At 51.7% G+C, this 57,671-nt stretch carries 54 protein-coding genes, 1 tRNA gene and 1 pseudogene (1 of these 56 running past the window's edge); 49 read left to right on the top strand and 7 right to left on the bottom strand.

Annotated elements, in window-relative coordinates; genetic code table 11:
• The 15 genes from epsI to BUA28_RS15945 form a co-directional block, all read left to right on the top strand.
• Positions 1 to 94: the 3' end of an exosortase-associated protein EpsI, B-type gene (gene epsI / locus BUA28_RS11695; RefSeq protein ID WP_072768302.1), read on the top strand. 599 nt of this gene lie to the left of the window's left edge; the window shows 94 of its 693 coding nt (coding positions 600-693); the start codon falls outside the window, past its left edge; the stop codon is at positions 92 to 94.
• Positions 95 to 395: 301 nt separating this feature from the next.
• A complete protein-coding gene (locus BUA28_RS11685; protein WP_072768300.1) occupies positions 396 to 1,865 on the top strand; it encodes an O-antigen ligase family protein in 1,470 nt (489 codons plus the stop codon).
• Between the two features lie 359 nt (positions 1,866 to 2,224).
• Positions 2,225 to 4,492, top strand: a complete 2,268-nt coding sequence (locus tag BUA28_RS11680) for a beta-galactosidase (RefSeq protein ID WP_072768299.1) — start codon at positions 2,225 to 2,227, stop codon at positions 4,490 to 4,492.
• Between the two features lie 670 nt (positions 4,493 to 5,162).
• A complete protein-coding gene (locus BUA28_RS11675; RefSeq protein WP_072768298.1) occupies positions 5,163 to 6,689 on the top strand; it encodes a lipopolysaccharide biosynthesis protein in 1,527 nt (508 codons plus the stop codon).
• A 1,008-nt stretch (positions 6,690 to 7,697) separates the two neighbouring features.
• Entirely contained in the window at positions 7,698 to 8,399 is a 702-nt protein-coding gene (locus BUA28_RS11670; RefSeq protein ID WP_072768297.1) for a class I SAM-dependent methyltransferase, read from the top strand.
• A 257-nt stretch (positions 8,400 to 8,656) separates the two neighbouring features.
• The gene (locus tag BUA28_RS11665; RefSeq protein WP_072768296.1) at positions 8,657 to 9,286 is read left to right on the top strand and encodes a class I SAM-dependent methyltransferase; all 630 of its coding nucleotides are present in this window, start codon (positions 8,657 to 8,659) and stop codon (positions 9,284 to 9,286) included.
• Positions 9,287 to 10,352: 1,066 nt separating this feature from the next.
• On the top strand, positions 10,353 to 11,360 hold the full coding sequence (locus BUA28_RS11660; protein WP_072768295.1) for a glycosyltransferase family 2 protein: 1,008 nt from the start codon (positions 10,353 to 10,355) through the stop codon (positions 11,358 to 11,360).
• A gap of 83 nt (positions 11,361 to 11,443) precedes the next feature.
• Entirely contained in the window at positions 11,444 to 12,580 is a 1,137-nt protein-coding gene (locus BUA28_RS11655; protein ID WP_072768294.1) for a glycosyltransferase family 4 protein, read from the top strand.
• 129 nt (positions 12,581 to 12,709) lie between these two features.
• On the top strand, positions 12,710 to 13,981 hold the full coding sequence (locus BUA28_RS11650) for a phenylacetate--CoA ligase family protein (protein ID WP_072768293.1): 1,272 nt from the start codon (positions 12,710 to 12,712) through the stop codon (positions 13,979 to 13,981).
• A gap of 331 nt (positions 13,982 to 14,312) precedes the next feature.
• Positions 14,313 to 15,245: a heparin lyase I family protein gene (locus tag BUA28_RS11645; protein ID WP_072768331.1), complete on the top strand. Its 933-nt coding sequence runs from the start codon at positions 14,313 to 14,315 to the stop codon at positions 15,243 to 15,245.
• Positions 15,242 to 16,351 carry a non-hydrolyzing UDP-N-acetylglucosamine 2-epimerase gene (gene wecB / locus BUA28_RS11640; RefSeq protein ID WP_072768292.1) on the top strand — a complete coding sequence of 370 codons (1,110 nt, stop codon included), beginning with the start codon at positions 15,242 to 15,244 and terminating at the stop codon, positions 16,349 to 16,351. Before BUA28_RS11645 ends, wecB begins: the two co-directional genes overlap by 4 nt.
• Positions 16,348 to 17,085 carry a WecB/TagA/CpsF family glycosyltransferase gene (locus tag BUA28_RS11635; protein WP_072768291.1) on the top strand — a complete coding sequence of 246 codons (738 nt, stop codon included), beginning with the start codon at positions 16,348 to 16,350 and terminating at the stop codon, positions 17,083 to 17,085. The genes wecB and BUA28_RS11635 overlap by 4 nt, the downstream gene beginning before the upstream one ends.
• Positions 17,086 to 17,158: 73 nt before the next feature.
• Positions 17,159 to 18,202, top strand: coding sequence for a UDP-glucose 4-epimerase GalE (galE, locus tag BUA28_RS11630; RefSeq protein ID WP_072768290.1), 1,044 nt, complete (start codon positions 17,159 to 17,161; stop codon positions 18,200 to 18,202).
• Between the two features lie 133 nt (positions 18,203 to 18,335).
• Complete coding sequence (locus BUA28_RS11625) at positions 18,336 to 19,784, top strand: mannose-1-phosphate guanylyltransferase/mannose-6-phosphate isomerase (RefSeq protein ID WP_072768289.1); 1,449 nt, start codon at positions 18,336 to 18,338, stop codon at positions 19,782 to 19,784.
• A gap of 208 nt (positions 19,785 to 19,992) precedes the next feature.
• Complete coding sequence (locus BUA28_RS15945; RefSeq protein ID WP_178298025.1) at positions 19,993 to 20,556, top strand: FxDxF family PEP-CTERM protein; 564 nt, start codon at positions 19,993 to 19,995, stop codon at positions 20,554 to 20,556.
• 429 nt (positions 20,557 to 20,985) lie between these two features.
• On the opposite strand, the gene BUA28_RS11615 is transcribed toward BUA28_RS15945, so the two are convergent.
• Positions 20,986 to 21,062: transfer RNA gene (locus BUA28_RS11615), tRNA-Val, on the bottom strand.
• A gap of 144 nt (positions 21,063 to 21,206) precedes the next feature.
• On the opposite strand from BUA28_RS11615, the gene BUA28_RS11610 reads away from it, so the two are divergent.
• The 9 genes from BUA28_RS11610 to BUA28_RS11570 all read left to right on the top strand — a co-directional run bounded on the left by BUA28_RS11610 (position 21,207) and on the right by BUA28_RS11570 (position 29,554).
• Positions 21,207 to 21,938, top strand: a complete 732-nt coding sequence (locus BUA28_RS11610) for a pseudouridine synthase (RefSeq protein WP_072768288.1) — start codon at positions 21,207 to 21,209, stop codon at positions 21,936 to 21,938.
• A 58-nt stretch (positions 21,939 to 21,996) separates the two neighbouring features.
• Positions 21,997 to 23,058, top strand: a complete 1,062-nt coding sequence (gene rfbB / locus BUA28_RS11605; protein ID WP_218124796.1) for a dTDP-glucose 4,6-dehydratase — start codon at positions 21,997 to 21,999, stop codon at positions 23,056 to 23,058.
• Positions 23,058 to 23,960 carry a dTDP-4-dehydrorhamnose reductase gene (rfbD, locus tag BUA28_RS11600; protein ID WP_072768286.1) on the top strand — a complete coding sequence of 301 codons (903 nt, stop codon included), beginning with the start codon at positions 23,058 to 23,060 and terminating at the stop codon, positions 23,958 to 23,960. The genes rfbB and rfbD overlap by 1 nt, the downstream gene beginning before the upstream one ends.
• Complete coding sequence (gene rfbA, locus BUA28_RS11595; RefSeq protein ID WP_072768285.1) at positions 23,957 to 24,844, top strand: glucose-1-phosphate thymidylyltransferase RfbA; 888 nt, start codon at positions 23,957 to 23,959, stop codon at positions 24,842 to 24,844. The genes rfbD and rfbA overlap by 4 nt, the downstream gene beginning before the upstream one ends.
• Positions 24,841 to 25,389, top strand: coding sequence for a dTDP-4-dehydrorhamnose 3,5-epimerase (rfbC, locus tag BUA28_RS11590; protein ID WP_072768284.1), 549 nt, complete (start codon positions 24,841 to 24,843; stop codon positions 25,387 to 25,389). The genes rfbA and rfbC overlap by 4 nt, the downstream gene beginning before the upstream one ends.
• 152 nt (positions 25,390 to 25,541) lie before the next feature.
• On the top strand, positions 25,542 to 26,654 hold the full coding sequence (locus BUA28_RS11585; RefSeq protein WP_072768283.1) for a fatty acid desaturase family protein: 1,113 nt from the start codon (positions 25,542 to 25,544) through the stop codon (positions 26,652 to 26,654).
• Positions 26,655 to 26,735: 81 nt separating this feature from the next.
• Positions 26,736 to 27,044 carry a hypothetical protein gene (locus BUA28_RS11580; protein ID WP_143021688.1) on the top strand — a complete coding sequence of 103 codons (309 nt, stop codon included), beginning with the start codon at positions 26,736 to 26,738 and terminating at the stop codon, positions 27,042 to 27,044.
• Between the two features lie 156 nt (positions 27,045 to 27,200).
• Positions 27,201 to 28,481 carry a nucleotide sugar dehydrogenase gene (locus tag BUA28_RS11575; RefSeq protein ID WP_072768281.1) on the top strand — a complete coding sequence of 427 codons (1,281 nt, stop codon included), beginning with the start codon at positions 27,201 to 27,203 and terminating at the stop codon, positions 28,479 to 28,481.
• Positions 28,482 to 28,495: 14 nt separating this feature from the next.
• Positions 28,496 to 29,554: an SDR family oxidoreductase gene (locus BUA28_RS11570; protein ID WP_072768280.1), complete on the top strand. Its 1,059-nt coding sequence runs from the start codon at positions 28,496 to 28,498 to the stop codon at positions 29,552 to 29,554.
• On the opposite strand, the pseudogene BUA28_RS11565 reads toward BUA28_RS11570, so the two are convergent.
• From BUA28_RS11565 to BUA28_RS11540, 6 genes and pseudogenes are all read right to left on the bottom strand, one after another.
• Positions 29,551 to 30,181 (bottom strand): annotated as a pseudogene (locus BUA28_RS11565) (IS630 family transposase); the annotation flags it as partial. The gene BUA28_RS11570 and the pseudogene BUA28_RS11565 overlap by 4 nt on opposite strands.
• Before the next feature lie 54 nt (positions 30,182 to 30,235).
• A complete protein-coding gene (locus BUA28_RS11560) occupies positions 30,236 to 30,847 on the bottom strand; it encodes a tetratricopeptide repeat protein (RefSeq protein ID WP_072768279.1) in 612 nt (203 codons plus the stop codon).
• 211 nt (positions 30,848 to 31,058) lie between these two features.
• Positions 31,059 to 31,928, bottom strand: a complete 870-nt coding sequence (locus BUA28_RS11555) for a hydrolase 1, exosortase A system-associated (RefSeq protein WP_072768278.1) — start codon at positions 31,926 to 31,928, stop codon at positions 31,059 to 31,061.
• A complete protein-coding gene (locus BUA28_RS11550) occupies positions 31,925 to 32,782 on the bottom strand; it encodes a hydrolase 2, exosortase A system-associated (protein ID WP_072768277.1) in 858 nt (285 codons plus the stop codon). The genes BUA28_RS11555 and BUA28_RS11550 overlap by 4 nt, the downstream gene beginning before the upstream one ends.
• The gene (locus tag BUA28_RS11545) at positions 32,779 to 33,030 is read right to left on the bottom strand and encodes an acyl carrier protein (RefSeq protein WP_072768276.1); all 252 of its coding nucleotides are present in this window, start codon (positions 33,028 to 33,030) and stop codon (positions 32,779 to 32,781) included. The genes BUA28_RS11550 and BUA28_RS11545 overlap by 4 nt, the downstream gene beginning before the upstream one ends.
• Positions 33,031 to 33,048: 18 nt before the next feature.
• Positions 33,049 to 33,783 carry a GNAT family N-acetyltransferase gene (locus BUA28_RS11540; protein ID WP_072768275.1) on the bottom strand — a complete coding sequence of 245 codons (735 nt, stop codon included), beginning with the start codon at positions 33,781 to 33,783 and terminating at the stop codon, positions 33,049 to 33,051.
• Between the two features lie 738 nt (positions 33,784 to 34,521).
• Between BUA28_RS11540 and BUA28_RS16300 the strand changes: the two genes are divergently transcribed.
• From BUA28_RS16300 to BUA28_RS11415, 25 genes are all read left to right on the top strand, one after another.
• Complete coding sequence (locus BUA28_RS16300) at positions 34,522 to 34,713, top strand: PEP-CTERM sorting domain-containing protein (protein ID WP_072768274.1); 192 nt, start codon at positions 34,522 to 34,524, stop codon at positions 34,711 to 34,713.
• 447 nt (positions 34,714 to 35,160) lie between these two features.
• Positions 35,161 to 36,093 carry a glycosyltransferase family 2 protein gene (locus BUA28_RS11530; RefSeq protein WP_072768273.1) on the top strand — a complete coding sequence of 311 codons (933 nt, stop codon included), beginning with the start codon at positions 35,161 to 35,163 and terminating at the stop codon, positions 36,091 to 36,093.
• 29 nt (positions 36,094 to 36,122) lie between these two features.
• Positions 36,123 to 36,827, top strand: a complete 705-nt coding sequence (locus tag BUA28_RS11525; protein ID WP_072768272.1) for a class I SAM-dependent methyltransferase — start codon at positions 36,123 to 36,125, stop codon at positions 36,825 to 36,827.
• Positions 36,802 to 37,266 (top strand): GtrA family protein, encoded by a 465-nt coding sequence (locus tag BUA28_RS11520; protein ID WP_083569994.1) that lies wholly within the window; start codon positions 36,802 to 36,804, stop codon positions 37,264 to 37,266. The genes BUA28_RS11525 and BUA28_RS11520 overlap by 26 nt, the downstream gene beginning before the upstream one ends.
• A gap of 8 nt (positions 37,267 to 37,274) precedes the next feature.
• Entirely contained in the window at positions 37,275 to 37,439 is a 165-nt protein-coding gene (locus BUA28_RS15940) for a hypothetical protein (protein WP_178298023.1), read from the top strand.
• Positions 37,440 to 37,456: 17 nt separating this feature from the next.
• Positions 37,457 to 37,741: a hypothetical protein gene (locus BUA28_RS15935; protein WP_072768270.1), complete on the top strand. Its 285-nt coding sequence runs from the start codon at positions 37,457 to 37,459 to the stop codon at positions 37,739 to 37,741.
• A 184-nt stretch (positions 37,742 to 37,925) separates the two neighbouring features.
• Positions 37,926 to 38,879: a glycosyltransferase family 2 protein gene (locus tag BUA28_RS11510; protein ID WP_072768269.1), complete on the top strand. Its 954-nt coding sequence runs from the start codon at positions 37,926 to 37,928 to the stop codon at positions 38,877 to 38,879.
• A gap of 56 nt (positions 38,880 to 38,935) precedes the next feature.
• Positions 38,936 to 39,532, top strand: coding sequence for an acyltransferase (locus tag BUA28_RS11505; RefSeq protein WP_072768268.1), 597 nt, complete (start codon positions 38,936 to 38,938; stop codon positions 39,530 to 39,532).
• Positions 39,533 to 39,809: 277 nt separating this feature from the next.
• Positions 39,810 to 40,511 carry a WbqC family protein gene (locus BUA28_RS11495; protein ID WP_072768267.1) on the top strand — a complete coding sequence of 234 codons (702 nt, stop codon included), beginning with the start codon at positions 39,810 to 39,812 and terminating at the stop codon, positions 40,509 to 40,511.
• Positions 40,508 to 40,915, top strand: a complete 408-nt coding sequence (locus BUA28_RS11490; protein ID WP_218124830.1) for an EamA family transporter — start codon at positions 40,508 to 40,510, stop codon at positions 40,913 to 40,915. Before BUA28_RS11495 ends, BUA28_RS11490 begins: the two co-directional genes overlap by 4 nt.
• 47 nt (positions 40,916 to 40,962) lie before the next feature.
• On the top strand, positions 40,963 to 42,084 hold the full coding sequence (gene rffA, locus BUA28_RS11485; RefSeq protein ID WP_072768266.1) for a dTDP-4-amino-4,6-dideoxygalactose transaminase: 1,122 nt from the start codon (positions 40,963 to 40,965) through the stop codon (positions 42,082 to 42,084).
• Positions 42,071 to 43,798, top strand: a complete 1,728-nt coding sequence (locus BUA28_RS11480; protein WP_072768265.1) for an ArnT family glycosyltransferase — start codon at positions 42,071 to 42,073, stop codon at positions 43,796 to 43,798. The genes rffA and BUA28_RS11480 overlap by 14 nt, the downstream gene beginning before the upstream one ends.
• Positions 43,799 to 44,005: 207 nt before the next feature.
• Positions 44,006 to 45,223 (top strand): TIGR04063 family PEP-CTERM/XrtA system glycosyltransferase, encoded by a 1,218-nt coding sequence (locus BUA28_RS11475; RefSeq protein ID WP_072768264.1) that lies wholly within the window; start codon positions 44,006 to 44,008, stop codon positions 45,221 to 45,223.
• Positions 45,220 to 46,311 carry a glycosyltransferase family 4 protein gene (locus BUA28_RS11470; RefSeq protein WP_256598310.1) on the top strand — a complete coding sequence of 364 codons (1,092 nt, stop codon included), beginning with the start codon at positions 45,220 to 45,222 and terminating at the stop codon, positions 46,309 to 46,311. Before BUA28_RS11475 ends, BUA28_RS11470 begins: the two co-directional genes overlap by 4 nt.
• Positions 46,312 to 46,498: 187 nt before the next feature.
• Complete coding sequence (locus tag BUA28_RS11465) at positions 46,499 to 46,879, top strand: acyltransferase family protein (RefSeq protein ID WP_072768263.1); 381 nt, start codon at positions 46,499 to 46,501, stop codon at positions 46,877 to 46,879.
• A gap of 59 nt (positions 46,880 to 46,938) precedes the next feature.
• Positions 46,939 to 48,291 carry a phenylacetate--CoA ligase family protein gene (locus BUA28_RS11460; RefSeq protein WP_072768262.1) on the top strand — a complete coding sequence of 451 codons (1,353 nt, stop codon included), beginning with the start codon at positions 46,939 to 46,941 and terminating at the stop codon, positions 48,289 to 48,291.
• Between the two features lie 301 nt (positions 48,292 to 48,592).
• Complete coding sequence (locus BUA28_RS11455) at positions 48,593 to 49,564, top strand: glycosyltransferase family 2 protein (RefSeq protein ID WP_083569993.1); 972 nt, start codon at positions 48,593 to 48,595, stop codon at positions 49,562 to 49,564.
• 17 nt (positions 49,565 to 49,581) lie between these two features.
• The gene (locus BUA28_RS11450) at positions 49,582 to 50,754 is read left to right on the top strand and encodes an ATP-grasp domain-containing protein (RefSeq protein ID WP_072768327.1); all 1,173 of its coding nucleotides are present in this window, start codon (positions 49,582 to 49,584) and stop codon (positions 50,752 to 50,754) included.
• Positions 50,755 to 50,794: 40 nt separating this feature from the next.
• A complete protein-coding gene (locus BUA28_RS11445; RefSeq protein WP_072768260.1) occupies positions 50,795 to 51,538 on the top strand; it encodes a class I SAM-dependent methyltransferase in 744 nt (247 codons plus the stop codon).
• 315 nt (positions 51,539 to 51,853) lie between these two features.
• Positions 51,854 to 53,245: a phenylacetate--CoA ligase family protein gene (locus BUA28_RS11440; protein WP_072768259.1), complete on the top strand. Its 1,392-nt coding sequence runs from the start codon at positions 51,854 to 51,856 to the stop codon at positions 53,243 to 53,245.
• Positions 53,245 to 54,327, top strand: a complete 1,083-nt coding sequence (locus BUA28_RS11435) for a CapA family protein (RefSeq protein WP_072768258.1) — start codon at positions 53,245 to 53,247, stop codon at positions 54,325 to 54,327. Before BUA28_RS11440 ends, BUA28_RS11435 begins: the two co-directional genes overlap by 1 nt.
• Positions 54,324 to 54,587, top strand: a complete 264-nt coding sequence (locus tag BUA28_RS11430; RefSeq protein WP_072768257.1) for a hypothetical protein — start codon at positions 54,324 to 54,326, stop codon at positions 54,585 to 54,587. The genes BUA28_RS11435 and BUA28_RS11430 overlap by 4 nt, the downstream gene beginning before the upstream one ends.
• A gap of 89 nt (positions 54,588 to 54,676) precedes the next feature.
• On the top strand, positions 54,677 to 55,624 hold the full coding sequence (locus BUA28_RS11425; RefSeq protein WP_072768256.1) for a class I SAM-dependent methyltransferase: 948 nt from the start codon (positions 54,677 to 54,679) through the stop codon (positions 55,622 to 55,624).
• Entirely contained in the window at positions 55,621 to 56,223 is a 603-nt protein-coding gene (locus BUA28_RS11420; protein ID WP_072768255.1) for a CapA family protein, read from the top strand. The genes BUA28_RS11425 and BUA28_RS11420 overlap by 4 nt, the downstream gene beginning before the upstream one ends.
• Complete coding sequence (locus BUA28_RS11415; RefSeq protein WP_072768254.1) at positions 56,220 to 57,179, top strand: lysylphosphatidylglycerol synthase transmembrane domain-containing protein; 960 nt, start codon at positions 56,220 to 56,222, stop codon at positions 57,177 to 57,179. The genes BUA28_RS11420 and BUA28_RS11415 overlap by 4 nt, the downstream gene beginning before the upstream one ends.
• Positions 57,180 to 57,671: the final 492 nt, after the last annotated feature.

Below are 57,671 nucleotides of genomic sequence, written 5' to 3'. Positions count from 1 at the left end.
GATGCAAGCCCAGTTTATCGATCAGATGCTTGGCGCGTTAACATCTGAACATCGCCAAAAGCTGAATGGCATGCCGGGCTCAGGTCATCAATGAAAGAAATTGTGATTATGGGCGGCATAGCAGCGCACCGCGGCTATTTAATCACCGAAGCCCTGTTCGCGGCGAACCCATCACTCGCAAGATCATTTGCATATCGCACATATCAGGCTTGGCCTGCGGGTTGCCTATACCCCGGCATTCCGTGCGCTAAGAGGTTTGGATACACATCTGCAATGAAGCCCGACATGGCATGGTTGATGTTTCAGCTTATCGCGTCAGGGGCTAAGTAAATGCCTGCGATTTCGCCCGCATTGCCTCATACGAAAGGCGTTTCAATCATGAGCGGGAATTAATCGTGCTGCAACTCACGGTTTTGCCACTCGCTGCATTTGTTCTCGCACTGCTTTTGATCATGGCAATCGTTATCGTGGCGGCGGCCGGATTCCGCTGGCCGGGCCGGATGTTCAGTTATCTAATGCTGTTGATCGCGAGCACGAGCGTAGCGACCACTATCTTATCCGGCCGGGTCCTGACTTTTGTGGATGAAAATCTGGTTGTCTCGTCCGAGGCCGATGTCGGAAGTGCCGTGTCGACAAAGCTGCTTCTTATGGTTGTGATTGGATGCTCCGTGGCGCTCTGTGTGGGGTGGATTCTCAATTTCAGAAATTATAAAACAAGCTTTGACCGTTTTAGTAATAGGGGACTGAAAGCGCCAACCGACATCACCATTGCGTTCATGGTGTTCTACGTTGCATTCAGCGTTTTACCGATTTTATTCGGGCAGCATTATTATTTCCACGTAAACTTGATTTACCCGTTCTTCATATATCTTGCGTTGTTTCTCTGGGCTAGGTTGTCAAGTGCCGATCCGGTTATCGTAGCAAAAAGATGTCTTGGCTTGATAGTATTCTCCAGCTTGATCGCAGCGATAGTCGCTCCCGGACTTGTCATGCAGTCCGGCTATGTTGGGCTGATTCCCGGTTTCGATTTAAGGTTTTGGGGGGTGACATCCCATGCGAACACGCTGGGCGCGGTTGCATGTATGTTTCTCGTGCTGGAGTTGGCCGAGCCGTCAGCTAGGGCATGGCTTAGAACGTGCATACTTGCCGCGGCGGGACTGACGTTGATTTTAACGCAGTCAAAATCATCTATGCTAGCCGCATTCGTAGGTTTTTCCATCATTTTTTGCTGGCGATTATTGAGCCGAACCGATGAAGTCATTGCCGACAGTAAACGCGGCAGCTCAATTCCGATTGGCTTATTCGGTGGTTTCATCATCTTAGTTTCAGTGGTTGGTGCACTCGCAATATTTTTGGATATGGACATTCTGGCCGCACTCGAGGGTCGATTGGATGCACGTGCAGTAGGTCATCTGTCTACGGCAACCGGGCGAACGTTGATATGGGACGCCGCGATTGAGGGAGGATTGGAAAACCCTTTATTTGGGCAGGGGGCAGATTTTTGGGGGCTCAAGAATCGGCTGCGGCTTGGGCTGACAGGTGCTGCCAGCGCGCACAACCTCTTCCTGCAGACATTCAGCCGATCAGGATTCGTCGGGCTTATCGCGTTATTCGTGTTTTTTTATTTCCTTGTCCAGTACTCAATACGTGCAGCCAAACACACCCGGGGCGGAAGTATGGCCATATTGGCCGTCCTCCTGATGCGGTCTGCATTCGAGGCAAATTTTCAACTCAACTCGGTTCTCGCAGGAGAGTTTTTTGTAATGATGGCTCATTTTACCTATGTGATAGACAGGGGTGCCAGACCGCGCAGGTCTTTCGAACCGGCAAGTCCTCGTTATGGTTCTGTACGTGGCCGAGCATGACTGAAAGCAGGCTCAGCTTGGCAAAGCATTGTGGCTCGTGCGCACACGGCCGGCTGCGGATAAGTTCTGGTGCAAAAGCGAAGTGCGCTGGATCGCTAGTTCAAGCGGCCGCAATCATACGTGCCAAGATTTAGGCCTCGTCGTTGTGAAAGTTCAACCCGAAGGTGACGGAGCTCGAAAAAAATCTCCAATTGATCGGCAAGTCGGAAGGGAATGCCAAATTCATATATTGTCGAAAATAGGTTACGGGCCCTACACTTTTATAAAATCAAACGCACGAGACGCCAAAACGTACCGCACGAGAGAGACGTTTTATCTAGTCTCGCACCTAGCCAGACACACCGTAGGAGGACTTGCAAATGTTCCGATTACTTAGCAGCCTCATCGTCGTACCATTGCTAATAACATTACTTATAGCGGCGCGTAACGTGTTGGCGGAGGATAGCTGGAAAACTGTGACCGATCAGGATCTTACTGTTTCTTCCGGGAGTGCGCTTGATTTCTCCGCAATGGTCGCAACTGGGCCGGCAGGAAAGTACGGCTCGGCCATTGTATTATCAGATGGACATATTGGCTTCGAGCGCCGCAGCACTCCAGAACGCTTTCTTTGTGCTTCGTTAGCCCTAAGCCCGCTGAGCGGAGGGATGCCGGACAAAGCAGGCAGCGAACGACTTGTACGGGAGTTGGCGCGCACTGGCTATAACCTGGTTCGATTGGCTTCGGTTGACGCACTCCTGATGACCGGCCGTTTCAAGGACTTCGACTTTGATCCTGAGCAATTCGACCGCCTGCATTACTTGCTCGCCCAACTCAAGGCAGCAGGTATCTATTGGATCGTCGATGGCCTGACGTCCGACAATGCTGCTTGGGGCGATGTGCGTCCCCATCGTTGGGTAAAAAAATACCGCACCAAAATGGATGTGCTCACCGATCCCAAGGCCTTCGCCCATTGGGCGACCCTGATCGAGCGGTTATGGGGCGCGAAAAATCCCTATACTGGAATCGCTCCCATGCATGATCCGGCAATGCTGGGCATGATCCTGGTCAATGAAGGAAGTTTTTTCTATCTAGTGGAGGCATATCGCCCACACCCGGCAAAAGCCGGCGATGGGCCTTTGTATCCACCGCAATTGGCTCCACAGTTCCGTGATTGGCTGAAGGCGCGCTACAGCAACTACTCGGCGTTACGATCAGCGTGGGGCGCTGAACTAAAAGATCGCGAATCCCTCGACGGAATAGTCGACCTGCCTGCCACAGTCCGTGGAAAAGGTCCCCGCGATATTGATTTTGCCCGCTTCATCGTCGATGTGGAACAGCGAGCCTATCGCGCGATGGAGAAACGAGTGCGCGATTTGGGCTTCAAAGGTCTAACTACTGCTTTCGACAATTGGAGCTATCTTGGCGCCGACATTACTCGTTCCAGCCTTCAATGGGTGGACCTGCACAGCTACCACGTTTTACCGAACAATCATGGCGAGCCAGGCTCGCGATTGGTGCAGTCGAGCTTACATAAAAATACGGGCCAATATATTCGCGCTCTAAGTAACGCGCGACAGTGGGGCAAACCATTCACCGTCACCGAATATGGACAACCTTTTTGGAATCGATGGCGCCACGAATCGGCCGCCTTGATGCCCGCTGTTGCTGCGCATCAAAGTTGGGATGCGATTTGCCAATTCGCCGAATCACCAATTCAGTTCGATTATGGACCGTCGCCATTTGTGCGGCGGCAAGCGATCTACCCATTTAGCGTCGGAGGCGATCCGATCGCCCACGCTGCTGAGCGTCTCGCCGCCATGCTGTACCTGCGCGGCGATGTCGCGAGTTCACAACACCGAATCCATCTGCACCTGGATGCTGAGAAGGTGTTGACCAGCAGCGGTGGTTGGGAACAAGTACCGGAACCACTTTCAAAGCTGGCCCTTATCTCTCCTTTGGGGTTGGATTTCGGCCCGATACCGGGGCGGCCAAAACCTGGTGAACTTTGGGTCAACCTGACAGGATCGCAACCTTGGTGGCTCGTGAAATCGGCGAATGGCCCGGCCGCTGGGCGGGACCTGCGCTCGGACGCCGTCGCAGCCTTGCAGGGTGCAGGGTTAATAGGCTCGGGTAACCGCTCTCGACCGGAGAATCAGCTATTCCAATCCGACACTGGGCAACTTGTCATCGACTCTGGGGCTGGCATTATCCAGGTTGTAACCGATCGCACGGTGGCACTGGTGCTTAAGGGCGGGAATGCCTCAGCTGGGACATTGACCGTAGGTACTGCGAGTGGGCCAGCACTGTTTGCGGTTTCATCGCTGGACAAAAAGCCGATTGCTCAGAGCCGCCACCTGCTGCTGTGGGTATTGACGGATGCCATCAATACGGGCATGACCTTCGCGGATGCGGAACGCACTACAATTAAAACTCTGGGTAAATTCCCGCCGCAGGTTCAGACAATCTCGGCTACGTTACGTGTCGCATCCGAGAATAGCGCTGGGCTCAAGGCGTGGCCGCTAACGCTGGGGGGTACTCGGCGTCAGGCGATTCCTCTTATGAGGACAGGAGACGCCATCGAACTGCACGTTGATACAGCAGCGCTACCGGATGGTCCAGCGCTCTTTTTCGAGATTGCAGGGGAATGATTAAGGCCAATATATTTCAGTGTTGATCCTGTGCTCTGATGCGGACACGAGATAATCTTTTGCGGGACTTACTGCTCGCAAAAAACGACGGGGATATCGGTCAACGGATTTTGATACGGATCAGGCTGATAATAGTTAGACCGGTTTGATCACGCTCAGAAAATCCAGAGTGACGTTAGCTGCGGATTGAGCGTTATGATATAGCAAACGAACTATGAAGCAATCCTGGTATCCATGTCCGGGTCGAATGATAGCTTGTGCCTCATGCAGAGTTGAGAATCTAAGGGGAGATCCGATCGATCTCCCCTGCTTCAGATATGAAGCTTAACCACCCCAAGCTATAAATTTTATAGTACCTGTAAATCCTACAACTCATCAAATATCTCATTTTAAGATTTTATAGCTCCGCCGCATCGGCGCAAGAGGGGCGGGCGCGCATGCCTACTCGTGCGAATCTCCGCTCGCCGCTTTTTGGCAAAATTGGCGAGATGTATTTCACGAACGATAACTTCTATTTACGCCAAACGGACTGTTAAGCCATTGTCTTACCTTTATCCCTTTTTTATCGCCCCGCCGGTGCCGCGCAGTATGAATTTCCAAAGTTCTGCCATGGGGGTATTCTTGCTGGGCTGTATTATGGGCATGCTGCCCTAACTGCCGAGAGTCATTTATGAGTGCTTCGCCCTATTCCCGTCGTGCGCTGAAGCGTAGCGCGGCGCATTTTCTCATCGGCAAAGCCATCTCCGCGCTATTCACTTTGATTATTTTGTTTTGGCTGGTGCGTTTGCTGACTGTGGAAGAATACGGCGCCTACGTCACCCTGATTGCCGGAATGGAGTTTGCGCTGGCAGTAGCATCGCTTGGCCTGCCATGGATTGCGGCGCGCTATTTGCCGGAATTTCGTCTGCATGCTAGCGGCGAGATGCTCGCACATTTTGTCTGGAAGATTGCCGCGTGGATCGGATTAGTGCTAGTCGCTGCTTCGCTGCTGCTTTATGTGGTGATGCCTTGGCTTCTGATCCCTCTGAAACTTGTGCAACAGGTGGATATAGCGCGTCTTTATCTGCTCGTGCTGTTAGTGGACGGTTTAGGCCGACACATGCGTGAAAGCATCCTGGAGCCGCTTTTGCAACAGGGCCAAGCGCAAATAAGTCTTGTAATGCGTAATGCTGCCTTACTGTTGTTTTTGATTATCACGGCGGTACAGGGAGCGGTTCATCTAGACCAAGTGGTATTGGCTGAGATAACGGCATCCGCCTTAGGCACAATGCTCGCCTTATACAGCTTGGTTAAGCATTTGCGCACGCACGGCGGTTTATTGAAACGAGATGGGTGGCAGCCGCCAAGTTGGCCTGTTATGTGGCTTATGGCCCGCCACATGTATTTCAGCCACCTCGTTACGCTAACTTATAGCCCACAAATCTTCGTCTTTTTAATTCAGCGTTATCTCGGTCTGGAAGTTACGGCGTTGTTTGGCTTTTTGCTCAGGCTCTACGGGCAAGTTTGCCGCTATTTGCCCGCGACTATGTTGTTCAGCCTTGTCAGGCCCAAGTTGGTGGCCTCCTATGTAGGAGAAGGTGGTATGGTGGAATTGACACGCAACGCCAATCTTGTTGGGAAGCTGAGCCTGTTTGTTCTGATGCCCATCTTGGTATTCGCCTGGCTTGCCGGAGGCGAACTGTTAACCTTGCTCAGCGGCGGCAAGTTTACGCAATCAGGTCATTATCTGGCGGGCTTGCTGATGGCGCTCATTCTCTACAGCCAGCGTCAGATACTGGAGACTGTGGCAGTAACCAGCGGTAAGAGTCACCTATGTTTGCGGGGGGCGGCATTTGGAGTGCTGGTGTTGCCCTTGACTTATTCGCTGCTGAAATCTGGTCTGGGCCTGTGGGGCCCCATCATCGCGATTGTTGTGAGCGAAATAATTTTCAACGGCACGGTTATTATCGCCTTGGTGCGTACCACTGCTTACAGACCGGATGTTATCGGAATTTATAAATTGGCGGCGGCAGCCTTAACGGGATTCTTGCTGGCACAACAGATTGCAATATCGCCACAAGGCTGGTTAGCATTGATCATCATGGCTGCACTCGCCTGCGGTTTTTTTTTGTTGGCATCTTATCTGCTCAAACCTTTTCGGATGGAAGAACGGGCAAGTCTGAACCACTTGCTCGGCCGGAAGATTTTTGTTTGGTAATTGATGAATTACCGGGCACCAAGTTGACGCTGAGATTGCGTCACTTTTCTACAGATGTAGATGCGCAGCGAGCTTTCCCGAAAAATCGTCTTCCGATGGTAAGGTAAAATTGAAATTCCATTGGGGGGGAAGAGATGAGAAAGATACCGAAGCAGGAACGCAAAGGGGCTCGCTCGGATTGATGTGCGGCGGTCGGAATTGGGCGGGATGAGATATTCGAGATACTGGATGTCAGGCGAAAGTAACTACCCGACCGTAGAAGCGTATCGGCAAGCCGGGCGCAGATGGCCGATGAGCCAAATGCTGGCTTAATCCAGTCCATCCATGACGAACTCAAGGGTGCATGCGTGGAATCCGAGGATGCTCAAGCAATCACAGGAACGAGGCATGGATGAGCCGCGAAGGTGAGCTCTGGGGATAATGCTTCGGCTGATAGTGGGTTGAATAATCTTAAGAACGAGAGGGTGCATTGCTATGAAACACGATGACCGCGGCAATCCTCAAGTATATGAGGGTATTCTACAATCAGGGCACTGGCGACACTCGACGCTTGGCTGTAAGTCGTTAATCCCGTTCCTTGGTGACAAGCTCGCTGCTCAGCAGAAGAAACAATGGATAGCGTAAACACACCTGTTGTTGGAAGACGAAAAACCGAGGCTGGTCAGAGGTTACTGCATTGCGGTACTCATTATCCGGCATGGTGGGGTGGCCGATGGGAGCGTATCTCCTCTGGAAGATATTGGTTTAATAATTTATGCTATCTTGGGCGTAATGCTCTGGTAGATTATGTTACTCCTGCTGTGTTGGTACAAATGAAAACCGGACCCACTCAATTAGCTCAGTGCTACATGATTATCCACGGATTATTGTGTGCATTAATGATGTGCTTAACACGCTGTCCGCTGTGGGAATTCGTGTGCAGCCGATCGATGGCTAGTAATATGAGTACAACATAGTGCCGGACATTTTAGAAGCTACTGCTTATCGGTAGACCACGGGGAAGTAAATATGAACGCTGGTAATATTTATAAGGATGGGACGTACTTGGAGAGCCATCCGACTTGGCATCAAGAGGATTCGGCATGGAAAGCAAAGCAGATATTAAAAATACTCAGGAAAAATAACATTGCTCCTTTGACATTAGGTGAAATAGGCTGTGGAGCCGGTGAAATACTGAATTGTCTATCACATGAATACAGTAACGAAGTAGTTTTCTCTGGATATGAAATTTCCCCTCAAGCTTTTGAGATATGCAAGAATAAGGAAAAGGAAAATCTTCACTTTTTTCTCGAAAATCTACTTGACTATGAAAATCCCGCGTTCGATGTATTAATGGCCATCGACGTATTTGAACACGTGGAGGATTATTTTGGATTTCTAAGGGAACTTAAAAAGAAAGCTGTATATAAAGTGTTTCATATTCCTCTGGATTTATCCGTTCAATCAGTTTTTCGCCTTTCCCCAATATTACGCTCAAGGTCATCAGTGGGTCACATCCACTATTTTATCAAGGAAACAGCCTTGGCAACCTTACGGGATACGGGATATGAAGTAGTGGATTACTGCTATACACACGGTTCGTTAGAGCTTTCCAATCGTGGATGGAAAGCCGATCTCCTGAAAATTCCTAGAAAGCTTTTCTTTCAACTTCATTCTGATCTGGCTGCAAGAGTGCTAGGTGGATTTTCGTTATTGGTTCTTGCTAGATAGAAAAGACACGGAGTTCTACAGCCCGACTTTGTGTAACTCAAGCGGAAAGCTAAATTCTAACGAAACGTAAGAGCTCCAGCATGTCATGTAAAGAGAAGCTTGCTGATGTTTTTTTTATCAGCCGGGTTAACTGCGTATAGTTTTAAGACAAATAGATGTTTTCAGAAAAAAGACTTTCTCTTGCCTTGCTCAGAAAGCGAGACAAGGATACGCATTAACGGTAACTCGATAAATGTTTTGAGTTCAAGAGGAAGCTCATGAAACGCGTTTACAAATTCATTATGAGTATCTTCAGGCCGGCAAGAGCTAAGGATATAGCTGATCGGTTTGGTGTACTCTCAGATCCAGCGGCGCGAGTTCTTGACATCGGCGGCGGGGCATTCCCATGGTCCTACATAAAGCCATCAGCTAAAATCATTGTGATGAATCTGGATCTACCAGAGTCGATAATGAATTACCCAGGAATCGAATTTGTGGCAGGTGATGCCTTGCGCATGCCATTCAATCCAATGGCTTTTGATTTGGTATTTTCAAATTCCGTCATAGAGCACGTCGGAAATCATGCACAACAGCATCAGTTTGCTAGAGGGATGTTAAGCGCGGGCAAACAACTTTACTGCCAGACTCCAAACAAGTGGTTTCCGATAGAACCGCACATCCTGACCTTGTTTGTCCATTGGTTCCCATTCTCGGTAAAACGCAGGCTGGTACGTTATTTCAGCATATGGGGATTGGTAGAAAAGCCGAGCCAGAAGAGGATAGATGAGGTGCTGAAAGGGATCAATTTGCTGTCCGGAAATGAGTTTGCCGCACTTTTTCCTGGGTGTGTAATGCGGAAAGAGAAGGTTTTAGGGCTCACTAAATCATTTATAGTCGAGCGTATCTAAGTATTTATACGCGTACCAAGGAGCCTAAACTGATGCTGACCCGATCAGGTTTTCGATCCCACGGCAAGCGATGACGTATTCCCATGTTTAGCCTAACCTCGGTAAATCGCTAGCGCTATTTCAGGGCACATCAATCTTTCCTGCGCTGGAACGACGGTTTTCTCGGCTTATGCCGGGCGTTGAGTTTAGTGAGGTCAAATACAACCCCGGGATATAACTCTGAAAATCTGCAGCTGGAGTACGGCGAAAAAGCGAACACCTCGATTTTTTGACGTTTAGGTACCTGCCTGTTCATTTGCGTTTAGTTCCTTCTTTCTGGAAGCAGAACTGGGCACGAATGTGCAACCGAACTCGAATAATGGCACCGCCAAAAGATGTGCGCGGTCTAATTCGCCTGATGAGCCTTGCCAGCCACAAGCGTGACTGAAACAAGTGGGAATGCATTGCAGTCTTCCCATTCCGAGGCAAATACCGTTAGACTGATGATTTTGCATCTGGGTTTTCTTCGATTCTACTTTTGCAGATTTACAGATTGAAATGAAACTTGAATATAATGAATATATGTAAGATGAGTTTGCCCGCTTTCAAAGTTTCTCTGCAATCAAAATAAATATGCACGCTTTCGGGGCCACACGGGAAAGGTGGCTTGTTGAGTAGATTAGATTAAGGCGTCTGCCAGTTCTGATAGCGTTCTGATAATATCCCACCAACATGCTAGCTGCCGTGCGGGATTATTTCACCTGTAAGCTTCGGTCTGGGGAAACACGCATTGCGCCGTGAAGGCTCCAAAATAAACCTCTAAGCCAATGGTCGAATATGTGATCAAGCTTGATATCCGCAGACACTGTTTTGTCCCGATCCATGGTCTGTTGGGAGGAGATTGGTTTCTAGCGCTCGGGGAGGTGGGGCGAACCGCAATGTTTAATATTGTGCTTGGCAATCGGTAAGGATTTAATTTATTTCATTGTAGTCGAATATCCAGTGTTGCGGCTCCGGTTGATTTACCTCTATGACGTGACCGACCTGACGATTTTCAGACCCGCAAGCCCGGAGCATGAGTATCGCGATGAAACACAAGGGTGGTGTTAGTATTCTTATTAAGGCGTTCAATGAAGAAGCGCAGATTGCCAGTTGTTTGGCGGCCGCCGTGCGCGAGGCGCAATCTGTCGGTGGGGAAGTGATTCTCGTTGATTCGCTTTCGACTGATAGAACGGTCGAAATTGCGCGGTCTTATCCCGTCCGTATCGTGCAATTTTCTTTCTTGGAAGATCGAGGTTGTGGCGCAGCAGTTCAGCTTGGCTATCAATTCTCAAAAGGCGAGTATATCTATGTTCTTGACGGCGACATGGAATTGCAGACTGGTTTTATCGCCAAGGCTCTGGCCGTGCTAAACACCGAACCGGATGTCGCGGGGATTGGCGGTAAGCTCCTCGATACACACATCCGGAACGCTATGGACTTGAAGCGGGCAGAGACGGTTGGGAGCGTGAACAGCCGAGCAGAAGTCGATGCATTGGGTGGCGGCGCTCTCTACCGGCGTGATGCAATTGAATCTGTAGGTTATCTTGCTCATCGCTGGCTTCCGGCCTTTGAGGAGGCTGAGTTAGGATTTCGCTTGCGTGCCGCGGGTTGGCGCCTGCTTCGCTTGCCCGACGTGGCGGTGTTGCACACTGGTCATGCGGAATCAAGTTGGGGCATGCTGCGCCGGCTTTGGATGAATCGTCGTGCTCACGCCAGCGGTATGTTTCTGCGTGCTGCTCTCGGTAAAGCATGGTGGTGGCGGGTTGTGCGATACCAATGGTCCGTAGTTCTCACATCCGGAATACATCTCATGGTCTTGGGAATGGCGATTTTACTTGGCACTAACCTGCTTGATACGGTTGGAAAATGGCTGGCGCTGGAACTGGGGGTATGGACATTTCTGTGGCTTGTGCTCTGTATTAAAAAACGCAACCTGTCATTAGCATGTTTCTCTCTTATCAATTGGAACGTTGTGACCATGGCGGCGCTGCTTGGCGCGAGCCGGGCTCTGGCTGATCCAAGCGTACCAATCTCAGCGCGTGAGATCACTTAACTGCCGAGCCTGATGTTTATATTTCATTCAGTAGACCCGAGCCGGCTATATGCATTTGATATTCAAGAGCAGGTCTTAAAAACATGAAGGGTTCAAGCGCTCATCGGGGGTTGGTGATGATTGGGACTCACCCTGAGGCGAAAGGGGGAATCGCGACTGTTGTTGCAAAATATCGCCAGTTTGGATTATTTGAAAAATGGCGGGTAACGTATATTTGCACTCATGCGGAGGTCTCTACCTATAGAAAATTTATGATAGCTCTTTCCGCATATTGGCAAATGATCCAACTGCTCGTTATGGGCCGTGTCGGCTTGGTCCACATTCATGCCGCATCCAGAGTAAGCGTCTGGAGGAAATCCACTTTTGCCTTCACTGCCTTCCTCTTCCGTGTCCCTTACGTGTTGCATATGCACGGGGCTGAGTTCGAAAAGTTTGTCCGTGGAGAATGTGGCCCTTTAAGGCGTGGAATCGTCCGTGCTCTTTTGAGAAACGCGGCTACTGTAATAGCTTTGTCGGAGAGTTGGGCGCTTAAGTTGCGCGAACTGGCTCCGGGAGCGCACGTGGAAGTCGTTTACAACTCCGTATCATTGCCCCCCAAGCCAAAAACCTTCGGGCACAACGACGTCAAGAATGGGATTCTTTTTCTCGGGCAGATCGGTATGCGCAAGGGAGCTTTCGACCTGATCCGAGCCTTCGCTGTTGTAAGTGGGGGTGTGAAATTGGCGCTCGGGGGTGATGGCGATGTCAAAAAGGCAAGCGAGCTCGCGCGACGGTTGGGTATTTCGGAGAGAATACAAATGCTGGGATGGGTAACGGGTGAAAATAAAGAGGCGGTATTATCGAGGGCGTCTATATTCGTATTGCCCTCATATAACGAGGGCTTACCCATGTCAGTGCTGGAAGCGATGGCATGGGGGTTGCCAGTGATTACCACCCCGGTAGGCGGTATTCCCGAGGTGGTGCGGCAGGGTGAAGAGGGAGTTATCGTACAGCCCGGTGATATCGACGGACTGACAGCGGCACTGCGCCAGTTACTCGATGATGAACCACTCCGACAGCGCTTGGGCGCTAACGGGAGAAGACGCATCCAACATCTATTCTCTGATGAGGTGGTGTTCCCGCAGCTCGAGGCGATATGGGCGCGCTTCGGTTTGCTCCCTTATGTGAGCAAAACCAAGATTGAGGCCCAGGAAAGTACAAAACGCCAGGTCGATGCTTGATAGAATGGGATCAACTTCAAAGGTATAGCATTTGTCGCTGATGGCGCCGCTGAACGGCCGGTAATCTGTTTTTAATCCCTTTAGATCGCCTGTACCACTGACATGTTGATCGGGCGAGGAGAGTTACCGATGTTAGGTCACGGAGGTTTTTTTCTTATTGATTTAATGCGTAGAACCAGCACGTTAGGTTTACTTCGCCAACTAGAAATCATCCAGTTTGAGTCACCCGCCGCCATCCAGCAACGGCAGAAGCAATCGCAAATGAACTATTTCGATGCGCTTCGGAGTTCCATTCCGCTCTATGCCGGCTACCATTCTTTTGAACAATTACCGGTGATCGATAAGAGCTTCGCGAATCAACACCGCGAGGGTCTCATGAATTCAAATTACAACGGTAAACGTGTGCGCAAGAAGACTGGGGGTTCCACGGGAGAGCCTTTTGTTTATTTTACTGGGGCGCTATCTCAATCTTATCTTTGGGCCGGGATACTTTTAAGCTGGCGCGTGACTGGTTATCGGTTGGGCGAGCCGGTAGCTTTCCTCGCTGGGTCATCTCTATTTAGCAGTGGCTTCAAAGAGATGGTTTATTACAAGCTAATGAACATAAGTCTATTCTCTGCCTTTGATCTGTCGCAGGCGCGGATGCGAGGCTATGCGGACGCGATGGCCTCGGGTGGTTTCCGGCTACTCTATGGTTATGCATCGGCAATTTACCAACTCGCCCAGTACATTCTCGCATCTCCCAAACGCCCGCGCTTTAACTTGCGCGGCGTAGTATGTACGGCGGAAATGCTGACACCCACGATGCGCGAGATAATCGAAACAGCTTTTGGCGCACCTTGCTTGAACCAATATGGATGTAACGATGGGGGAGTTTCAGCTTATGAATGTGAGCGCAAGCAGGGCCTTCATCTTATTACCACCCGCAGCTATCCGGAAGTACTTGAATCCGGGAAGCTTATTTCCACTGATCTTTCCAATCAGACTTTTTTCCTGCCACGCTATGATACCGGTGATCTAGTGGTGATGGATGATAATCCTTGTCCCTGTGGTCGGGGTTTTCCGCTGATCCGCGAGGTGATCGGACGGAATGATGATCTGGTTTCCGATCAGGAAGGAAATACGGTGCATTTTATGTTTTTTGCTTATATGTTTCGAGAGGACAGTCGAATCTCAGCCTTCCAGGTATTATATGATGAGCGAAGGCTTGTGATTAATCTGCACTGTTACAAGACCGAAAATGAATGGTCGAGCTATTTGAAGCGAACGCGGGAAGCCCTCAAGTTCGAGCATATCGATTTTCTGGAAAATCATTCCTTCGTATTGCCGGCAAGTGGTAAGCACAGGTTTGTGATGCGTGTGGATGATGTAGACGTGGCGCTAGCCCATTGCGGAGCGTAAGCATTTTAAAAAGCCCCTAGTGAACAATCCTCCAGATGGCGCGCCAACGTGATGTCGCGTTGATATACGCTGTGTTCATCTCCCGTCGACTTGATAACGCGCTTTGCTGGTATGGATTATTACGTCGCTCACAGTAAGCCGCGAGTTCAGGTGGGGCCTCATCATATCGATGAGTTCTAAAGCAAGGTTTCTAAGCGAAGAGAGCCGGGAAATCGAACAAGATTAACTTCAATGAGCAGGCCCGAGACAGCAATGTGCCTTGTACGCTTGTATCACCAGGGCGTTTTGTAGGAAATTTTGATTCTCTTATTTCTCTTATATGGAAGTGGTCATGATTCGATCAATAATTATTTTTATCAGCTTCATCTTTGCGCTTTCCAGTAATTATACTTATGCCGAGATCGTTTTCGACGGAAGATTCAGTGAGGGCGATTTCTCGAGGTATGGGGTACTGGAGGCGAACGGTAATGTCGTTAGCGGTGCATCGACGGCGAACGGTATTCAAGCCCGTCTCGAAAGAGTTTACGATCCTGCAGGATCTGCAAATTCCGTGATGCGCGCGACTTATATCTCTGGCGATATTGCGACTAATTCAGGTTACCGCTCCGAAGCAAGTGCTTTCAAAGACCCTATCGGCTCGGAACGTTGGTATTCCTGGGGTTATTATCTTCCTGATACCTGGAAATACGTCAAGGTCGATAGTGCCATTGCGCAAATCCACGATACGCCCGATAAGGATGAGAGCGGTTTTCGAAATCCGACTCTCGGGCTTATCATTCAAGATAATAAAGTGAAGCTGATCAATGCATTCGACCACGACGCTATCACATCGCCATCCGGCATCAAGTCCACAGTGGGGGTCGATTTTGAACGACGGGAGCTGACTTCATGGGAACTCGAAACGGAAAAGTGGACTTATCTGGATCTCCATGTGAAGTGGGCAGCGGACGATACCGGTTCTCTTGAATTCTGGAAGGATGGGGTACTGCTTTTTCAAGAGCATAATCACATCAATACTTTTAATGACAAAGCGGGGGTCTGGTTCAAGAACGGTATATACAGCTGGACACCAGGTACAGAATCAATTTCGGCCTATTCGACGGGAGTTCTCATCGGAGATGGGAAAGAAACGTTTCAGTCCATGTCCATGTCGGTTGTTCCCGAGCCGAGCAGCTATATGATGATGATGGCAGGACTCCTAAGTATCGGGTTCTTTGCCTCCAGGCGGCGCTTTTCACCCAAGTTTGCCGGGACTAATACGTGAAAAATCTTCATCTGGTTGCAGGTGCGCGCCCGAATTTTATGAAAATTGCGCCCATCGTGCGTGCGCTGCGAGCCCATGGCGGGCTGGCATACAAGATTATCCATACCGGTCAGCATTATGATCGCGAAATGAATGAAGTTTTTTTTGAGGAATTGGGCATTCCTCAACCAGATATCTTCATGGCGGGGGGCGGAGGTAGTCATGCGCAGCAGACGGGCAAGATTATGCTGGCTTTTGAGGAGCTCTGCAACACAGAGCGGCCTGATGCGGTGCTGGTGGTCGGCGATGTAAATTCGACGTTGGCCTGCTCTATTGTAGCCAAGAAGCTGAGCATTCCCGTTGCGCACGTAGAAGCCGGATTGCGTAGTGGCGATATGACCATGCCGGAAGAGATCAATCGCGTGGTTACCGACAGTATCGCGGACTGGTTTTTTGTGACTGAGCCAAGCGGCATTGCGCACTTGAAGCGCGAGGGGAGGGCGGACGCGTCAGTTCATTACGTCGGGCACGTGATGGTTGATAATTTATTGTACCAGGCGGAAAAGCTGGCTTGCTCCGATACTTCGAGTTTTGAAACAAGTGATTTCAAGACGGCGTGTGCGGGCAATGATACACCGTATGGAGTAGTCACTCTACATCGGCCGAGCAATGTTGATAACGCCGAGACATTGGCTCGCATCGTTGGAGCGTTGCGCGAGATAGCAACCGAGCTACCGCTGGCTTTTCCTGTACACCCCCGTACCAGGGGAACTCTTGAAAAATTTGACATCGACCTTGGGCCGAATATCACTTTGGTGGGACCGCAACCCTACATGAGCTTTCTTCATTTATGGAAAGATGCCGCTGTGGTGTTGACTGACAGCGGCGGCCTCCAGGAAGAAACCACTGCGCTTGGCGTACCATGCATTACTATCCGCGAAAACACCGAGCGTCCGGTAACGGTGGATGAAGGTTCCAATGTGGTGGTGGGTACGGATCCCGTACGGATTGTCGGCGAGGTACGGAAGGTGCTTCGCGGCGAAGGCAAGCAGGGCCGTCGGCCACATCTGTGGGATGGTAGAGCTGCTCAGCGGATTGTCGAAGTACTCGCGAGGGAGTTGTCATGAGATCTCGCATTGAGATGATGGGCTGTCAAATCGATAATCTATCAATGGAAGAGACGTTGCAGACCATCGAAACATTCATTCAGACCGGGCGACCTCACCAGCATGTTGTTATCAATGTCGATAAGCTCGTCAAGGCCAGCCGCGACGATAAATTGCGACGTATTATCAATGATTGCCAATTGATTAATGTGGATGGGATGCCGGTCGTGTGGGCATCCCGCCTGCTGGGCAAGCCACTGAAAGAACGCGTAGCCGGGGTAGATCTGTTCGAGTCGCTGATGCGGCGTTCAGCCGAGAAAGGTTGGCGCGTATACTTGCTTGGTGCTCGGCAAGAGGTGGTTTCCGCTGTGAAGCAAGTTTACACGGGCAAGTATCCCGGCTTGACCATTGCTGGCTACCGCAATGGCTATTGGAAGCCAGAGGAAGAGGCAGAGGTTGTGGAGCGCATTAAAGCCACGCAGGCGGACATATTATTCGTTGCGATCAGTTCGCCAAAAAAAGAACATTTTCTTGGGCGTTACCAGGCAGAGATGAAAATTCCTTTTGCCATGGGCGTGGGCGGCAGTTTTGATGTTGTGGTGGGCAAGGTCAAGCGCGCCCCAGTTTGGATGCAGAAGTCTGGACTTGAGTGGTTTTACCGGTTCTTGCAGGAGCCTCGCCGCATGTTCAAACGCTATTTCATAGATGATATGTTCTTTCTCTGGCTGCTGCTAAAAGAACTGGTTCGTCGTTAGCATACTTCAGCCTCAGGGTTGAGGCCTTAAAAAAATTGTTTCGAACTATTGTGATTTTTAATTGAGAGCGATGATGATTCTTGTCACCGGCGGAGCAGGTTATATCGGGTCGCATACATGCGTAGAATTGCTGAGCGCAGGCTTCGATGTCACGGTATTCGACAATTTCTGCAACAGCCATCCCGAGGCATTAGCCCGGGTGGAACGCATTGCCGGCAAAAAACTTCGCATTGTGCGAGGCGACAGCCGGGATCGTGCCGCACTGGTTTCTGCATTGCGTGAGAGCAGCGCCAACGCGGTTATCCATTTCGCCGGCCTCAAGGCAGTGGGGGAATCTGTTAAACAGCCGTTGGATTATTACGATAATAACGTCGTCGGTACTCTTCGATTGCTGGAGGCAATGAGTGAGTGCAATGTAAAAACGCTGGTATTCAGTTCTTCTGCCACGGTTTATGGCGACCCCAAGTGGCTTCCATTAACCGAAGACCATCCTCTTTCTGCCACAAATCCTTACGGGCGCAGTAAGCTGATGGTCGAGGACATTTTACGCGATCTATACCGCAGTGATTCTTCCTGGCGCTGCGGTATCCTGCGTTATTTCAACCCGGTGGGCGCCCATCCTAGCGGCCTGATTGGGGAGGATCCGCAGGGCATCCCCGATAATCTGATGCCTTTCGTAGCCCAGGTAGCGATAGGGCGGCGAGAATTTCTCAATGTTTGGGGCAATGATTATCCAACGCCGGATGGCACTGGCGTACGCGATTACATTCATGTGGTGGATTTGGCGCTAGGGCACCTTAAGGCATTGAAAGTGCTGGAAACTGCTGCGGCCCCGAATTCTCCAGACGTGCAAACGCAGTCGGGATGCCTGACCGTAAATCTCGGGACGGGTGTAGGCTATAGCGTACTGGATATGGTTCGGGCTTTTGAGCAGGCAAGCGGTCGGCCAGTGCCATACAAGATTGGTCCCCGCCGCCCTGGCGACATCGCCTCCTGCTACGCCGATCCCAGATTGGCATTTGATCTGCTGGATTGGAGGGCTGAGCGTGGGTTGGAAGAAATGTGCGCCGACAGTTGGCGCTGGCAGAGCACCAACCCTGAGGGTTTTGGAGCCTGAAGTTGGCGAGATGAAGAAAGGCTCCCGTTTTATTAACCCGGTGGTCAGCAATCAAAGCCGCATACCAGTGGCTTTATCAAGGTCAAGAAATAGATTTTAAACGGATGGGAGTTACCGCCCTTATGGAAGGTTGATGCAGCCATTGATTCCTGTTGTGCTCTCTGGGGGCTCCGGCACGCGCCTCTGGCCGCTCTCACGCGAGAAGTACCCTAAGCAGCTTTTGCCTCTTATTGGGGAAGATTCGCTGTTCCAGTCTACTGTAAGACGCATGGAGGGCCTCGCCGGCGTTGAACTCGGATCGCCGCTGATCGTTTGCAACGAGGAATACCGTTTCGTAATTGCGGAACAACTGCGCCTGATGGAAACCCAAGGCACGATCCTGCTTGAACCTGTCGGACGTAATACCGCGCCCGCCCTGACTCTGGCTGCCTTGGCTGCAATGCGTGGCGGAGACGACCCAGTTCTGCTGGTCATGCCTGCCGATCATTTGATTTTGGATATTGCGAGTTTTCAGGCGGCGGTACGCAAAGGCATGACGCTTGCCAACGAAGGCATGGTAGTGACTTTCGGAATCAAGCCGGACTCACCCGAGACGGGTTACGGCTACATTCAATCTGGTGAGCCTCTCGGAAAGGAGGGAGCCAGCCGTATAGCCCGTTTTGTGGAGAAGCCGTCTCTCGAGACGGCGCAAGCTTATCTTGATGCGAGCTCTTACTTCTGGAATAGTGGTTTATTCATGCTGCGCGCTTCCGTATGGGTTGGGGCTATTGGTTGCTGTCGAGCAGATATCCTGGAGGCATGCCGTGCAGCTTGGGATCAAGGTGCAATTGATGGCGATTTTCTACGCGTCAGTAAAGAAGCATTCATGCGATGTCCGAGCGACTCGATCGATTACGCAGTTATGGAGCGCGTTGCTGCCGGCAATAACTCATTGCCGATAGGTGCGGTGATTCCGCTATCCGCCGGTTGGTCGGATGTTGGTGCATGGGACTCCTTGTGGCAGGTATTGCCCAAGGATCATCTAGGCAATGTGTCGCAAGGAGATGTGTTGCTGGATGATTGCCATAACCTGCTGGTCATGGCGGAGCACCGTTTGGTAGCATGCGTAGGGGTAGAGGATATGGTGGTGGTAGAGACGGCGGACGCCGTCCTAGTGGCGCATATGAACAAGACACAACATGTCAAGAAAATTGTTGATAGCTTAAAGCGTAAGGGTCGGCCCGAGGGCGAGTTGCATCGCAAAGTATTTCGCCCCTGGGGTTGGTACGATGCTGTCGATGCCGGGGAACGTTTTCAGGTAAAACGCATTGTTGTCAAACCCGGGGCCGCCCTATCGCTGCAGATGCATCATCACCGTGCGGAACACTGGATCGTGGTATGCGGAACGGCACAGGTGACGCGGGGCGATACAAGCTATCTTGTGTCGGAAAATGAATCGACTTTTATTCCGTTAGGCACGCGCCACCGATTGGAAAACCCAGGCTGCGTGCCCCTTGAGATGATCGAGGTCCAATCCGGCTCATATTTGGGCGAAGATGACATCGTGCGGTTTGAGGACGTTTATGGTAGAGGAGAAGGCTGACTCACGCTTTTTATCTAGTCCAAACGGCCTATTGACCCTTCTCCTCCGTAGGGTAAGCTGTCAGCGTCGAGTTTCAAACGTTAAGTTAATTTTGAACTCGGTGGAGTGTTTTAAGAAACCCATTCTGTTGCGTTTCGTGACCAACGTATATCAACAGAGCGGGTTTATCTGGAACAGATGCCTGAAATACACTTATAGGAGATAAAAAATGAATAAGTTTTCCTTGAAACAGATTGCGGCTGTCGCCGTACTGGCCGGTGCCAGCGTCGGAGCCAACGCCACAACTACCGATCTTGGGACCATATCCAGTAGCACGCCCACTACCTTCACCGGGGTTATACAAGGAGCCGGGATCGGAATTAATGATATCTTTACGTTCAATTTCGAGCAACCTAACGTGGGTTCTGGATACGATGTCGTCAACGTTCCACTAACCTTTTCGAATGGAAATTTTAACACAGCCCTCGCCACAATGACGTTGGTTTCAAATGATAACGGAATTGTAGGGGATTTTGACGATCATATCCTGCAGTCGACCGTGCTTCCTTCGCCGGGAAATAGCAGTGACAACCTAGGTTTGAGATGGGACCAGCCGATCACGGGCCCCGCATATATCAATATCACGGGGGTAACAAATGGCAGCCAGGGCGGTATCTATGCTGGCGCGATAGCAGCGGCAGTAGTTCCGGAACCTGAGACTTATGCCATGCTTCTCGCCGGTCTCGGACTGATGGGTGCGGTTGTCCGCCGCCGGAGCCGCAAAACTTCCTAAGTGAATTCGCGCCGGTTTCGGCTCTTTAAAGATAGTGAGCCCTCTAGGGGTCACTATCTTTACCTTATCCTTCCCCTTCCCCTTTCCCTTTCCCTTTCCACTCCTGACAGGCGTCCCTTACATGATTGCCAAGTGATCAATGAGGTGCCTGCTCTTTGCCGAATCTAAGCTTAAACTAACGGACGGATTGTCGATGGATTGGCAGGACGTCCAGTCGAGATTGCGCATTTGATTTGATCGTTTTTGAGCCTATCCGCCGTGGCTCATTCAACACACTATATAATAACCGTGAGAATTACGAGTAGTTCGCAGTGAGCGTTTGTCGTTCATTGCCATCACTGAACTTTGTCTAGGCATTCATTTTCTTTCGCAGGAACTGAGACGGATTGGGAGACGTTTGATAATCCCCGAAAGTTTCAGCCAATGTTCTGGTAGGCGCGATTGGACTCGAACCAACGACCCCCACCATGTCAAGGTGGTGCTCTAACCAGCTGAGCTACGCGCCTGGAAAACTGAATTTTATATGAAACAGAACAGGGGTTCAAATTATAATAATCGAACTCTGGCAAAATTTTGGCAAAAAGGTTGGCAAGGAGGAGAATTCCTTTCAATGTCGACCATAAAGTCGCTACAGGAACTCATGGGAATCCATGGAAAAAATCCGGTTATCCAAGCTCATGTCTCAACAAGGACTATGTTCTCGCAGGGAAGCGGATAATTACATCGAACGCGGATGGGTATATGTCGATGATGAACCTGTCGTTGAATTGGGTACAAAGATTTATCCCCTGCAGAAAATAAGACTGCATAGCATGGCTGCTGCCCAGCAGTCAGGTCAAGTTACAATACTACTGAACAAGCCTGTCGGCTATGTATCGGGGCAACCGGAACCGGGGTATGCGCCAGCGATCAGCCTGGTCAACGAGGGGTCTCGTTCTCAGGGCGACCAAACACCAAAACGCTTCAGTCCGATGCATTTGAAAGGCCTGGCTCCTGCGGGGCGGCTGGATATAGATTCATGCGGCTTGCTGGTGCTCACGCAGAACGGCCGCATCGCCAAGCAGTTGATCGGCGCCGAGTCGGGGATTGAGAAGGAATACCTGGTGCGCATCGAGGGAACCTTGTCGAAATCCGCGCTGGCTCTGCTGAACCATGGCTTGAGCCTGGATGGCCAGGCATTAAAGCGCGCCGAAGTGATCCGGCAAAATCAGGACCAGTTACGCTTTATTTTACGCGAAGGCAAGAAACGTCAAATCCGTAGAATGTGCGAGTTGGTCGGGTTGAAAGTGACCGGGTTAAAGCGTGTGCGCATCGGTCGAGTGAAATTGGGTGAATTGCCGGTAGGAAAATGGCGTTTTTTGCGGCATGGCGAGGAGTTTTGACCCAGCATTTCCGCTAGATGCCACCACGCGGTCACCCTCTTAAATCTGAAGGATAATAATGATTTTAGTAACAGGCGGCGCCGGGTTCATTGGCGCGAATTTTGTCTTGGATTGGCTGGCACAGTCCGATGAGGCGGTAATCAACCTCGACATACTCAGCTACGCGGGTAATCTGGAGAACCTCTCAGCACTGGCAGAAGATGAGCGGCACCTTTTTGTAAAAGGCGACATTGGTGACTCTACCCTCGTTACTGATCTGCTCCAGCGCTACCGACCCCGCGCCATCGTCAATTTTGCCGCGGAAAGCCATGTCGACCGTTCCATCCATGGTCCGGAAGACTTTATACAGACGAATATCGTCGGTACCTTTCGTCTTTTGGAAGCCGGACGCGGTTACTGGAATGGCCTGGATGGAAATGCCAAGCGGGATTTCCGCTTCCTCCAGGTTTCCACCGACGAAGTTTATGGTTCCCTCGCCAAGGACGCACCGGCCTTCAATGAAGCGCACCGTTACGAGCCGAATAGTCCATACTCGGCGAGCAAAGCCGCCAGCGATCATTTGGTGCGCGCCTATCATCATACCTACGGTCTGCCTGTCCTCACCACCAATTGCTCCAACAACTATGGTCCTTATCAGTTCCCGGAAAAACTTATTCCGTTGATCATCGTCAACGCGCTTGCGAATAAACCCTTGCCCGTGTACGGAGACGGCCAGCAAATTCGCGATTGGCTATATGTAAAAGACCATTGCAGTGCCATCCGCCGTGTACTGGAAGCAGGGGTTCCCGGGCAGATTTACAATATAGGCGGCTGGAACGAGAAACCTAATATTGATATCGTCCATACAATCTGTGCATTGCTGGATACGCTACAACCCCGAGCAAACGAGCCCTACCGCAATCTGATCAATTTCGTCACCGATCGTCCCGGCCATGACCGCCGCTATGCAATCGATGCGAGTAAAATCGAACTCGAACTGGGCTGGAAGCCTGTTGAGACTTTTGAAACAGGCATACACAAAGCCGTGCAATGGTACCTGGACAATCCGTCCTGGGTTGCCAATGTTCAGTCCGGTACCTACCGGACCTGGGTTGAGAAGAATTACAACAGGCGCGACTGATGAAAATTTTGCTGTTCGGTAAAAATGGGCAGGTGGGGTGGGAGCTACAGCGCAGTCTCGCACCGTTGGGAGAATTGATAGCGGTCGATTTTGACAGCCGGGATTTCTGCGGCGATTTCACACGTCTCGATGGCATTGCGCAAACTGTTCGAATGGTTTCACCCGATGTGATAGTGAATGCGGCTGCTCATACCGCCGTGGACAAAGCTGAAGACGAGCCGGAGCGAGTTCATGTTATTAACGCCCTTGCTCCCGCTACGCTTGCCAAGGAAGCAGGCAAGCTCGATGCCTGGCTGGTCCATTACTCTACTGATTATGTTTTTGACGGCAGTGGAAGCAAACCGCGGGTGGAAACCGACCCTACCGGACCTTTGAATGTATACGGTCAGACAAAACTGGAAGCCGAAAACGCAATTTTAGAGTCAGGCTGCCACCATTTAATCTTCCGTACCAGTTGGGTTTTTGCCGCGCTGGGCGGTAACTTTGCAAAAACAATGTTGCGTCTGGCGCAGGAGCGTGACCGTCTCACTATTATCGACGACCAGATCGGTGCACCAACCGGCGCCGATCTGTTGGCCGACGTTACTGCCCATGCCCTGCGGGCAGCCGTAAAGCGGCCGAACATATCCGGTCTTTATCATCTGGTCGCGGCGGGCGAAACCTCCTGGTATGGTTATGCCCGGTTTGTTTTAAACTGCGCTCGCGAAAGTGGGCTCAGGCTCAAGGTCGCGCCCGAAAATATTCTCCCCGTTCCCACCAGTGCATTTCCTTCACCCGCCACACGGCCGAAAAATTCGCGCCTGGATACCGAAAAACTGCAAAGCACCTTCGATCTGAGCTTGCCGTCATGGCAAACGGGTGTAGCGCGCATGCTCACTGAAACCCTTGAGAAGAATCAATGACCCAGCGTAAAGGCATTATCCTCGCCGGCGGATCCGGCACCCGGCTCTACCCCGTCACGAAGGCGGTTTCAAAGCAACTCTTGCCTATTTACGACAAACCGATGATCTATTACCCGTTAAGCACCCTCATGCTGGCGGGTATTCGCGATATCCTCATTATCTCCACGCCGCAAGACACCCCGCGTTTCGAACAGCTTCTGGGTGATGGGAGCGATTGGGGGCTGAACTTGCAATACGCGGTGCAATCCAGCCCGGATGGGTTGGCTCATGCCTTTACCATTGGTAAAGATTTTATCGGGCATAATCCCAGCGCCCTGGTGCTCGGCGATAACATTTTTTATGGACACGATTTGCACCTGCGACTCCAGCGCGCCATGGCAAAGCAGGAAGGAGCGACCATATTCGCCTATCACGTACAAGACCCCGAGCGATACGGCGTGGTTACTTTTGATAGTCATAATCAGGTTTCGTCACTGGAGGAAAAACCAATCCGACCCAAGAGCAACTATGCTGTGACAGGCTTGTATTTCTACGATAATCAGGTTGTCGATATTGCGAGCAGGCTCAAGCCTTCCGCTCGGGGCGAGCTTGAAATCACCGATGTAAACCGAAGCTACCTGGAGCATGGTCAGCTCAGCGTCGAAATCATGGGTCGTGGTTATGCGTGGCTGGACACAGGTACTCACGAAAGCTTGATTGAAGCCAGCAATTTTATCGAAACCATTGAACACCGTCAGGGTCTCAAGGTAGCGTGTCCGGAAGAGATCGCTTATCGTCAAGGTTTTATAGATGCCACACAGCTTGAGAAGTTGGCGAAACCCTTGGCAAAAAATGGCTACGGCCAGTATTTATTGCGGCTATTGAGTGAACGGGTGGTCATGTGAAGGTAATTTCCACCACCATTCCGGACGTGCTGATAATCGAACCGAGAGTCTTTGGTGACAGCCGGGGATTCTTCTTTGAAAGCTTCAATCAGAAAAATTTCAACCAGGCTACCGGGCTTGGCGTAAACTTCGTGCAGGACAATCATAGTCGCTCAACCAAAGGTGTATTGCGCGGCTTGCATTACCAGATCCGCCAGCCCCAAGGCAAGCTGGTGCGTGTGGTACGTGGTGCGGTTTTTGATGTGGCAGTCGATATCCGCAGGTCATCTCCAACCTTTGGTCAATGGGTCGGGGTGGAGTTAACCGAAGACAATTACCGTCAAGTGTGGGTGCCACCCGGCTTTGCCCATGGTTTTTATGTACTAAGCGAAAGTGCCGATTTTTTGTATAAAACGACTGATTACTACATTCCCGACTTTGAGCGCAGCGTTGTCTGGAATGACCCACAAATCGCGATTTCATGGCCAATCGAAGCAGGTGCGCAACCCATTATTTCAGCGAAAGACGCAATTGCGCCAGCACTGGCTGATGCCGAAGTATTTTGATATGTCCCTCAGCCTGCACTCTTATAGCGTCCCAAGGCCGAGGAACCCTTTGGGTTGTGTATCGACATATGGATGATTTCATCAGGTAGTAAATTCTGAAATGCCGGCACCTGATTCAATCACAAAACGAACGATTCGATGAGTATCCAGGAATGATAGAAACGACAACTGGCCAGGAATTTCCGTTACGGGAGGCGCACAGTCTCGTCCGCGATCTCATGACCCCTAATCCCTGGATTTACTGGGCCGACTTTCTCTTCCATATCTCGCTGGGTTGGGGCGCCTTTTTGGCTGTCCTGTCCCTGCCGCTGTTTTCCGCCTGGCAGCTCCCACTTTTTATTGTCGCTACGCTTGCGTTTTATCGTGCAGCTATTTTCATTCACGAACTGGCCCACCTGAAAACGGGAACATTCGGGCTATTCCGCCTGGTGTGGAACGTTACTTGCGGCATACCATTGCTGATTCCCTCTTTTACCTATGATGGCGTTCACAACGATCATCACAAGCGTGACGTCTATGGCACCGACAAGGATGGGGAATACGTCCCTTTCGCCACCTTGAGACCGATGATCATGGTTGGCTATGTAATGCTCTCATTTATTTTGCCGCTCTTTTTTATCATCCGTTTTTTGATTCTTACGCCGTTATCGTATTTCATCCCCCCTTTGCGTAAACTGGTCTGGGAACGCGCCTCTTCTCTCACCATCGATATGAATTATAAGCGCGAGGAGAATGCGATTCGCAGCGACAAGAACTGGAAACTCCAGGAGTTTGCAGCTTTCGTATTCATAACAGCGGTGGTTACCTGCATTGCGCTGGGCGTGCTGACCTATCACTTTCTGGTCTTTTGGTACGTCATTGCCATGTTCATCTTTTTTATAAATTCCTTGCGTACGCTAAGCGCACATGCTTATCGCAATCCTGGTGATCAACCCATGGAATTCCACGAGCAATATCTCGACTCGATAAATGTTCCAGGCAACCTGTTCATTACCGCCCTATGGGCTCCGGTTGGCTTGCGCTATCATGCGACCCACCATCTTTTCATGAGCTTGCCCTACCACAATTTGGGCGAGGCGCAACGACGTTTGGTAAATGGGTTGAGCGATAACACAGTTTATCTGAAGACGATACGAACCAGCATGTGGGACGCGTTGCAGCGTATATGGGGTGAAGCGTCTACCTATACCTATAGACGGCAAGCTGACGCGGCCAATTCTGATACGACCTTTGAGGATACCGTACGCAGACAAAGAAATGCCTGATAAAGAACAACTGGGCTGCTGTTGCGCCACCGACAAAAAAATCTGAAACTCCAATAAACACGTCAGGCAATGGGCGTTATCATGCCTAAACGTACAAGGCCGACAGGAAGCGAGCCACTAAAAAACGAATGCATCAGCTCGAAGCAAGCTGACCATTCCCGTGCCCGGCAGATTTGCGAAAGCGGCGGCGTATCAAGTAATAGTTCCCCTGACCCGGTAACAATCTTCGCCCTCTTGTTTATTCTTGCCGAGGCCGTGTCATGTTTGTTGCGTTTTCGATCCCTGCCTCCAGGCAATCCGCGAAGCACTTACGGCCCGGGCTGGCGCGTTGCTCAGGCTGTTCCTCCTGAAATTGATTTGCTGCTGGGTTTTCCCACGTTTTTTCTCTGAGTCACCTGCCCGCATGATATGCTGAAGTAAGTCATGTGGAAATTGCACTTTAGTACAATGTTATTCAAGGAGATACTGCCGGATGATAGGGAGTTGGAGTACAGTACGGCAGGTCGCTTTGCCGATATGAATGATAAACGGAGTGGGAGATAACTGATGAGCCTGGTGGCTGTAGTTGGATTGGGGTATGTAGGGTTACCCCTGGCAGTTGAATTTGGAAAAAAGCGGCGAACCATAGGATATGATCTTTCCAGCAGCAAAGTCGACAGTTACAAGCGCGGCATCGATCCGACCGGCGAAGTTTCCTTTGAAAATCTGCAAGCGGCATGTCACCTGTCTGTTACCACCGATTCGGCTGAGCTGTCCGAGGCTGATTATATTGTTGTCGCAGTTCCCACCCCGGTAGACCTTGCTCATCAGCCGGATTTTTCGTCGCTCATCGGCGCCAGCGGGGTCGTCGGAAAACATATGAAGCGGGGGGCCGTCGTTATTTACGAATCTACGGTTTACCCAGGCGCAACAGAAGAAATCTGCGTTCCGGTTCTCGAAAAGCATTCTGGTAAGAAATGGAAGGATGAATTTCACGTCGGTTTCTCTCCCGAACGTATTAACCCTGGTGATAAGCAGCATACGCTTACCAGCATCTTGAAGGTTGTGTCGGGAGACGACCGGGATACGTTGGAGAAAATAGCCGTGCTTTACGAAAGCATCATTACCGCTGGCGTATACCGTGCATCCAGTATCAAGGTGGCTGAAGCCGCTAAAGTCATCGAGAACACGCAGCGTGACTTGAATATCGCATTGATGAACGAGCTAGCCATCATTTTCGATAAGCTGGGAATCGACACCATGGAGGTTCTTCAGGCTGCCGGCACGAAATGGAACTTTCTTCCTTTTCGCCCCGGCCTGGTTGGAGGGCATTGTATTGGTGTTGATCCATATTACCTTACCCACAAGGCTGAAATGATCGGCTACATACCGCAGGTTATTCTGGCTGGCCGCCGTATCAACGACAGTATGGCCAAATTCGTTGCCGAGCAGACAATAAAACACATCATCAAGGCTGACATTAATGTCAAGGGCGCCAGAGTGAATGTGCTGGGCTTGTCCTTCAAAGAGAACTGTCCCGATCTCAGAAACTCTAAAACTGCCGACTTGATCAGCGAACTCAAGTCCTATGGCATAGAAATTCACATCCATGATCCTGTGGCCGATCCCGAAGAAGCTCGCCATGAATATGGCCTGGAGCTTGAGTCGTGGGAAAATCTTCCATGCGCTGATGCACTCATTGTTGCCGTCTCGCATCGGCAATTTATAAACAGACCCTTGACCGATTTCCAATCCAAAATTACCGATAAAGGTTGCTTTATCGATGTTAAATCCCAGTTTGACCCAGCAGCCCTGCGTGATGCTGGTTTCAACGTCTGGCGGCTTTGAAAAAAGGCCTGGTAATGACGAGATATCAACACGTGCTTCAGCATTTGGAAAATCACCAGTCACATTGGCTCGTAACCGGCGTTGCCGGCTTCATCGGGTCTAATTTACTGGAAGCCTTGCTCAAGCGGAACCAGAAGGTGACCGGTTTGGATAATTTCTCGACTGGCTACCGCCACAATCTGGAGCAGGTAAGAGAATTGGTCGGGGAAAACGCTTGGCTCAATTTCACTTTTATCGAAGGTGATATCCGCCAGCTGGAAACATGCAGGAATGCGTGCAAGAAGGTGGATTATATATTACATGAAGCGGCTCTTGGATCAGTGCCGCGTTCCATTCAAGACCCCATCCATACAAACGAGAGCAACATTTCGGGTTTCCTGAATATGTTGGTAGCCTCCCGTGATGCCCGTGTGAAGCGCTTCATTTACGCAGCTTCCAGCTCCACTTATGGCGACCATCCGGCACTGCCCAAGGTCGAATCCGTGATTGGCCGGCCCCTCTCGCCCTATGCCGTTACCAAATATGTTAACGAGCTCTACGCCGATGTATTCGCCCGCTGCTATGGAATGGACTCCATCGGTTTGCGCTATTTTAATGTTTTCGGTCCCAGGCAGGACCCAAACGGCGCTTATGCAGCAGTAATTCCTCAATGGATTGCCGCACTCATCCGCAACCAGGCGTTGTACATCAATGGAGATGGCGACACCAGCCGAGATTTCTGTTTTATCGAGAATGTCATTCAGGCCAATCTTCTTGCAGCACTGACTGAAAATGCGCAAGCCGTCAACCAGATTTACAATGTAGCGATCAGTGACCGCACAAGCTTGAATCAGCTCTACGAGATGATGCGCGCGCTACTGTCAGAGGAATTTCCCCGCCTGCGGGACCATAAACCCGCATATGCTGATTTTCGCGAAGGGGACGTGCGGCATTCTCAGGCGGACATTTCGAAAGCTGGCAAAATGTTGGGCTTTGAGCCGACCCACCGGATTGATGAAGGGCTCAGGCAAGCCTTGGGATGGTATATCGCGCATCTTGCATCCGAGAAAGAGAAAATCGATGCATCGGCCTAGTGTTTTGTTCCGCTGATTCGTTCACAAAGTTCTATTTAGCCTGACGAGGATCGAATCGGCAGTAGCGGTCCAGGTGATTGGTTTGCGGTTCTGATTGTAGTGCGCGACGAAGTGATTGATCTTTTGAAACCCGGTTCCTTGACCGGAGTGAAGGAGCCGCGATGGATGGCCTTGCCGGTGATGATCGAGAAAAAGCGTTCGACTTGATTCAATCAGGAATTGCAGGTGGGCATGAAACGCATGTGCCAGCGTGGACCGGCCCAGCCACGCCTTGACTTTGGGATGGCTGCTGTAGTTATCCACGATGCAATGCACATCAAGTTCGGCGGGAACCGCCTTGTCGATTGAGCGCAAGAACGCGAGGAACTCCTGGTGTCGATGGCCCGGCTTACATCGGCCCGCACCGCGCCGTCGAGTACATCCAGTGCGGCAAACAGGGTAGTTGTGCCGTGACGGACATAGTCGCCGGGTGACACCTTCGTCATAACCTAGGCCCATGGGCGGCATTGGCTGAGTGCGTTCCCAGCGCCTAGCACTGGCTCTTCTCATCCACGCACAGCACCAAAGCGTTCTAGGGGGTGTTCAGGTAAAGACCCACTACGCGCACAGCTTCTCAATGAAGACCGCGCTGGCCTTGGCCAAGGTTTTTCCCTGGACTTATTCACTTTTTTTAGACTAAGACTAATCGTTCCATTTGCCCGCTTCCATCAACTGATTCTTTAGGCCTGGCAGCGGGAAACCCAGTTCATACGCTTTCTTTGCATAGATATTTGCCTGTTCGTAATCTTTTTTCTTCATATAGAGCAAGCCAAGATTGTAGTTGATGGTGGGATTTTCGGGATCAAGGTCAACAGCAATCTGGAATTGTTCGGTAGCCTTATCAATTTGCCCGGCTTTTAACAAATAATTACCGTATACCATACGGACAATGCCATCATTTGGCTTGTACCGGATGGCACGTTCGAAAAAGCATTCCACTGAATATTTTGAGCCAGCGGGTTTTAAAGTCTTATCTCTTAGCGAAAGCTTGCCGAATGCGGCGAGTGCACGGTGATGGTTAGGGAATATCATCAGCGTATAGCTCAGTTCTCCTCCGAGGGTACCGGAATTTCCATGGCGCAGGCTTTCAACGTTAGGAGTAAAGTGATGCTTCTCAACAGTCGCTAAAAACGACCTCTGTGTATTATCTCTATAGTCATAGGCATTATCTAATTCTCCACAATAAGAAGCTGCCTGGAGATTGGTGGAGATAATTGAAATCAGCAATATGACAACGCTGGATATGATTTTCACGACACTCCCTGCTATTAAGTACATCTTGACTTACCCCAATTACACCTTGAACAGAGCGACAACAATCCGGATATCTTCATTTCATGCGAAAGTGTTCAGCTTGCTACTGCGATCAGGCCACTAGCACCTGCCTTAACCCAACCGCCTGAAGTTCATGGGGTCGATAATTCTCAAGCACATTAGGTCAAGATCGTGATGTTGCCGTGCCATATCACCATGTGTAAAGCCATTCCTTTGTCCAATCCGCCACCTGATCGCGCCACTCACGTCGCGAAAAAGTATGGTTGGCCTCCGGCAAATTTCGATGCGTGACGTGTGGAGGGGCCAGCAGCTGCTGCCACTCACGCGAACCTTTAACCAGCTCCAGAAACTCCTGGGCAGTGAGGTCATTACCACTTGTTATCAATAATATCTTTCCTTTATAACGGCTGAGCGCATTCAGCATCCGTTCTGGCAAATCAGCGAAATCACAGGATCCATCACCAGTCGTATCCCTTCCAGCTGCAATTTTTCGTCCCGGCAGGACTTTCTCAACAGTCTTCGCAAGAGATTGAGCTGCGTTGGCGTAATTAAAACGCCCGTTCCATACTTTGCTCCAGAATTCGGGGTCGAGAAGACGGGTGAGATAGTAATGTTTTAGATAAGCTTTTGCGGCGCCCTGATCCGTTCTTACCCAGGGATTCAGTAATACCAGGCCAGTTATGCGCGGATCAAGGTGTGCATGGAAAAGCGCAGCTGAGGCAGCATCGCATAACCCCCAAATTACTAAATTACTGAGCGCCGGCGCTTCTTCAAAGAAACGTTCTATTGCACAGTGGAGATCATCTTCCAGATCTTCAAAAGTTCTTGGGGCGCCTTCGCTATCTCCCATTCCCCGATAATCGAAACGGAGAACGGGTATACCAAGAGAGGCAAGGTGACGAGCAAGCAACGTGAACTGGCGATGGCTTCCCACCCGATATTGCGGTCCGCCCACAACGATCAGCACACCTCTCGAAGCGGTTCGCTCAGGCAGACTCAAAATTCCGTACATCCATGAGCCATTGCATCGAAGGGTGAGCGCGCGTTCCTCGAAATTCATCTGACTTGTTCAGAAAAAATATCAGCTGTCGCCAACACGAGTTCAGGGCATTCCGAGATTTCCTGTGTCGCCCAAAACGATAAGCAAGGCACAAGATGCAAACGCAGATCAACGCCATTCTGCTTCCACGCGGTTATAGCCTTCGCTCCGGCCGCTGCCATGGAACGGCCCGGTTCAGCCACAATCTCGAACCAGTGAACGGGACACCGGGTTACGAATAGCTCAGCCGCTCGCAAAATATCAATAGCGGCAGCCATTTCCGGTGAGAGTTCGTAACCGGCTACTTCAAGCGAATTCCCAGCCCTCAAAGAATTGCGCATCGCATTCGTTCCTGTATTTTTTTCTACACCGGCATCGGCCAAAAGAATTTCATTGGCGAGCCGAAGGCGCAAAAACCGGGTCAGGAAAGATTCTCCGCTTATTACAGGCTGCCAAAGAATAATCTTATGAATTGGGTTTTCGGAACTCCTGGCAAAGTCAAGTGCAAGCAGTGCACCCAAGCGCAAGCCCCAGAGGCTGATCGGAGCGGCAACCCTATCCTCCAGCCAACTCCACGCAGTAACCAGGTCCCGCTTCCAGATATTCCAGCGTGCATCCCCGAATTCACCGTCGCTATCACCGCAGCCGAAGAGATCTATTTGCAATACGCCGAACCCCACGGCGGCAAAAGCCCTTGCCTGCATCGCAGCCATGCGGCGCGATTTATTCATTTCCTCACCGAAGGGGTGAACATAAATCAGTGCACCACGGCATTCCCAACCGGGAGGAGGGGGGTAGTAAAGACAAAAACGCTCGCCCGGTTCCGCTTTTAAAAAAAAAGGCATGGCAGGCGCGTCATCCAAGGATGAGTTCATTCAGTCAATTTTTGCTCAACAAAGCGTGTCAGTGTTCCAACGGTTTCAAAGGTGCTTGCGGTGATCTCATCATCATCAACAGTGATATCAAAATGCTCTTCCATGGCGGTAATCAGGTTAACGACCGCCATGGAGTCCAATTCCGGAATGCTGCCGAGCAAGGAGGAATCTTCTTTGAGGGAATTCTTTCTTGCTCCAAGGCTCAGGACGTCGGACAGAATATTCTTTACTTCTTCCAGATGCTGCATGTTTACTCCATAATTGATTTATCTTTTTGAGCAGGACTGCGCCTCAAGCCCCTGAGTATCGAGGCGAAACTCAGGGAATGAATCGGGGTGGGACGACAAATGAAAATAGGGCGATATAGAGGAGAGCGTAATTTGCCACCGCCCTGCGCAAAAAAAAAGTGCACTGCCCAGGGATAATGTTCCAAAATGTGCATGGGCATCCAGCGAGCTGGAATTGAACGCGGAAATACGGCTACACGACCATAAGATATTATTTTCAGTCAAGATGCGGTTGGCCTGTTCCCATAGACGCGGAAAAGCCAATCCCAGCCGTAGATCCGGCGCCACATACACATCGAAATCCCAAGCGGCCCGCTCTGCCGGTAGCGGTGTGTAACGGGCACGCACTTCATCTTCTTGATAACTTCCCAGTAACAGCCACAAAAAGCCAATAAAGCGTTGCTCTCTTAACGCGACCAGGCATTTGGCTCCTTGCTGGAACCTGGTTTGAATCGCCTTGGCAGGTCGGGGAAATTCCTGGATGATTTCGTCCTGTTCTTGAATCAGCCGAATTTCTATTTTCCTGCCCCTTCCCGGTGGAAGTAAAGCTGTCTTTGCGACTGGCTGGGCGATTAAATAATACCTGTATAGACGAACTTTTCCTCTCGATATCGTCCCCAAAAACTTGTTGAGTACGAAGAGTCCGACATTGAACCAACCCCAGTGCTGTAGCATCTGATGAAATTCTTTTTTCCGCCCTGCTATTGAGGTCATCACGCAAAACCGTTGAGTAGCCAAGATATCAGATACCGGTGGCAATGAAAAATTACGACATAATAAGGCCGTTCTGGCGACCTGAAAATTTTATAAGCAATCTGGAATAAAGCGCCAGCGTCTTCAATCCAGCTCTTTTATCTTATCCGCGGACTTTGGTAACTTCCGCTGCTGCAGCCTCTAGCTCGGAAGGGCGGTTTTCTGATACTGAAATCGTCATGATTCCGGTAGAAAATCAATTCGATTCTGCTCCCTACGGCGTTATTTTGTTACTCTTCGTAAAAACGCGTCAATAGTACTATAAGTCATGGAAGGTTAATTCTAAAAGTAGAAATCGCTTTACTTTTCAATGTATTTTCTTGTACGCTAAAAAAAATTGCACTTCAGGGTTGAATCTGCTTACAAAAAAAAACGGGGAGCCAACATGAGCATACATGCAGGAAACAATCTTCGGGTGGCAAATTTTGCATTTTCCGCTCTCCTAGTCACCAGTTCACCGCCATTCTTCATAGGATTCGTACATGCTCATCACTGCTGGCCGCGACGCTTGAGGGCGGTTGGGTCAAGGCAAGCAACAACCTCTTTTCTGATACTTGACCGGTAGGCGGATGCGGTACCGAATAGCTGGCCTGGCGCTATTGTTAATAGCTGAAGTTCTTTCAGCCCGGGATCCAAGCGTGGATAAATGATGCTTTAGGGTGGCGGTCACGCGAATTACTTGGGTAATAAGATGTATGTATGGACGTATGGGATGATGCTACACGCAACTGGGAGCGCGGCTCTCTGCCAAGCGGAATAGACTCTCATGGGTTTGTCGTCGACAGCGCGGCGCCACAATGTGCGCATACGTACGACAAGCCGGTCGTGGGGGTTGTTCCGGAACCGGAAATTTATGCGCTTTTGCTGGTGGGGCTTGGCCTGATTGGATAGCTTGCTCGCAGGCGTCAACAAATACCGAAGCGCCAACAAAGCTGGCGCTCTCCTCAGTCGCAGTCAGAAGTACTTGACACGACTTTCCGAAATGTCCGTGCTTTGCTCCCCGCGTAAAAGGCAATTTGAAATTTGCGACCATTACCGACAGGCTTTCCTTTCCCTCTTGAACGAGGGAGCTACGTGGAATCGCCTCTTATCGAAGGAGATAATTCCGTCCTGCTGATATATCATTCTGATCAATACTGGTCTCATGCGCCATGCTCGGTCTATCCTGCAACGGAATTCCGCAAATATGCCGTAGATGAGCAAGAATGATCGTCGTCAGCTACATCGGGATCACTCCAACAAATAGTTCTCAGGTGCAATGCTGAAATAGGAAGAGGTGCGTTTTTCTTTTGTAATCCATCATGTGCGCGGGATAGACGGAGTAAAGATGAGGTATAGATGAATCTCGCAATAGTAGTTCCTTGCTTTAACGAGCAAGAAGTGCTTGGAACCACGATCGACCACCTCCGGGAACTGCTGAATCAGCTTATAGCCGAAGGACTTGTTGATCCCGAGAGTACGATAACCTTTATAGACGATGGTTCGAAGGACAAAACGTGGAGCATGATCGAAACTGTCGCAAGATGTGATAGTTCGATGCACGGCATCAAGCTGTCGAGAAATCGCGGGCATCAGAACGCTTTGATCGCCGGGCTCATGACCGTCAGGGGGGACGCGATAATTAGTGTTGACGCAGATCTTCAGGATGATTTATCCGCAATCAGGGATATGGTGCTCAAATATCGGGAAGGCGCCGAGATCGTCTATGGTATCAGGGTGGATCGCAGAACGGATGCGCGATTCAAAAGAATGAGCGCCGAAGGATACTATCGGGTGCTGCGGCTGCTGGGTGTTGATATCGTATTTAACCATGCGGATTATCGCCTGATGGGCTATCACGCGATAGAGGCGTTGAAGCAGTATGGCGAAGCCAATGTATTCTTGCGCGGAATTATTCCCCAGCTTGGTTTCAAAACCGAAAATGTATATTACAGGCGCGCCGAGCGTTTTGCCGGTGAATCAAAATATCCTTTAAAAAAGATGCTTGCCTTGGCATGGGACGGCCTGACTTCATTCTCATCGCTTCCTTTGCGATGGATTACACTACTGGGATTCACCGTATCCATGTTCAGTTTCGCCATCGGGAGTTGGGCGTTGATAGCGCGCATTTTCTTCGATGGAAGCGTGCCCGGATGGGCGTCCACCGTGATTCCCATGTATTTTCTAGGTGGGATCCAGCTTTTGAGCCTGGGGATTATAGGAGAGTACATTGCGAAAATTTACACCGAGACGAAACGCAGGCCCCGGTACATCATTGAGAAAATGATTTAGCGGCACGACCAACCGATCAGGTAACTAAAATGGACCGCGCAGAGTTTGATAAATTTGCCGAAGAATACAAGTCGCTTCATGGCGAAAATATCGCCGCTTCGGGCGAAAAACCGGAGTACTTCGCCGAGTACAAAATGAAGGACCTGAAAGCAATTGTTGAGGCGGCCAAGGATGTCGAGATGGATGGGTCCTTCCTGGATTTTGGAGCGGGAGTAGGTGCTTCAGTGCCTTTCTTCCGCAAGTATTTTCCTTCTGCACACCTTACTTGCCTGGACGTTTCAGAAGCCAGTCTTGAAATTGCGGCTGCGAATTTCGGCAACATGGCGGAATATATCGCTTTTGACGGGAAGGCGCTTCCGTTCGAAGATAACAGTTTTGATGCCGCTTACGCCTGTTGTGTTTTCCATCATATTTCCCCCGAGGAACATGTTTATTTATTGCGGGAACTGCGGCGCGTTCTGAAGCGGAACGGGATCGTCATGATTTATGAGCACAATCCCTTCAATCCGCTTACCGTTCGCGCGGTCAATTCCTGTCCCTTTGACGAAAATGCTGTGTTAATCAAGGCGGGCGCCATGTACAGCAATTTCAGGTCAGCGGGTTTTTCGTCTGCGTCGGTGAGTTACCGGGTTTTTTTTCCCAGATTGCTCAGCTTTATCCGGAGCATCGAGGCGTCGCTGAGGTGGCTGCCGCTTGGCGCCCAATATTATGTCACCGCCGCAAAAGGTGACTAGCCTCTTCCATTACGTCGCGTTTTTCGCCAACGGCAAGTGGAGAACACAGGTGCTTGCAAGCTTACTGCAACCATTGCGCTTTATTCTGGTGGGGGTTGCCAATACGTTACTCGGTCTATCGGTTATTTTTGCTGCGAAGGGCCTTGCAGGACTTGATGACTTCGCCTCTAATCTGCTCGGATACGGTTTTGGATTGCTGCTGAGTTTCTTTTTCAACAGGAAATGGACATTTCGCCACAATGGCGGCATTTATCCTACTGCTGCGCGTTTCCTGCTGGCCTTTCTGCTTGCCTATATCGTAAATCTGATGACTCTTTACGGGTTGCGGGATGGTGCCGGAATAAATTCATATTTCGCACAGACCATTGGCATAGTGCCTTATACCGTCGTCTTTTATCTTGGTTGCCGATATTATGTCTTCACGCAAAAGCGTGGGTGAGTCAGGCTTTGCAACGCTCTGGTCGCGGTCGGATAAACGCGCTCGCAAGCTTGCCAACGGAGTGGATTCTGGAAAACCCCGGCACGTTTATCGGCATGATGCCCAAGAAATTCTTCCGCTTCTGGGGCATGGATGGGGAAGGAGAGTGGGGTTATCAAGCCGGTACTACCTAGTATGGCCAGCATGCCAAATGGTTTCGGTCGGTGCGCGTAATCAATCAGATTTACTATTTTCTCCTGTTGGGCGGCTTCGCGGTCGCGATCTGGAAACTCCTGCGTACCCCGGCAAAGCCAGCAATGTATTACGGTTTGGTGATCGCAATCTACTTCACTCTATCAGTCCCGTTTTTTCCGGGCAGTCGCGTTATCACTTTCCTGTCATGCCATTTGTTATCGCGTATGTTGCCTGGATTAGAAATGAAATGTTGAATTCAAAGAAACGGGTTGCTGCACTTGCTGCACTCCCGGGTGCATGATGGATACGTGAGGAAATATGGCTAATTCGGGGTGTGATAGTGCAAAACTATCGGAAGTTCAGGCGCAATGGGGCCGCGTTTCGCGACGAAGTCCACTCGTTCACCGTAGGTTGATTTGCTTTTTTCGAGGCGTAATCTCCAGGAAAACCCGAGGATCCTTTACCCTGCGGCAGGATGGCGGTAGATGACAAAACAATCCCAGACTGCCGAAATACTGCCCGAGATTACCATCGTCTCTACCATGTATCGATCGCGGCCGTTCCTTGAACGGTTTCTCGCCGAGTGCCTGCAAGCTTTATCCGATATAAAATGTGATCACTTTGAGATATTGCTCGTCAATGATGGGTCTCCGGACGACTCATTAGCCTACGCGCTGGAACGCAGAGCTGACATTTCCCAATTGGCGATAATCGATCTTTCACGCAACTTTGGCCATCATTATGCGATACAAGCCGGGTTGCAGCATGCGCGAGGAGAACTGGTTTTCCTCATCGATTGCGACCTGGAAGTATCGCCTTTAATATTAGCCGAGTTTCGCCATAAGCTTCGCGAATCGGGCTGCGACGTTGTTTTCGGTTACCAGGAAGCGCGCAAGGGCGGACGATTCGAGCAGCTAAGCGGAGGCCTGTTCTGGAAGGGATTCAATTTGCTCAGCGAGATAAAGATTCCCGAAAACATCGTTACCGAAAGAATCATGTCGCGCCGCTATGTCGAAGCGCTGCTGCAAATGGGCGACCGCAATCTGTTTCTTGGGGGCATGATGAGTTGGACCGGGTTCCAGCAGCTCGGGCTGCCCGTTTTTAAAAAACAGCGCGCGGGTGGCAGCACTTATACGCTCACGCGGCGCATTGGCTTGATGGTTAACGCAGTGAGTTCGTTTTCCGTTCAGCCTCTGGTTTGGCTGTTCAACTCGGGGATAATCATTACCCTGCTAAGTTTCTCCTTCGCGTTCTACCTGATCTTTCGGAAATTATTCTTTGACGACGCCCTGCTGGGTTTCACCTCGCTAATGATAGTCATGACACTTAGTCTTGGTATTTTGACCACGGCGACGGGCGTGGTCGGTATATATCTGGGAAAAGTATTTACTCAGGTGCAGAATCGACCGACCTATATTGTCAGGGATATTTACCGCTGAACCATTTCGTTTATATCATTCAGTATTTAATCCGATTCTTTTCGTTTCGAAATGCAATGAGCCAGCAAGAAAAAGACCGTTACTACACAAGACAAGAACTTAAGGGAATGAGATTCAGAAAATTGGGCCACGATGTACTTATAAGCCGTACTTCACGTATTTACATTCCGGAGTATATCTCGATAGACAATTTTTCTATCGTAGACGATTTCTGTATTCTCTCCGGAAATGTGGAGATCGGTAAAAATGTTCACGTTGCTCATGGCTGCCGCGTTATTGCCGGCCGCGATGGCATCGTTATGGCAGATTTTTCGGGATTGGCATTCGGCGTAACCATATTTGCCCAGTCGGACGATTATGGTGGAAATGCGTTAACAAATCCGACCGTACCCCTCGAATTTCGTAAAATCCTGAGAGCGCGAATTGAAATAGGTCGTCATGCAATTGTCGGTGCAGGAAGCGTTATTGTGCCCGGTGTAATACTTGGGGAGGGGTCAGCAATCGGTTCATGTAGCATGGTCACCAAGTCAACTGATCCATGGACGGTGTATTTCGGAACGCCGGCCAAAAAAATAAAAAATAGAAGCCAGAATCTCCTGGAGCTGGAAAAAAGATATTTGGCAGAACGATCATCAGCAACAGAGAGTAAATGAGAGGTTTTCTTTGAAGATCGGGAGTAGATACTCGTGCGCAAGTTTCTCATGGGCCGCTTTGCATCCTTCATGCCAGAAGCTGGATCCACTGCTTCGGTCCTTCTCTACCGGCCGCTCATTCAGGTTCCTTGGTAGAGCGGACTCTGGTTGGGGCTGGTGCGCTGGTTATCGCGAGCACCAAGGAGAATACCGCTCATCTCGCCGTAGCCAGCCCCGAAGCAGGTGTCCCAAGCCAACGGCTGCAATCACTACTCTGACTACTCTAGCCGAATAATTTATGCATACGAGCTGCAAGAAGGTTGCCATACTTCAATCGAACTATATCCCCTGGAAGGGCTATTTCGACCTCATCCATGACGTTGATCTTTTCATCTTTTATGACGACGTCCAATATACGCACTCCGACTGGCGCCACCGGAACAAATTGATGACCCGGGGCGGGCCACGATGGCTTACCATTCCAGCAGGGCACGATTTGAAGCGCCTGATATGCGAGGTTGAAATTCCCGATCAAAGCTGGAAGCAGCAACACCGCAGCATAATTGAGCAGAATTACCGGCATGCGCCTTTCATCAAGGAATCACAATCGTTGCTGGATTTTCTATATGTGAATTCGATAACAAATCTCTCTGATTACAATCAGAGTGCCATAAAACATCTCTCCAATATTTTAGGAATTCATACACAGTTTACCGACAGCCGGCTTCTGGGCGTCTATGGACGCAAAACCGAGCGGTTGATCGGTATCCTTGAGAGCGTAGGCGCGACAAAATATATCAGCGGTCCTTCAGCCAGGGATTATATTGATGAACCTATGTTTGCTGAGGCCGGCATTGAACTGGTGTATAAGGAATACCCCGTATATCCCGCTTATCGGCAATGCTTCCCGCCGTTCTCACCCTTCGTTACCATACTCGACCTGCTAATGAATGTGGGTCCGGAAGCGCCTCATTACATCTGGGGAATGGCGCCAGAATGAATATCAAGCATGAGAGAAAGATGAACGGACGATTCGATATGGCGGGACATATTTATATCCTGCTGACCCTGCTGTTCACGGTATATGGTCAGTTGGTGCTCAGGTGGCAGATGGCGCAAACGCGCGGCATGCCGGAAGGGGGGGGCGACAAACTCTTATTTCTTTTCCAGCAGTTCTTCAATCCATGGATCATATCGGCCTTACTTTCTGCTTTTCTTGCTTCGCTTGCGTGGATGGCGGCAATGACTCGTTTCGAACTCAATTACGCTTACCCCTTCATGAGCCTGGCGTTTGTCATCGTCATGGTTTTCTCGGTGGTTTTTCTGAATGAGTTACTCACCATCCAGAGCGTAATCGGTACCATAATGGTAGTCGGCGGCTTGATTATCATCGCGCGCGCCTAACTCTTTCACCTTATTTTCAAGAATACAACCCAAAAGCAAGCGCGGCCATGATCCCATTCAACAAGCCTTACATGACCGGAAAAGAGCTGTGGTACGTAAGCCAGGCTCATGCCAGCGGCCATCTCGCCGGTGACGGAATTTTTACCAGAAAGTGCAACGCATGGCTGGAGAATCGCATCGGCTGTGAGAAAGCATTGCTGACGCATTCGTGCACAGCTGCGCTGGAGATGGCGGCGATTCTTGCTGACATTCACGCCGGCGATGAGATCATCATGCCCTCCTACACTTTTGTCTCGACCGCCAATGCGTTTGCAATGAGGGGAGGCGTACCGGTATTCGTCGACATTCGGCCCGACACCTTCAATATCGATGAGACCTTGATAGAGGCGGCAATCACGCCGAAAACAAGGGCGATCGTGGCGGTTCACTACGCGGGCGTCGCCTGCGAGATGGATACCATCATGTCGTTAGCGGAAAGATACGGCTTGCTGGTAATCGAAGACGCCGCGCAGGGCATCATGTCCACCTATAAAGGGCGGCCGCTGGGGAGTATAGGCCATCTCGCCGCATTGAGTTTTCATGAGACCAAGAACATCATTTCCGGAGAAGGCGGCGCCCTATTGATAAATGCGCCGAGTTTTGCTGAAAAAGCCGAAATAATCAGGGAAAAGGGTACCAACCGCAGCCTTTTTTTTCGGGGTCAGGTCGATAAATACACTTGGGTTGATTTCGGTTCATCCTATCTTCCGAGTGAACTGATAGCTGCCTTTTTATGGGCTCAAATGGAAGAGGCTGATTCCATCACGAATCGCCGGTTGGGTATCTGGAACACCTATCACGATAACTTCGGCTCCGTGGAAATACAGGGCAAGATACGTCGTCCCATCATTCCCCGGGGTTGCACGCATAACGCGCACATGTACTACCTTTTGTTGCCGAATCTCGACAAGCGCAGCACTTTCATCGCCGCACTCAAACAGAAGGGAATAGGAACCGTCTTTCACTACATTCCACTTGACAGCTCCCCCATGGGGGAAAAATACGGACGCAGATCCGGATCGCTAACCCAGACGCAATTGCTGAGCGAACGGTTGGTACGGTTGCCGTTATGGCTGGGGTTGGAGGAGTTCCAAAGCGAAGTCATCCTGGAGGTCATTGCAGAGTTATGAAGAAATGACAACGCCGGGCGCCCGGCCTACGGTGCAACCTGATCAGGCTGATTCAAGACTTGATTCGAGCATACGGCTCAATTCTCGCGATGCGCTCGCCCTGCTGGTGCTGTGGTGTGGCGTGTGCGTGCTCTTCTGGAACGCGCTGAATCCTGGAGAATTCTGGTGGACCGATGAATCCCGCCATGCGATGAACGGCGTCTTCTTTTTTGATCTCTGGCAGGACGTGCCCTGGAGGGCGCCCTATGAGTACGCTCTTCAGTATTTTGCTCAATATCCCGCCCTGGCATTAAACTGGTATCCGCCGTTTTTCCCCGTCGTGGAGTCTGTTTTTTTCGCTATTTTCGGAATCACCGAATTCAGCGCCCATCTCACCGTAATGGTCTTCGCTCTGGTTGGCGTATCAGCATGGTATGCCTGGGCGCGGCCAATCTGGGGGCGCGCAGCTACAGTACTGTCCTGCCTGCTTTATCTTTCGACGCCGGGCGTGCTCGATTGGACACGTTCCATCATGCTGGAGGTCCCGGCAGTGGCGATGATCATTGTGTCCATTCTGGCATTTGATCGTTATCTGAGTCATCCAAGTTGGCGCCGCGCCGCACTTGCCGGGCTTGCGCTGGCATCCATGCTGCTGCTCAAGCAAACTACCGTATTCATCCTGCCCGCCTTGCTGGCCTACGCATTGCTCACCGGACATGGACGGTTGCTATGGCGTAAAGAGGCTGCGCTGGCGTATGTCATAGTTGGAGCTGCCAGCGCATTGCTCACAATGCATGCGCTCAAGTTCGGTGCAATACCGGTCAATGCTCTGGTGAATCAATTCGGTCCGAACAGCTCGCAACTGTTCAACGGAAGGCGCTGGGGATATTATTGGTCAGCACTGTGGGATGTTTGCGGATGGCCGCTTGGTATCGCCATTCTGATAGGCGTTGCGTTCCGGGCACATATGGGTACCAGGGGCAAGCCGCAGGATTCGCTGATCTTTTTTTGGCTTGCGGCCTCATACCTGTTTACGGTATTAGTCGTCGGACGCGGCGAGGGGAATGTTTTGCGCTACACCATGTATGCCTTGCCCCCGCTGGCATTGCTGGCCTGTATGCCATTAAGCCCGGGAGTCGTGCTGAACGCCGGTATACGTCGAGCCGCGTTCGTGTTTCTGGCTGTGCTTGCCAGTTGGAATGTATATGTGGGATCGACCAAGACCCACACCTATGTAGCCGGATACGAACAAGCAGCTGAATTTGTCGTGCGGCAGGACGATACCGGCTTGATTCTGTTTGCCGGAAAACATGACGGAAATTTCATCTTTCACCTGCGCGCCGTTGATCCCGAGAAGAACAAGGCGGTATTGCGAGCCGACAAGATCCTGGTATCCATGGCGGTACACAAGGCATTCGGCATGGTCTCCTATGTCCAGAACGTGGAAGATGTCATCGGGTTAATCGACCGTTATGGGGTAGGGATCATCGTGATCGAGAGCCGCGACGTAGTGGATCTGCCTGAATTTAAACTCCTGGCTAAAGCCATGGATGACCACCGGTTCCAGATGATTAAGGAAATCCCGGTACTAACCAATGTGCCGGAGTTTGATAATCTGTCAATCCGGGTCTACCGCTACCTGGATAAAAAGGAACAGGCGGGTGGTCTCGTTATTCCACTGCCGCATATGGGCATGGAAATCAAACTGAAGCCCCAACAGAACAAATCCCTATGAATAAGCTGTTTCCCCGGAATATGCGGCTCGCGTTCCCAAGCTCGAATAACATCGACCAGGGGAAGGATAAAGTCGAAAACCAATGGTTATAGACCAAACCATTTATTAACATGGTATATGTCCACGATTAGGCGCAGAACTTGAATCTTTTCGCTGATCCGCCGTAATAATAGCTCTAGAGCATGCCAAAATAACCTAAGTAAATTGATGCGAATCCTGCATATTCTTGACCATTCCATTCCCCTCCACAGTGGCTATACATTCAGGACGCTCTCCATTCTCAAAGAGCAGCGCGCTCTGGGATGGGAAACCTTTCACCTGACCGGATCAAAACAGGAAAATTGCAGCGTGCTGGAAGAAGATGTTGAAGGCTGGCACTTTTATAGAACACCGGAGGCAACAGGTTTCGGGTCGAAACTTCCCGTCCTGAATCAGGTTTCCGTCATCGAAAACCTGACTCGCCGCCTCAGCGAGACAGCCCAAATCATCAAGCCTGATATCCTGCACGCCCACTCCCCGGTACTTAACGCCATACCCGCGCTTCGCGTAGGCCGCAAGTTGAGCATCCCGGTCGTCTATGAAATCAGAGCGTTCTGGGAAGACGCAGCAGTGGATCACGGCACCAGCCGTGAATGGGGATTAAGGTATCGCCTTACGCGTGGATTGGAGAGTTACGCCTTGAGGCGCGTTGACGCCATCACCACCATTTGCGAAGGCCTGCGCACTGACATTCTCGGGCGCGGCATTGCATCGGAAAAGGTAACGGTTATCCCCAACGCCGTCAACATCGAAAACTTCAGCGTGGGCAAAAGCAGGGACCCGCAGCTTGCCGCAGATCTTGGCGTTGAGGGAAAAACGCTGCTGGGCTTCATTGGTTCATTTTATGCTTATGAGGGTTTGACCGTCCTGTTGCGGGCACTACCGGAAATGTTGGCCGGAAACCCCGATATTCGCGTCCTGCTGGTCGGTGGGGGCCCACAGGAAAAAGAATTAAAGGCGATAACCAGACAGTTGTGCCTCGAAGGCAAGGTGATCTTCACCGGCCGTATCCCTCATGAGCAGGTACCTCTTTATTACAATCTGATCGATATTCTCATCTATCCCCGTCTGCAAATGCGGCTCACCGACCTCGTCACGCCGCTCAAGCCCCTTGAAGCCATGGCACAAGGCAGGCTTGTCGTGGCATCGGATGTCGGCGGCCATCTGGAATTGATCGACGACGGAAAAACCGGCGTCCTTTTCAAGGCTGGCGATCCGCATGCCCTGGCATCCAGGGTGTTGAACCTTCTTGCCAGTCCCGGTCAATGGCCTGGTTTGCGCGACGCCGCCCGAAGCTTTGTGGAAACACAACGTAATTGGCCCATCAGTGTTGCCCGTTACCGAGGCGTCTACGCCCCGCTTGTCGCCAAGCGGGTATCGTCGTGAAAGCGGCTGGCTTGCGCATCGGCCTGATTGGGCCCCTACCGCCTCCATCGGGGGGGATGGCGAACCAGATGCTGCAACTAGCCCGGTTGCTGCGAGAGGAAGATGCCACGGTGGAGTTGATTCAGGTCAATCGCCCCTACCATCCCCATTGGGTTGGCAGGCTCAAGGGGATAAGAGCGGGTTTTCGGTTGCTCCCTTATCTTGCTCACCTCTGGGTTTCGGCAAGCAGGGTCCAGTTATTTCACGTGATGGCTAATTCCGGCTGGTCATGGCACCTTTTTGCCGCCCCGGCCATTTGGATAGCCAGAATCAGAAACATACCCGTTATTATCAATTACCGCGGCGGCGAGGCGGATGTCTTTTTCAGTAAAGCATTTTTTTGGGTAAGGCCAAGCCTGCACCGGGCCGATGCGATCGTCGTTCCTTCCGGTTTTCTTGAAGCTGTATTTGGAAAGCGGGGTTTCGCTACCAGCATCGTACCCAACATTATCGACCTTAGCCGCTTCGGGATGCCAACGCGCCCCGCGCCTCTGCCGAAAGCAAGTTTTCCGCATATCATCGTTACCCGCAACCTGGAGCCGATTTACGACAATGCCACTGCCTTGCGCGCCTTCACTATCATAAAACAGGCGTTTCCGGCGGCAAAACTTACCTTGGCCGGGTCCGGGCCAGAGCGGCGGATGCTGGAAGAACTTGCATGCAGGCTGGGCGTGGCGGATGTGGTTGCATTCACGGGCCGCGTGGATAATGAGGGCATGGCCGCTCTATATCAGAGCGCCGACATCATGATCAATCCCAGCCTGGTCGATAACATGCCCATCTCATTGCTGGAGGCATTGGCGAGTCGCGTTCCCGTGGTGAGCACAGATGTCGGCGGAGTGCCCTTTATGGTGGAACATGAAAAGACGGCCTTGCTTGTCCCCCCGCAAAACCCGGAGGCCATGGCCAACGCCGTTCTTGCACTGCTGAACGACCCTGCCAAGGCTATGCAGCTCAGCAAGGCCGGCGTCGAGGCTGTGCAGCGCTACACATGGCCCAATGTTCGGGATTGTCTGCTCCGTGTTTACAAGCAGGCCCTGCAAAAATGATGCATGTCGTGATCAGCGTCGATGTCGCCACCTTGCACAGCTAAATCCAATGCATGTCTGCTCAGGCTGTGGCGGTGCCTATGCCCTCCAAGCGCGCTATCCTGCAAAACCGCCCAAGTCTTGCTCCATGACCGCGATAAATTGATTAAGCGCGATAAAGTGAATAAAAGCACAAGGTGAAGCTGCCGTGATACCGCAAAGCGTGGTGAAAGAGCATGCCGGGGGATTCAGATACCGCGCTGAAGTTGATGGACTGAGGGTCATCGCAGTTATCCTCGTCGTTCTTTTCCATGCTGGTTTTGAGTGGTTTAGCGGCGGCTACATCGGCGTGGACGTGTTCTTTGTTATCAGCGGCTATCTCATCACCTCGATAATTCTCAGTGAGCACAAGGCCGGGAAATTTTCTAACGTTAGCTTCTACGAGAGGCGCGCGCGCCGCATCCTGCCACCCCTGTTCCTGGTGATGCTTGCAAGTCTTCCGTATGCCTGGTTCTGGATGACACCGCACCACCTCAAAGCTTTCTCGCAAAGCGTGGCTGCTGCCTCCCTTTTTGCGCCGAATATTTAATATCATCTCTTGAAGCATAATTCATTACAAGGCAACGCCAAGCCTGCTAAATTCTTAAAATGAGCTTATATACATCTCTGATCTCCAGCCTTGTTTTTCCCCTTCACGAGCGCATCAAAAACCACAGTAGCGTTGCGGTTCGCAAAGAGATGGAGCTATCTCAATGGTGGGATACCAGACATCTGGAAGCGTTCCAGTTTGCCAAACTGCAGCGACTCCTTACCCACGTCGAGGCGCATGTCCCTTATTACCGCAATCTGTTCACAAGCATTGGGTTCAAGGCGTCCCACCTGCGCAGTCTCGCGGACCTGGCACGCCTGCCTCTTCTGGATAAACCAAAAATTCGCGCCAACACCGAAGCATTGAAATCTGCAAATGGCCGAGACCTCGCCCGTTTTAACACCGGCGGTTCCAGTGGCGAACCGCTGATATTTTATATCGGAAAAGAGCGCATCAGCCATGATGTCGCCGCCAAGTGGCGCGCTACACGCTGGTGGGATGTAGATATCGGCGACCCCGAGGTTGTTATCTGGGGATCACCCATTGAACTCGGCGCTCAGGACAGCCTTCGCGCGCTCCGCGACAAGTTGCTCAGGACTTGCCTGCTCCCCGCCTTCGAAATGTCAGCGCAAAAGCTCGACCGGTTCCTGCAAGAAATCCGAGCCATTCGTCCTAAAATGCTTTTCGGCTATCCCTCTGCGCTATCGCATATCGCCCGCCATGCCGAAGCCTGCGGGTGCCGGATGGACGATCTGGGCATCCGCGTCGCATTCGTTACTTCAGAACGCCTTTACGACGAGCAGCGCCAGCAGATCAGCAAAACATTCGGATGTTCGGTGGCCAATGGCTACGGTGGGCGTGACGCCGGTTTTATCGCCCATGAATGTCCGCAGGGCGGCATGCATATTACCGCAGAGGATATCATTGTCGAGATCGTGGATCAGCAGGGTATTCCGCTACCCTGTGGCGAGGCCGGAGAAATCATCGTCACCCATCTGGCCACTGGAGATTTTCCCTTCATCCGCTATCGTACCGGCGATATCGGCGTACTGGACAGCAAGCCCTGCATTTGCGGACGTGGCCTTCCTCTGATCAAGAAAATTCAGGGACGCAGTTCTGATTTTTTGGTTGCTCAAGATGGTACAGTCATGCACGGTCTGGCTTTGATCTATATCCTGCGCGAACTACCGCACATAAGCAACTTCAAAATCGTTCAAGAAAGTCTGGATCTCACTCGCGTATGGGTAGTCGGGGAAGCAAAGCTTTGCCCAAAGACTATCGCGAGAATCGAGAGGGGATTCAAGGGCAGATTGGGTCAAGCCGTTAATATTGCGATTGAAGAGGTGGCCGAAATTCCACTAGAGAAATCCGGCAAGTTTCGTTACGTAGTGAGCAAAGTCGCAACGGTTTGATCGGACGAGGAGTTAATCTCAACGTCTTATTGTGAAATTACATCGTTTTTTCGCGCTGGTTGCTATTGAATCAAGCGAGCAATTCGTAACGAGCGTCATGCCGTTGGAGGCGATATCCATGAGCATGTAAAGCACCCACGTTGGCCGGGTTTCGGCTCAAGCCCGAATGCTATTCTCTCGCTGGAGCGAGCAAAGCGTTGTGCGAGAAAAAAGATCGTTAGTCTCAACCCAAGTGGCAGGCTTATGTGAGTTTGCTCTAAACGTCAATCGGTTAGAAATTTGATGTGGATAATCTGGATTCATGACTTCTATGCCTTCTTACAGCGTTGTAATACCCGTATATAAATCAAGTAAGTGTTTGCTGGAACTGGCTAATCGGCTGGATACTGTTTTCGGTGAACTGAACTTGGACTATGAGATTATCATGGTTGATGATTGTTCCCCGGACGACAGTTGGAACGTGGTCTCAGAACTGGCACGAACTCGGCTGCGTTACAAAGGCGTTCAATTACTTACAAACTCTGGCCAGACCAGAGCAACCATGGCTGGGATTAAAGTTGCCAGTGGTGAAATCGTCATCACTATGGATGACGATCTTCAGCACGATCCTCAACTCATTCCGCTTTTGTTGGACGAGTTAGAGAAGAAGGGAGATTACGACTGTGTTTTTGCCTATTTTCCCGAGAAAAAACATGCAGGCTATCGCAATATTGGCTCCAAAATCATAAGCGGGATTAACTCGCGAGCGTTTGGATCCAACGAGAAGATCAAAGTTTCGTCGTTTCGACTGATGCGCGGATACATGGCCCAGATTATTCGCCAAAACCAGTCGGCAAGCGCTACTGTGGGTGGTCTGATTATTGCAAACGCCGCGCGAATAAAGTCCGTTCCCATCCCCCACAACGAGCGGTTTTCCGGCAAATCGAATTACACTGTGGCTAAGCAATTCAAGCAAGCTTTTGACAATATATGCAGCGTGAGCATGCTGCCGTTGCGCATGATCTCCGCAGCCGGGCTATTGGCCTCCGTGCTGAGTGGCGGATTGCTTTGCTATTTCCTGATCAAATACCTTATGGGTGGTATTTCTCAGGCTGGTTGGACTAGTCTTGTGATTTTAATCACGTTTTTTGCTGGATTGATTCTTCTGTCTCTTGGAGTCATCGGAGAGTATATTGCTCGCGTATTAGGCGAATTGCAAAAATCGAAGGTCACTACGGTCCGTCAGACTATCGGCTTTCCGGAAGATACGACAGACAAGGGGGAACGTTTTTGACTGGCGCGAAGAAAATTATGATTTTGGGGGCCGGCAACACCGTCACTCCTCTGATTGAACAAGCCAAGCGACGTGGGCTTGTTACGATTGTCGTCAGCCCGGACGGTGATTATAAAGGCTTGAAACTCGCCGACCATCAGGTCCACTGTGACTTTCGTCACACCGAAACGATTCTCGAATACGCGAGACACTACGCCATTGACGGTATTGCCTGCACGGGAACTGATGTTGTTGTTCCTACAATTGGTCGTGTGATCGATGAACTTGGTTTATATGGAACCGGCTATGAATCGGCTGTTGCATGTTCAGACAAATGGTTAATGAAACAGGGCCTCATCAGGCGAGGCGTCAGGACTGCGCGAGGTTTGGTCTGCGACATGCCTGATGCTTTGACTCTAGCGAAGGAAACAATCGGTTTTCCCTTGATGAGCAAAGCAGTGGATTCATCAGGCAGTCAAGGCGTCTTTAAGGTCGATCGACCGGAAGAGCTTCATGATGCCTGGAACGCTTCAAAGCAGGCTTCCAGTTCAGGGCGGGTCGTTCTGGAGGAGTATCTCGAAGGCATTGAATTTGGGGCTCAGGCTATTGTTGAGGGAAGTCGTGTCAAAACGGTGTTTCTTCACAATGATCAACTGACTTCGCCTCCGGACCACGCGCCGGTCGGACACTCGATTCCCTGCACTTTGAGCCCTGATCAGCAAGCCCGTTCATGTATGGAGATCGCAGCCGCGATTGAGGCTTTGGGCATTTGTGACACGGTGTCGAATGTGGACTTGATGCTTGTCGGCGATACGCCCTACATCCTTGAAATCGCTGCTCGCATGGGTGCGACCTGTCTCCCGGAGACAATTTCCATCTTTGGCGGCTTCAATGCCTATGATGTAGTGCTGTCTCTAGCTCTGGGCGAGCCGCTTGTAGCGGCAGATATATATAAGGGAATGCCGAATGCATCTCGAATGATAGAAAGCCCGCAGGATGGCGTGGTGCTTCAAGTTCGGGTCCCGGAATCGGTACGTTTGCATCCGAATCTTCATCGGTTGTCGATCTATGCCAAACCGGGCGACAGCGTACGCCGGTTTCGCGTTGGACCGGATCGCATCGGGGATGTGATCGTCACAGGCGCATCAGTCAATGAAGCCGAGCAATTGGCCGCTGATTTGGCTTCCCTTGTGGAAATTGTGTTCGCCTAAGTCTCCCACTGATATTTTTGGAATCAACAGGAAAAACAAGATGAGTCACAATGAAAAGGATCGTTTGGAGCAGATCGCCGGGTTTTATCATTCAAGTGAAGCAGCTCAGGCAGTGGATCATTTTCATCTCTATTTAAGAGATATAGCAATTCCTCGGGAGGGTGGACGGTCTGCCCTGGAGCTGGGCTGCGGCAGCGGGCGATGGACCGGGGTGTTGTGTGAACGCTATCAGGAAGTGGATGCGGTTGATGCTGCCGCCGAACTTGTTGCCCATGTAGTCAACGAGATGAAGAACAAAGGTGCTACTCTTCGCGGGCATGTTAATCTGATCGAGGATTTCCTGGAATCGCCAGGACGCACTTGGCATCATGTCTATTTGACCATGTTGCTCGAGCATGTGGAGGACCCCATTGACATACTTGTCAAAGCAAAAAGAGCATGTGACCCGGATGGTTCTATTTTTGTCGCTGTCCCCAATGCTTTGTCTATTCATCGCATCGTAGCGATGCGCGCCGGCCTGATCCCTAAGATCGACGAGCTATCCAAAAGCGACTTGAAGGTTGGGCACAGAAGAGTTTATACGTTGGACTTGCTGAAACATCATCTGACCGCTGCCGGTTTTTTCATTTCAGAAGTTACACCGGTCGGATTAAAGCCAATTACGCATCAACAGATGCAAATCTTGCCGGACTCTGTTCTTTGGGCTCTCTGCCAATCAGGTGATCTAGCTCCCGATAATCCCGCCTATTTTGTTGTTAGGGCTACAGCAGAATGCATGCTTTAACCTGAAAGAACCGCCCTCAAGACGAATGCTTGCCTGACCCCTGATGATGATTGGCTGGTGAGGGGCGAATCAGTTGGCTGCCGGAATGAAGCCGAAGCGGGTCAGTGTCAATTCCCGACACTACCAAGAACAGAAAAAAGAACTACTGCGCATGGCAGCATATAGTAAGTAAAACAACACAACCTCATACCCAACCGATTTGTACAACTTGACATCCATAACTTAGGTCCTGTTAACTCTAATAACCATATTGCATTATTCACGTATACTTATAGGCATGGAAATCACTCAAGCCCAATACGAGCGAATCGTACATTGCCTGCAACGGCAAGACATTATTCGAGGCATGTCGTCGGATCTTCAGCAACTGTCGCCCACCGGGAGAACGCTGCCCTGATCTTTCGATACGTTTCCCTGGTCGGCCACTACGCCGACAGTGTGCGGTTTGCGCGACTGTCCTCCTCCGCGACCCGCCGCCGCCAACTCGTCCGCTTCCGGCGCCTGTTCGAGCACGCCCGCGAACATTCGCCTTTCTACCGGCGCCTGTACCGCGAGGCCGGCGTGGACCGGTTGGTGATCCGCGACTGGGCCGACATCGAGCGTGTGCCAATGGTGGACAAGGCCCTTCTGCGGACGGTGCCCACTCAGGACCTGATGACCGGGCCGATCACACCGGATCTGGTGCGTATCACCACCAGCGGGTCCAGCGGCGAGCCCTTCGTAATCTATCAGGCCCGGATGGAACAATACACCTCGCATGTGCGCGTGTTCGCGATGCTGTGGGAGCTGGGCTGGCGCCCCTGGCAGCGCATCCTGATGTTGACCCGGCTGGAACCCGAGGCGGTTTTGCCGGTGGAACAGGACCTGGGGCTGCTGACACGGCTGCGTAGGGGCTTTGGGCTGTTCGAGCGCGATATCGCCTCGATCTACACCCCGTTGGCGGAGGTTCTGCGCTGGCTCGACGCACACGCGAACGCACCTGTACTCTGGTCCACGCCGGGTATCATCACCATACTGTGCGACTTTCTCGAGGAGCAGGGCCGGCGCTACCAGTTCAGGCTAGTGGTGCTGACCTCCGAGACGCTCAGCCGGACGCTGCGCGCGCGCTGCGAGCGTCTGCTCGGCGCGCCGGTGGTGAGCCACTATGGCCTGCAGGAATGCCCGACCATCGGTCACGATCCCGGCGACGGCGGTTATTTTCGTATCCAGAGCCATGCCTGCATGCTGGAACTCGTTAACACCCGGATTGAGGGGGAGGAAGATGGCACGTTGGGGGACGTGGTGCTGACCAATCTGGTCAATCACACCATGCCCTTCATTCGCTATCGGACTGGGGATACCAGCGAGGTCCTGCCTCGGCCCGACTGCCCCGCCAAAGTGCTGGGGCTGATCCTCGGCCGGGTGGATGATGTGCTGACCCTGCCCGACGGCCGGCGATTCGCCCATCACCATGCGCATGCGCTATTCATGGACTTCCCGCTCTGCGCCCAGTTCAAGTTCGTCCAATACCCGGACGGCCGGCTGGCCCTGAGGCTTCGCCTGCGCAACGGTGAGGCGCCGGAGGCGGTGCGCGACGCAGCGCTAGCGCGCTGGCGGACGCGCTTTGCCGAGGTGCCGCTGGCGGTGGAATTCGTCGGCGCCATCATGCCGGTGGATGCGCGCACCGGCAAGTTCAAGAACATTGAGCGACTGAGTGGACCCCCTTGATGAAAGTCAATTTCTTTGGCGATATCTGCCTGGAGGGCATCGACTGGCAACGATTTGAGTTCGACACGGCATTACGGACGCTGATGGACGGTGCCGTCAATGTCGGTAACCTGGAGTGCCCGATCACCCTCCATGAGGTTCCGAAGCCGCTCCAGGTATGCAACCTCCGCGCGCCGGCGGAATCGCTGGCTCTACTGCAAGGTTTTGCTGCCGTGTCCCTGGCGAATAACCATGTACAGGATTACGGCGAGACGGGCTGCCGGGATACGCTCGCAGCACTCGGGCAGACAGGCATTGGTCATTTTGGTCTCGGGCCGGATCAGCGCTCCGCGCTCACGCCGCTGGTTCTCGAACGTGATGGGGTGCGCCTCGCCCTGCTCGGTGCCACCCGTTACGCCAATGCCAGGGACGGCCTGCTTGGCACCGCAAGCGAGCGGCCATCGCAATTGCGGCGCGTCATCCGCCGACTTAAGGCCGACGGCTGTTTTGTCGTGACCTATTTCCATTGGGGTTATGAGTACGTCCATGTGCCGTCGCCGCGGGAGCGCGGTATCGCCCATGCCTGCATCGATGCCGGAGCAGATCTGGTCATCGGTGCCCATCCCCATGTCTGGCAGGCGTGTGAGACATACCGTGGTCGGCAGATCTATTACAGCCTCGGCAATTTCATCTTCCACTCGCGGGTGTTCGATGGCCTGTCGCCTGTGCCGAACGACCCGCGCTTGCAGGAGGGACTGGTCATTAGCGTCCAAATCCGGCCCAATCATCAGTATGATGCCGCTGTGCACGTGGTCCGGCTGACGGATACCAGCGCGCGCCTGCTGGACGCCACCGGCAGTGCTCCCATCCAGACCCAGATGGCGGCCCTGGCGGCCCTATTGGCGGGGCCGCGACTACCCTATCTTCGCGCCTATTTCCGGCAAACCCCGGCCATTGCCCGGCAAAACGTGCGCATCCGCAAAGAGCATCAGACGGCGGTTGCCGGCAGTTCGGCTGACCTCTTGAAGGTCTATCGTAGCTTCAACGGTCAGGACGTGATGAACCGTCTTGCCGCCGCAGTCATCGGCCGCCTGGAGCAATGAAACGCGGTCTGATCAAACTCGCGTTGACGTTGGCTCTGTTGCTGGCGTTGTTCCATTTGGTGGTACCTGTCACAGTTAGCGGATTTGGTGTGCGGGAGGTGGCTTGTGTGTTTTTCTACTCGCTTGTCGGTGTTCCGTCCGAAGTGGCGGTGGGTGTTTCGCTGCTCAACTATCTGCTGGTCATCGGTGTTCGAGCGTTATTAGGCGGCCTGTTGCTGCTGTTCGACCGTGGCAGGCAGATTGCGGGGCGCCCCGGATGAGTCAGTGCGGTGCGTTTTCAAGCGTGAGTTGCCGGTGCATCTGCATCCAGAATTCACCCAATCCATCTTACTAATCCAAGGCTTCACCCATGTCTCAGAATTACAATATCAGCTGTACCTATTGGAGTCAGGCGCACAGCCGCTCTCTGGGACCCGATGACGCCTGCCCGCTAAACGAGTGGTGCGCTGGCAATCCGCGTGGTGCGCTGCTGGCAATGCATCCGAGAGGTTTTCCCGTATTCCTGCCGGGTGCGTCAATAACCGCTTCCGACGAGTATGCCAACGGTGATCCCTATCTGGTGCAGGACGGGCTGGAAAGTGGCTCCGGTTTCCAGCAGCGGCGTGTCGAGACGACCCTGAAATTGGTAGCTACCGCGCTGTCGCGAATATCACCGACAGGCGGGGCCGGGACAGTGCGGATCCTGGATGTAGCCTGCGGCGCTGGCCATCTGACCGCTGCGGTGTCTGAGCAGTTTCCGATGGCGGAGCTGTATGGGATCGATTACTCAATAACCGCCGTCGATAAGGCGGTTACTGAATATCCTACACTTACCTTTTGCTGTGGTGATGCTTACGACTTGCCTTACCAGGATGGTTGGTTCGACCTAGTACTGCTCAACAACATCTGGGAGCATGTTCCGGACCCATTGCGGTTACTGGCGGCCGTACGTCGGGTGCTGAAGCCTGGCGGGTTTGTGGTAGTCTCGACGCCAAGTCGCTACCGCTTTGGTAACCTTGTTCGGGTGCTGGTGGGGCGACCGGTATTGTTTATGTCTCGCCTCCATGTTACGGAATACACGGTCGGCCAGGTGCTCGAACAGTTCCACTACGCTGGTATGGAGGCTGAGGTGTTTGACCGGCCTTGGTCGGGCCCTACCTACAATTTGGCGACCTTTCTCGCCTATAAGATAGCCTCGCCGGTGTTGACCGTGCTGCTGCGGCTAATTGGTTCCCATCACTCACTGGAACAGACGGTGTTCTATCTTGTGCGCAATAGCGACACAAATAATAAGGTAATCGGAAGTGCTGGCTCATGAATCCGCGGACATTTGTTAGGCTGATGGGTTATGAGTACGTCCATGTGCCGTCGCCGCGGGAGCGCGGTATCGCCCATGCCTGCATCGATGCCGGAGCAGATCTGGTCATCGGTGCCCATCCCCATGTCTGGCAGGCGTGTGAGACATACCGTGGTCGGCAGATCTATTACAGCCTCGGCAATTTCATCTTCCACTCGCGGGTGTTCGATGGCCTGTCGCCTGTGCCGAACGACCCGCGCTTGCAGGAGGGACTGGTCATTAGCGTCCAAATCCGGCCCAATCATCAGTATGATGCCGCTGTGCACGTGGTCCGGCTGACGGATACCAGCGCGCGCCTGCTGGACGCCACCGGCAGTGCTCCCATCCAGACCCAGATGGCGGCCCTGGCGGCCCTATTGGCGGGGCCGCGACTACCCTATCTTCGCGCCTATTTCCGGCAAACCCCGGCCATTGCCCGGCAAAACGTGCGCATCCGCAAAGAGCATCAGACGGCGGTTGCCGGCAGTTCGGCTGACCTCTTGAAGGTCTATCGTAGCTTCAACGGTCAGGACGTGATGAACCGTCTTGCCGCCGCAGTCATCGGCCACCTGGAGCAATGAAACGCGGTCTGATCAAACTCGCGTTGACGTTGGCTCTGTTGCTGGCGTTGTTCCATTTGGTGGATATCTCCCTTGCCGGCATCCTCGACCGCCTGCGCAATTTTGGCTTTGTGGTTGTCGCGGCCCTGCTGCCGCTGACATTGATCCCATGGGTGTCTGCCAGCCGCTGGGGTTATTTGCTGGGTTTAAGTGGTATCAAAGAGCGCATGACCGTGCTCTGGGGGTTCAACTGGAAGGCAACCTTTCTCGGTCTCTTCCTGCCCGGATCCCAGGGTATGGATTTTTTCCGCATCCTGTTCATCGAGCGTCGTCACCCCGGCAGTCGCGGCGTGGCAGGGAGCACGGTAGTCATCGAGCGGATGATCGGTTTCCTGCTGCTCGGCCTGTTTGCCCTTCTGGCCCTGCCTTTTGTCTATGATGGAGAGCGGTTCCGCCCTATTCTGGTTCTGGTGCTGGCGATGGACGGCGGGCTGTTCTTGCTGTTACTGGCGGTCTTTCTGGTACGCTGGAAGGCGCCTGCGCCGGGCGGTTCGCGCATCGCCAGGATGGTGGGTCGGGCGTTGCAGTATCTGCATCGCTTGCATCAGGCGGTACAGCGCTTTCCCTACCGTCTGGGCTTGCTTCCCACGGTGCTGTGGCTCGCGGCCTTTCAACTGTCGCTAGTCACTGTCGTTCATCTGCTTTTCTTGGCCTTTGATCAACCGGTGCCCTTCGTGCAGAACCTGTTGCTGTACCCGTTGATCGGGATGTTGACGGTGGTGCCCTTGACCGTGAGCGGGTTTGGGGTTCGGGAAGGGGCGTTCGTGTTTTTCTATTCGCTGGTCGGCGTACCTGCGGAGGTGGCAGTGGGCGTTTCACTGCTGACCTACCTATTGGTCATCGGCATCCCGTCCCTGCTGGGTGGGGTGCTGCTGCTGTTTGATCGCGACGGGCAAACCGGCATTCCGCGCGGATGAGCAGAACCGGCGCTTTACCTTTCGGCATGATGGACGATTGCCACGCTCGGGTCTCCGTTATCTAATCGCACATTTACTGGCTATCTTTTGAATTCATTGATGCTGGTATTGCTCGTGGACTGGTTTGGGTTTGCCACCAGATTGCTTAAGGTGTGGCGATTATCGTTGTGGCGGCTTTCTTGTTTGTGCTATTGCGCACGTTCGTCCTTTCGGGCAAACGGTTACAAATGGAGAAATACGGCCATGAAGTTCCGCTATAAGTGCAAAGATGTTTTTTCTTCGTCTGGATGGTCTGAGAATCGGGAGAGGATTCAAGGGCAGATTGGGTCAAGCCGTTAATATTGCGATTGAAGAGGTGGCCGAAATTTCACTAGAGAAATCCAGTAAATTTCATTATGTAGTCGTCCCTGAAATACGTCCGTAAGCCTTGCAGATATTAACGTTGAGGGGTATACAAGGTCTGAGGAAATTGCCAGAATTGGCGTTATTTCC

The organism is Nitrosospira sp. Nsp11 (genome assembly GCF_900142705.1).
In the GTDB taxonomy this organism is placed as follows: Bacteria; Pseudomonadota; Gammaproteobacteria; order Burkholderiales; family Nitrosomonadaceae; genus Nitrosospira.
Note: the sequence above shows the minus strand (reverse complement) of the source record. Positions and strands in the feature narration are given on the sequence as shown.

What these genes read in the sequence shown, in the direction of transcription:
- BUA28_RS11660 (WP_072768295.1), top strand. Translation starts at nt 10,353, where the DNA reads ATGAAACACAAGGGTGGTGTTAGTATTCTTATTAAGGCGTTCAATGAA.
- BUA28_RS16300 (WP_072768274.1), top strand. Translation starts at nt 34,522, where the DNA reads ATGGACGTATGGGATGATGCTACACGCAACTGGGAGCGCGGCTCTCTG.
- BUA28_RS11580 (WP_143021688.1), top strand. Translation starts at nt 26,736, where the DNA reads ATGCCTAAACGTACAAGGCCGACAGGAAGCGAGCCACTAAAAAACGAA.
- BUA28_RS11510 (WP_072768269.1), top strand. Translation starts at nt 37,926, where the DNA reads ATGACAAAACAATCCCAGACTGCCGAAATACTGCCCGAGATTACCATC.
- BUA28_RS11585 (WP_072768283.1), top strand. Translation starts at nt 25,542, where the DNA reads ATGATAGAAACGACAACTGGCCAGGAATTTCCGTTACGGGAGGCGCAC.
- rfbB (WP_218124796.1), top strand. Translation starts at nt 21,997, where the DNA reads ATGATTTTAGTAACAGGCGGCGCCGGGTTCATTGGCGCGAATTTTGTC.
- BUA28_RS11680 (WP_072768299.1), top strand. Translation starts at nt 2,225, where the DNA reads ATGTTCCGATTACTTAGCAGCCTCATCGTCGTACCATTGCTAATAACA.
- rfbD (WP_072768286.1), top strand. Translation starts at nt 23,058, where the DNA reads ATGAAAATTTTGCTGTTCGGTAAAAATGGGCAGGTGGGGTGGGAGCTA.
- BUA28_RS15935 (WP_072768270.1), top strand. Translation starts at nt 37,457, where the DNA reads ATGGTTTCGGTCGGTGCGCGTAATCAATCAGATTTACTATTTTCTCCT.
- BUA28_RS11445 (WP_072768260.1), top strand. Translation starts at nt 50,795, where the DNA reads ATGAGTCACAATGAAAAGGATCGTTTGGAGCAGATCGCCGGGTTTTAT.
- BUA28_RS11450 (WP_072768327.1), top strand. Translation starts at nt 49,582, where the DNA reads ATGATTTTGGGGGCCGGCAACACCGTCACTCCTCTGATTGAACAAGCC.
- BUA28_RS11555 (WP_072768278.1), bottom strand. Translation starts at nt 31,928, where the DNA reads ATGAATTTCGAGGAACGCGCGCTCACCCTTCGATGCAATGGCTCATGG.
- BUA28_RS11435 (WP_072768258.1), top strand. Translation starts at nt 53,245, where the DNA reads ATGAAAGTCAATTTCTTTGGCGATATCTGCCTGGAGGGCATCGACTGG.
- BUA28_RS11460 (WP_072768262.1), top strand. Translation starts at nt 46,939, where the DNA reads ATGAGCTTATATACATCTCTGATCTCCAGCCTTGTTTTTCCCCTTCAC.
- BUA28_RS11525 (WP_072768272.1), top strand. Translation starts at nt 36,123, where the DNA reads ATGGACCGCGCAGAGTTTGATAAATTTGCCGAAGAATACAAGTCGCTT.
- rffA (WP_072768266.1), top strand. Translation starts at nt 40,963, where the DNA reads ATGATCCCATTCAACAAGCCTTACATGACCGGAAAAGAGCTGTGGTAC.
- BUA28_RS11520 (WP_083569994.1), top strand. Translation starts at nt 36,802, where the DNA reads ATGTCACCGCCGCAAAAGGTGACTAGCCTCTTCCATTACGTCGCGTTT.
- BUA28_RS11495 (WP_072768267.1), top strand. Translation starts at nt 39,810, where the DNA reads ATGCATACGAGCTGCAAGAAGGTTGCCATACTTCAATCGAACTATATC.
- BUA28_RS11570 (WP_072768280.1), top strand. Translation starts at nt 28,496, where the DNA reads ATGACGAGATATCAACACGTGCTTCAGCATTTGGAAAATCACCAGTCA.
- BUA28_RS11655 (WP_072768294.1), top strand. Translation starts at nt 11,444, where the DNA reads ATGAAGGGTTCAAGCGCTCATCGGGGGTTGGTGATGATTGGGACTCAC.
- BUA28_RS11635 (WP_072768291.1), top strand. Translation starts at nt 16,348, where the DNA reads ATGAGATCTCGCATTGAGATGATGGGCTGTCAAATCGATAATCTATCA.
- BUA28_RS15945 (WP_178298025.1), top strand. Translation starts at nt 19,993, where the DNA reads ATGAATAAGTTTTCCTTGAAACAGATTGCGGCTGTCGCCGTACTGGCC.
- BUA28_RS11550 (WP_072768277.1), bottom strand. Translation starts at nt 32,782, where the DNA reads ATGAACTCATCCTTGGATGACGCGCCTGCCATGCCTTTTTTTTTAAAA.
- BUA28_RS11430 (WP_072768257.1), top strand. Translation starts at nt 54,324, where the DNA reads ATGAAACGCGGTCTGATCAAACTCGCGTTGACGTTGGCTCTGTTGCTG.
- BUA28_RS11625 (WP_072768289.1), top strand. Translation starts at nt 18,336, where the DNA reads ATGCAGCCATTGATTCCTGTTGTGCTCTCTGGGGGCTCCGGCACGCGC.
- BUA28_RS11645 (WP_072768331.1), top strand. Translation starts at nt 14,313, where the DNA reads ATGATTCGATCAATAATTATTTTTATCAGCTTCATCTTTGCGCTTTCC.
- BUA28_RS11420 (WP_072768255.1), top strand. Translation starts at nt 55,621, where the DNA reads ATGAATCCGCGGACATTTGTTAGGCTGATGGGTTATGAGTACGTCCAT.
- BUA28_RS11455 (WP_083569993.1), top strand. Translation starts at nt 48,593, where the DNA reads ATGACTTCTATGCCTTCTTACAGCGTTGTAATACCCGTATATAAATCA.
- BUA28_RS11540 (WP_072768275.1), bottom strand. Translation starts at nt 33,783, where the DNA reads ATGACCTCAATAGCAGGGCGGAAAAAAGAATTTCATCAGATGCTACAG.
- BUA28_RS11425 (WP_072768256.1), top strand. Translation starts at nt 54,677, where the DNA reads ATGTCTCAGAATTACAATATCAGCTGTACCTATTGGAGTCAGGCGCAC.
- BUA28_RS11415 (WP_072768254.1), top strand. Translation starts at nt 56,220, where the DNA reads ATGAAACGCGGTCTGATCAAACTCGCGTTGACGTTGGCTCTGTTGCTG.
- BUA28_RS11490 (WP_218124830.1), top strand. Translation starts at nt 40,508, where the DNA reads ATGAATATCAAGCATGAGAGAAAGATGAACGGACGATTCGATATGGCG.
- BUA28_RS11475 (WP_072768264.1), top strand. Translation starts at nt 44,006, where the DNA reads ATGCGAATCCTGCATATTCTTGACCATTCCATTCCCCTCCACAGTGGC.
- BUA28_RS11675 (WP_072768298.1), top strand. Translation starts at nt 5,163, where the DNA reads ATGAGTGCTTCGCCCTATTCCCGTCGTGCGCTGAAGCGTAGCGCGGCG.
- BUA28_RS11530 (WP_072768273.1), top strand. Translation starts at nt 35,161, where the DNA reads ATGAATCTCGCAATAGTAGTTCCTTGCTTTAACGAGCAAGAAGTGCTT.
- BUA28_RS11545 (WP_072768276.1), bottom strand. Translation starts at nt 33,030, where the DNA reads ATGCAGCATCTGGAAGAAGTAAAGAATATTCTGTCCGACGTCCTGAGC.
- rfbA (WP_072768285.1), top strand. Translation starts at nt 23,957, where the DNA reads ATGACCCAGCGTAAAGGCATTATCCTCGCCGGCGGATCCGGCACCCGG.
- BUA28_RS11610 (WP_072768288.1), top strand. Translation starts at nt 21,207, where the DNA reads ATGGAAAAAATCCGGTTATCCAAGCTCATGTCTCAACAAGGACTATGT.
- BUA28_RS11650 (WP_072768293.1), top strand. Translation starts at nt 12,710, where the DNA reads ATGTTAGGTCACGGAGGTTTTTTTCTTATTGATTTAATGCGTAGAACC.
- BUA28_RS11665 (WP_072768296.1), top strand. Translation starts at nt 8,657, where the DNA reads ATGAAACGCGTTTACAAATTCATTATGAGTATCTTCAGGCCGGCAAGA.
- galE (WP_072768290.1), top strand. Translation starts at nt 17,159, where the DNA reads ATGATTCTTGTCACCGGCGGAGCAGGTTATATCGGGTCGCATACATGC.
- BUA28_RS11670 (WP_072768297.1), top strand. Translation starts at nt 7,698, where the DNA reads ATGAACGCTGGTAATATTTATAAGGATGGGACGTACTTGGAGAGCCAT.
- BUA28_RS11505 (WP_072768268.1), top strand. Translation starts at nt 38,936, where the DNA reads ATGAGCCAGCAAGAAAAAGACCGTTACTACACAAGACAAGAACTTAAG.
- BUA28_RS11575 (WP_072768281.1), top strand. Translation starts at nt 27,201, where the DNA reads ATGAGCCTGGTGGCTGTAGTTGGATTGGGGTATGTAGGGTTACCCCTG.